This window comes from Streptococcus parasanguinis (genome assembly GCF_901875555.1).
Classification (GTDB): Bacteria; Bacillota; Bacilli; order Lactobacillales; family Streptococcaceae; genus Streptococcus; species Streptococcus parasanguinis_H.
In genome coordinates this window covers 1-57671 of record NZ_CABFMD010000003.1, presented here as the reverse complement: position 1 = coordinate 57671, position 57671 = coordinate 1, and the positions used below count along the sequence as shown (strand labels likewise).

Below are 57671 nucleotides of genomic sequence, written 5' to 3'. Positions count from 1 at the left end.
CTTGGTCTTTTCTGTCAGTTGCATTCCTTGAAACTGGGCTGCAAAAATCCCAATAAACATAGCCACTAAGGCAAAATCAAGCCCAAAAGCCTTTGGATCAGGTAGGAGAGATCCCAGAGCTGTTCCGATAACTGTCGCACCGATCCAGGCCACATAACCCACTAGATTGTTCCCATGCATCCAAGGAACTGTGATGGTATCTGTCTTTAACTTCTCACTCAAGTAGACCCCATAACTCTCATCGGTCAGGAGGCTTCCAATCCCGATGGTATGAGCGAGGCTGGCATCCTTAAAGTCAGAGGAGGTATGCAGGCTCATCAACATATTCCGGAGATTGATCAAACACACGGTCAAGGCCATATTCAAGATCGAAGAGTGGGCCGCAATCAGAGAGATCATCGCAAACTGAGCCGCCCCAGCATAGACCAAGACACTCATCAAGGCCATCTCCAAAGGAGAAAGATAGGGAGACGCCACCACACCGCAAGCCAGGCCAATACTGATATAGCCTAGAGCTGTCGGCAGCGCATCCCTCACCCCCTGCCAAAAATCTTTTTCCATACTCTCATCCTTTCTGAATCATTGATCTCTATTATAACACAAGAAAAAAGCTCGAAAAAGGATCAACGAGAGAGAAAGCTTTATAATCCCTTCCCTCACTAATCTTTCATTCCCTCTATCATATCGAATTTTCTTGCCAATCGCAAATCCGCTACTAGTTGGTGAGTTTCCAGCAAAAAAGCCATTGGAATCGCACATCCAATTGGCTCCTTTTTCTTATTCAATTCCTTCAAAGGCGAGGCTTGGTTTGGCATTGAGGTCCCAGCCTGCGAAGTTTTCTTTGTTCCATTCACTAACACTGGCATAGGCAATCATCCCTGCATTGTCCCCGCAGAGACGCAGAGGAGGGATGATGACCTTGACATCTGTGATTTCAGAAGCCAAGCGTTCACGGAGACCTTGGTTGGCTGCGACCCCACCCGCAACGACTAGAGTCTTGACTGGATAGTTCTCCAGAGCCTTCTTTGTCTTGGCCATGAGAATGTCTAAGACGGCTGCTTGGAAACTCGCTGACAGGTCTGCATTGGAGAGACTTTCCCCTTTTTGTTGCGCATTATGGTGCAGATTGATAAAGGCCGACTTAAGCCCTGAAAAAGAAAATTCCAGATTGTCTTCCTTGATCATGGCCCGTGGGAAATCGTAGATATCAGATCCTTGGTGGGCCAGCTGATCAATCTCACGTCCTGCTGGGTAGGTCAAGCCCATCACGCGCCCGACCTTGTCATAAGCCTCTCCTACAGCATCATCACGGGTCTCTCCGACGATCTTATAATCCCCCGCTTCACTGACATAGACCAGCTCCGTATGTCCTCCACTTACCAGCAAGGCTAAGAGCGGAAATTCTAAGGGCTCGACGCTTTGAGCGGCCATCAAGTGCCCTGCCATATGATTGACAGGAATCAAAGGAAGGCCGTGCGCCCAGGCAAAGGACTTAGCTGCTGCTAGGCCGACTAAAAGAGCCCCAACCAGGCCTGGGCCGTAAGTAACTGCTACAGCGGTGACCTCGTCTTCTGTGATCCCCGCTTCTTCTAGGGCTTCTTCGATACAAGCCGTGATGACTTCCACATGGTGACGGGAGGCCACCTCCGGCACCACCCCACCAAAACGCTTGTGACTTTCGATTTGGCTGGCAATGACATTGGATAAGAGTTGGTCGTCATTTTTCAAGACAGCCACGCTGGTCTCATCACACGATGTCTCAAAAGCCAAAATATATCTATCTTTCATTCGGGTTCCTCTTCATAATCACGGCATCCTCTATGGGATCGTGATAGTAGTTTTTCCTCCGTGCAATTTCTTCAAAATGCATTTTTTTGTATAGGCCTTGGGCCGGTTGATTGGACACGCGCACTTCTAAAAAAATCTCTTTTTGATCCGGTAACTGCGCAAGTAACTGCTGGGCTAGGCCTTGCCCCTGAAAGGCGCGCTTAACCGCAATCTGCAAGACCTCAGCTTCATAGAGTGTCTCTTGAAGAGCGACAAACCCAAGGACTTGTCCTTCATCCATAGCTAGGAAATAGGAGGTCGATTCCTGCTCTATATCGGATTCAATCTGCTCCAGCTTCCAGGGACTAGCCTCATAGACATCTTCCATCACAGCGAGAATGGCGCCTGCATCCTGACTTCGCCCCTTTTTGATTTCTACTTTAATCATAGACGCTTGATGTAAGAGGTCGTCGTTTCCGTGTGGTCTTTGAGCCAATTTTCCTCTGCTTCGACCCGTTTCAGATAATTGGGAACAAAATCATGGAGGCTAGCAGGTGCTTGTTTGAGGCCGAGACGTCCGATTTTCACAGCATCTGGCAGGGTTTCAGAGAAAGTAGCCTTTGGCAGATGAGCTTGGATCTGTCCCTCAAAGGCTGTGACCTCTCCGACAAAGGTAACCTTGTCACTCGTCGCTGCACGCTCTAAGACCTCTTCAAACGGGAAATGCCCTTCTGGTGCGACCAGTTGATCTCCTTGGTAAAAGCCTGCATAGACATTGTTCCGACGAGCATCCATAATGGGTACGACCAAGCCTTCCAGATCTTCCGGCACGAGAGCTAAGAGACTTGAGACCCCAACCAAGTCAATCTTTAAGGTATGAGCCAGCGTCTTTGCAGTTGCGACCGCAATGCGTAGCCCAGTGTAACTCCCAGGACCTTCTGCCACCACGATCCGATCCAAATCCTTGGGCTTTAGATCAATTTGTTGCATCAAAAAATCAATGGTCGGCATCAAGGTCATACTATGGTTTTTCTTAATGGTGAGTGTTGTTTCTGCAAGTAGAGTCTCATCTTCTAAAATCGCTACAGAAAGAGCCTTACTCGAGGTATCAAATGCTAATAATTTCATTTCCTACTCCTCTTGAACTGCATTATATTATACTACAAATCCCCTTCAAATCCCAGTGAAACTATTCCCGACAGGAAGGATCGCGTCACAGAAAAACCCATCGAAATACCAAGCTATTATAGGGACGCCCCTTCCTCGTCTTGACGGGTGGATCTTTTACTTACAGGCGAATTTATGATATAATAATAATTAATTGTATCGAATCAGGTCTGCTAGTTGCGAGTAGGAAACTCTAGTGATTGCACTCCTTCGCAACCAACAAAATGGACCGAAATAATGAAAGGAAAATTACTTCATGATTTACAAAGTTTTTTATCAGGAAACAAAAGACCGGAACCCTCGTCGTGAAACGACACATGCACTGTATCTTGACATCGACGCACCAAATGAACGCGAAGGTCGCATCCAAGCCCGTCAATTGGTTGAAGCAAACACAGATTTCAATATCGAATTTATCACACCACTTTCTGAGCAACACCTTGCTTATGAGAAAGAGTCAGGTGCCTTTGAACTAACGGAGTACTAATCCATGGCTTATACCTTAAAACCTGAAGAAGTCGGTGTATTTGCCATTGGTGGACTTGGAGAGATCGGGAAAAACACCTACGGGATCGAATACCAAGATGAAATTATCATTGTCGATGCCGGGATCAAATTCCCAGAAGATGACCTCCTTGGAATCGACTATGTCATTCCGGATTACTCTTATATCGTAGACAATATCGATCGCGTCAAGGCCGTCCTCATCACTCACGGACACGAAGACCACATCGGGGGGATTCCATTCCTTTTGAAACAAGCCAATGTTCCGATCTACGCTGGACCTTTGGCCCTTGCCTTGATCCGTGGAAAATTAGAAGAGCATGGTCTCCTGCGCAATGCCAAACTCTACGAAATCAACCAAAACACTGAACTTCAATTTAAAAATCTTAAAGCAACCTTCTTCCGTACGACTCACTCAATTCCAGAACCTTTGGGGATTGTGATTCACACTCCTCAAGGTAAGATTGTCTGTACCGGAGACTTCAAATTTGACTTTACCCCTGTTGGGGAACCAGCTGACCTCCATCGTATGGCGGCCCTTGGAGAAGAAGGCGTTCTCTGTCTGCTTTCAGACTCTACCAATGCGGAAGTTCCAACCTTCACCAACTCTGAAAAAGTAGTTGGCCAATCCATCATGAAGATCATCGAAGGCATCCACGGACGTATCATCTTTGCCTCCTTCGCTTCGAATATCTTCCGTCTCCAACAAGCTGCTGAGGCGGCTGTCAAGACAGGCCGCAAGATCGTCGTCTTTGGACGCTCCATGGAAAAAGCCATCGTCAATGGGATCGAGCTAGGCTACATCAAAGTCCCTGCTGGAACCATTATCGAGCCAAATGAGATCAAAGACTATGCTGCCAATGAAATCCTGATCATGTGTACAGGAAGCCAAGGAGAACCCATGGCAGCCCTCTCTCGGATTGCCAACGGAACACACCGCCAAGTGCAACTCCAACCAGGAGACACTGTGATCTTCTCATCTAGTCCGATCCCTGGAAATACAACCAGTGTGAATAAATTAATCAATACGATTTCTGAAGCGGGAGTCGACGTCATCCACGGGAAGATCAACAACATCCATACATCTGGACACGGTGGTCAACAAGAACAAAAACTCATGCTCCGCTTGATCAAGCCAAAATACTTCATGCCAGTGCATGGTGAATACCGAATGCAAAAGATCCATGCAGGACTTGCCCAAGATACGGGTGTTGAAAAAGACAATATCTTTATCATGAGCAATGGTGATGTCCTAGCACTGACCGCAAACTCTGCCCGGATCGCAGGAAGCTTTAACGCCCAAGACATCTATGTTGATGGAAATCGTATCGGTGAAATCGGAGCTGCAGTCCTTCGCGACCGAAAAGACCTTTCAGAAGATGGGGTTGTCCTGGCTGTCGCAACGGTCGACTTTAAGTCTAAGATGATCCTAGCAGGACCAGATATCTTGAGCCGTGGGTTCATCTACATGCGTGAATCAGGAGATCTGATCCGTGAAAGCCAGCGCCTGCTCTTTAACGCGATCCGCATCGCCTTGAAGAACAAAGATGCCAATATCCAAACCGTTAATGGTGCGATTGTCAATGCCCTTCGTCCATTTCTTTACGAAAGCACAGAGCGTGAACCCATCATTATCCCAATGATTCTCACACCTGATGACGAACATTAAAAAAACAACCAGTTGAGACCCTGAGCTCAACTGGTTTTATTGTGACGTTTTGAAGAACAAAAAGAGAGTGGGACAGAAATCGTTAGAATTTGATTTCGTCGTCCCGCCTCCGCACAGCTTCAACAGTCTGGGAGACTGTTGAAGGTTGTAGATAAAGGAAACATAGTTTCCGTCAACATAGGGCATCTTTGAAGCTTAAAAGGCGAACAAAGACTTAGGATACTTGCTTCGCAAGTTCTATCCGCCACCTCAAAGCAGTGCTTTGAGCACTCAACCACTGCGTCTTGATCGACAATCCAAAAACAAGAAGAGGCTAGGACTTTTGTCCCAGGCTCTTTGCTCTTGTTGCTTAATAAAGGTCTAGATAATTATCCACTTCCCATTGGGAGACAAAGGTAGCATAGCTTGCCCATTCGATTCGTTTGGCTTCAAGGAAGCTGGTGTAGATGTGTTCACCCAAGGCAGCTTTCACCACTTCGTCTTCTGTCAAGGCTTTCAAGGCATTGTGAAGGGTTGAAGGAAGATCTGTAATGCCTGCAGCTCTGCGTTCATCCGGTGTCATTACATAGATATTTTCTTCGATCGGAGCAGGTGCTTCGATTTTGTTTTCGATACCGTGAAGGCCGACTTCAAGAAGCACTGCCAAGGCTACATAAGGGTTGGCCATTGGGTCTACGGATCGCAATTCCAAGCGAGTACCCATACCACGTGATGCTGGTACACGCACGAGTGGAGAACGGTTGCGTCCTGCCCAAGCGATATAAACGGGCGCTTCATATCCAGGAACCAAACGTTTATAAGAGTTAACCGTTGGGTTGGTAATCGCCGTAAAGTTGTAAGCATGCTTGATCAAGCCACCAAGGAAGTGGTAAGCTGTTTCCGACAATTGCATGCCCTTTGGATCTTCTGGATCAAAGAAGGCATTGTTGCCATCTTGGTCAAAGAGAGACATATTACAATGCATACCTGATCCGGCGATTCCAAATTTTGGTTTAGCCATAAAGGTTGCGTACAAACCGTGTTTACGAGCGATGGTTTTCACAACAAGCTTGAAGATTTGAATCTTATCACAAGCGCGAAGCACTTCATCATATTTAAAGTCGATTTCATGCTGACCAACGGCTACTTCGTGGTGACTGGCTTCTACTTCAAAGCCCATCTTGGTCAAGACATTGACGATTTCACGACGAGTGTTATCTGCGAGGTCTGTAGGAGCCAAGTCAAAATAGCCGCCTTTGTCGTTTACTTCAAGAGTTGGATCTCCATTTTCGTCTAACTTGAAGAGGAAGAATTCAGGTTCTGGACCAAGGTTAAAGGATTTGAATCCAAGTTCTTCCATATGACGAAGGGCACGTTTCAAATTCCCACGAGGGTCCCCTGCAAATGGTTTGCCTTCTGTTGTATAGACATCACAGATCAAACCAGCTACACTACCATTTTCATCTCCCCATGGAAAGACTGTCCAAGTATCCAGATCTGGGTACAAATACATATCTGACTCATTGATACGAACAAATCCTTCGATCGAAGAACCATCAAACATAGCTTTGTTTGAAAGAACCTTGTCCAGTTGCTCATCGGTAGCTGGAATTTCGACGTTTTTCATGGTTCCCAAAATATCAGAGAACATTAAACGAATAAAAGTAACATTTTTTTCTTTTACTTCACGGCGAATATCTGCAGCAGTAATTGACATTTTTGTCTCCTTAAAATAGATTACAAGCTTATGAAATGATCAACGAAATTGACCATATGGCGATGGGGAAGATGTGAAGCGACTTTGCTGAATAATGTCACGATGAAGAGCCTTACGAATCTCTTCTTGACTGACAACCTTGGTTTGCTCTTGCTCTTTTTCCGCATATTTCTTCTTGATATCCGCAATATTCAAACCATCTGAGATATAATCTTTGATCTCAAGCAGGCGGTCCATATTGTCCAATGAATACATACGGCGATTGCCTTCTGTCCGATCAGGAGAAATCAATCCCTGATCTTCATAATAACGAATCTGGCGAGCTGTCAAGTCGGTCAGCTTCATAACACTTCCAATTGGAAAGACTGCCAGTGAGCGTCGTAATTCCTTTTCCTTCATACCACTCCTCTTTCTATTCTATTATATCGAAAAAAAAACCTATGTCAAGATTAAATGTTATATAATCTTACATAGGTTTTTTGTGCTTCTTGAGGTAATCTCGAATGCGATCAACATCCGAATTGACCAAAATCGCAACGAAAACGCCAATAAAGGTCTCAAATATTCGGGCGAAAACATACAAGAAGGTTTCTCCGTTAGGAATCGAGAGGGTAATGATCAGCATGGCCGCAACTCCTCCAATAATTCCTGCTTTATTATTCATAGCGACATTTGTCATAATGGTTAACATGGTCGCAATGGGTACAAAAATAAGAGTCACCCAATACGCTCCATGAAAGAGCGCTTTTAAAAGGAAGAACAATACAGCATAAAAACCTCCGATACTGTTGCCCATGACACGCGAAGCCCCAAAGTGGACACTCTTATCAAAGTCTTCCCTCAAACTAAAAACAGCTGTCAAAGTCCCGATCTGAAGGCCTCGCCAGCCAAATATTCCAAAAATAAGTAGCACAATAAAAACGGCAATCCCTGTTTTAAAGGTTCTCATCCCCAAACGGAATTTGGACCAATCAAATTTGTGTCGTTTAAAGTAATCCATGGTCACCTATCTTTCTATTTCTATTATTCTACCATATTTTCAGAAAGGAGAGAACAGATATCAATAGAAATAAAAAAGAGAGTGGGACAGAAATCGGTCATTCGTTAGAATTCGATTTCGTCGTTCCACCTCTGCACAGCTTCAACAGTCTGGGAGACTGTTGAAGCTTGCAGATAAAGGAAACATAGTTTCCATCAACATAGGGCATCTTTGAAGCTTAAAAAGCGAACAAAGACTTAGGATACTTGCTTCGCAAGTTCTATCCGCCACCTCAAAGCAGTGCTTTGAGCACTCAACCACTGCGTCTTGCTCGACAATCCAACATCAAAAAGAGGCTAGGACTTTTGTCCCAGCCTCTTCATTTATTCAAATTGACTTATTTATCAGTAAGAGCAGCCAATCCTGGAAGTTCTTTACCTTCAAGGAGTTCCATAGATGCACCACCACCAGTAGAGATCCATGAGAACTTGTCTGCACGGCCAAGGTTGATCGCAGCAGCAGCTGAGTCACCACCACCAATGATTGATTTAACGCCTGGTTGTTTCACGATAGCGTCCATCACACCGATTGTACCAGCTTGGAAGTCAGGGTTTTCAAATACACCCATAGGTCCGTTCCAAACAACTGTTTTCGCACCAGTCAATTCTTGGTCGAATTTAGCGATTGATTTAGGACCGATATCAAGACCAAGGAATCCTGGATCTACTGCTTCACCTTCAGTGTCTTTCACTTCAGTGTAGTCAGCAAATGCGTTTGCTTCTTTTGAGTCAACTGGCAAGATCAATTTGCCGTTTGATTTTTCAAGAAGAGCTTTCGCCACATCCAATTTGTCTTCTTCTACAAGTGAGTTACCAATTTCGATACCTTGAGCTTTGTAGAATGTGTAAGTCATCCCACCACCGATAAGGACTTTATCAGCTTTTTCAAGAAGGTTTTCGATAACACCGATCTTGTCAGATACTTTTGATCCACCAAGGATCGCTACGAATGGACGTTCTGGAGCTTCAACTGCTTCTTTGATGTAAGCAATTTCGTTTTCAAGAAGGAATCCAGCAACAGCTTTATCAACGTTTGCTGAAATACCAACGTTAGATGCGTGTGCACGGTGAGCAGTACCGAATGCATCGTTTACGAAGATACCATCTCCAAGTGATGCCCAGTATTTACCAAGTTCAGGATCATTTTTAGATTCTTTCTTGCCATCAACATCTTCGAAACGAGTGTTTTCAACCAAGAGAACTTGTCCATCTTCAAGAGCATTAACAGCTGCTTCCAATTCAGCACCACGTGTAACACCTGGGATAAATTTCACTTCTTGACCCAATTTAGCAGCCAAGTCAGCAGCTACAGGAGCAAGTGATTTACCTTCTTTATCTGCTTCTTCTTTTACACGTCCAAGGTGAGAGAAGAGGATTGCACGTCCACCTTGTTCAAGGATGTACTTGATAGTTGGAAGAGCTGCAGTGATACGGTTATCGTTAGTGATCACACCATCTTTTACAGGAACGTTGAAGTCAACACGAACGAGAACTTTTTTCCCTTTCAAGTCAACGTCTTTAACAGTCAATTTTGCCATTAGATATGACTCCTTCTTTTTTTATTACATGATAATTATATCACAAAAGCTGTAAAAGAGATAGCAAAATTCGATGCTTTTCCCCTCTAATTCGCAGTATCCGAACGACACTCTTAGATAAGAATCTAAACAAGATCAAACCTCCCTGGTTTTCACCAGAGAGGTTTTTTTGAGAGTGACTTTTTAAAAGAACGAAAGAATTCTGTAAAATGCTTACTCTTCTTTCTTCTTACCAGCCAAGAGGAAGCCGCCTAAGGCTGCCAAGAGAACAGCTTCAGCTGCAAAGGAAGCTTCTTGGCTTGCCGTATTTGGTAAGTGTTCGGTTTGACTTTCTTTGCTTGCATCTTTTGTTTCTTGCTGAACTGTTGGCTGTGAGTTCGCTCCTTGGTGGGTACTTAACAACTGATGGACATCTTGATCGACCACATCCTTGTGATCCCCCTCTTGATAACTTGGTTGAGTAGAAATCGTTGGGGCCAACTGATCCACTTGAGATGACTCTGTAGGCTTCAGTGGATTAGCCGAATCTGGAGTCATTGGGGTAGCTGGTTGGACTGGTTGATTTGGTTGAACAGGCTGATCTGGTTTAGCCGGTTCTTCTGGTTGGATCGGTTGATCTGGTCTTTCCGTTTTTGCTGGCTTATAGACAATCGCATAGTGGGTAAAGTGAGGAGCTGTAAAGATGACCACATCTCCAACTCTCTCAAAGGCCAAGGATTGAGGAGCTTGACCTTCTGGGAAGAAGAGGACTTGCTCCACTTCTTTATCCTTATCCACAGGGATTTTCACAAGGGACGGATGGTGCGTATCGATATCTTGACCGCTTGCATCTATGCCTTCAATATCAAAGACGATTCCTTCTCGACCCTTCATCTCTTCTCTTTCTGCCTGATTGGCTTCAACTTTCGCGACTTTTAATCCTTTAATAGCAGTAGGCTCTAAGTTGGAGAATTGAACTTCGACTCCAGTCGCAGGGTCTACAAAGACCGCTGGCTTATCTTCTTTCAGGAGCGCAATCAAGGTCTCTAGACCTGTTTTTGCAGTTGCGAGCGCTTCAGGAGTGAGTTTTGAAGAATCTAGGAGTTCTTTATTTTTCTCAACCAGTTCCTGCAAAGCCTCTCCAGAAGGGTGATTTGGCTTGCTTGCTAATAGAGCAGTCGCTTCAGTTGTTAGGGCAGAGAGAGCTTCTTTTTCTTTTGTTAGATTAGCTTGTCCATCCAAGGCTTTCAAGAGAGCGGTCAATTGGTTCAACTGCTCATTGACTTGATCTTGAGTGATGGTATCATGCTCTTTCAAGACTTTTTCAGAAGCAGCCATTCCAGCCAGCAAAGCTTCTTTGACTTCAGGAGTCGCAAAGGTAAAGTCTACTTTGGCTTTTGTTGCTTCAGCTTCAGCCAATTTTTGCTTGAGGTATTCATCGTTGAGAACTGGTTTTGGATTCACAAGAACATCAAAGCTTGTGCTAGCTCCATTGTAATGGACTGTGATGGTTTGACGACCTTCCTTAGTCGTATCAAAGCCAGTCACTTCCACACCTTCATCTGTCAAGGCATGCGTTTCGGTCGTTTCATCTTCAAAGACGACTGTAAAGCGTCCACCCTCTTTCTCTAATGCTTCTCCGACAATATATTCCACTTTTGGTTTATCGATCAATTCTAGACCAGCGACTGCTTTTTCACCTGCTTCCTCTGAACTGACCACAAAAACAGTGAGAGTCTTATCCAATTTCTGACCAAGGTAAGAAACTTCCAGGTGTTGTTCTCCAAGCTTGCTACTGTCAAATCCACGAATCTCTATACCTGAGTTGGTGAGATTGACCAGTTGATCTGCTTGGCCATCTTTATAATGAACACGAAGTGTGGCTCCTTTCAAGGAAAGGGCATCGCCTTCTCGATAGACCTTCTTAGTCAATCCATCTTCGAATTGGAGTCCTGCAATCTCTTTATCATTCTTTGGAACTTCGATCGCCAAGACATTACTGATATCTTTACCAGGTTCTTGCGCACGATAGTAGAGAAGAGATGGGGTTGATTTAAAAGCCAGTGGTTTAAAGATGAGATTACCAGCTTGATCAGCTGTCATGGTCGCAATTGGGCTAGTGGCTTCTTTATCCGCATAAAGGGTCAGTGTGGTATTGGCCGGGACATCTTTGAAACCAACTTGAACAAAATGATTGCCTAGGTTTTGCGCTGCAGCATGTTTCATCGGGATGTTGACCGTTTCAGTATCCAGACTTTCATACATCTTCCAGTTGTAAATCCGGATGGCTTGCCATGGGGTTCCGTTATCTGCCGTGATGACATGGAGACGCCAGTCTTGAGCCTTGATCGGATGGTCGAGTGTAATGTCAGATACATGGGCTTTATTGCCACGAACTTCTTTTGCTAATTTCCACTCACCAGCTTCGTCCTTGTAGTAAAGGTCGAAGTCACGGGTATTCATTTTGCCATCATCGACCGATTCCCCACCAGCACCAGCATGATCCATCACCCAACGAATAATGGTCCGAGGTTGTGTCAAGCGGATATCGACGGTTCCGCTCAATTGAGCAGATGACCATTTATCTGAAAGACTGGTAATGGTGCCATTTAACATACCTTCAATACCTTCACTACCATCCGCATCTGGGAAGCTCGAACCGATCACTTTGGCTCCGATGACCACATTTGGCGCTAAAGCTTTTGGTAGACTGGTATCTGACACGGTCATGCCCCAATCAAAGGCTACAGTTCCCGCATCTGAACGTTGACCGTTCTTTCCAACTACCACAACCTTGAGTTCCTGAGTAGTCCCTTCAGCTCTTGCTGAACGACTAACTTTTGGTAGATAGACGGTTGTCGCAGAAGACCCTGTTAAGAGACGCCAGTTGTCGCCATCTTTTTCATAGACTTCATAATAATCCGCATCTGCTACCCCTTTAAAATTGAGAACTGCTTCTGCTTCTTGCGCATTTTGTAGACGTTTTGCTCGAACAGTTACTTCTGCTGGAGTCGCTGGTTTCTCTTGGTTTGACGTAATCGACAATTGGCCAAGATTAAATTTGTAGTCTTTGACATCCGTATCATGGTCAAAGAACATCTTCACAGCATAAATGGTCTTGCCAGCCAAACTTCCCAAATCAAAGGTTTGAGTAGACCAATCCGCACTCGGTGTCAATTCTTTCCATTCGTATTCAGAGTAGTCTTCTTTTGTAGCAACAGCAACCCTAACAGCAGCTCCGACCCCACCTTTATGACTGACGCTCAATTTTGTCGTTTCTGTCACAGGAATCTTGGTCGAATAGAGCATGACGTTTTGACGGCTATTGGCTTTTAAATCTCCTTCAAAGGCTAGAGAATTTCCTCCATTGTAGGCTTGATCAAAATCATAGCGACCTTTTAATGGTGTACTATCTTCACTATGCTCTACCCACCAACGCCATGTTGGAAGGTAGCCAGAAACAGAACGGTAGTTCCATTCCCCTTCTTTAGAAATCTTGCCATCCACAAACCAGTGTTTTCCGTGTCCAGTATTGAAGGAAGTATTAAAATCTTCACTAGTGATTGGGGTTTTGTCCACAACCAAATTAGACATTCCATACCAAGATTGGTCTGCTGGTTTTCCTTTGGTCGGATCTCCTTGGAAACCAGTCCAGAATAGATCTTCATGGGTATGGTAACCTTCTCCAGTCTTTCCTAGACCTGTAATAGTGTCAGGTGCATAAAGACCAAGGGATAGACGCAACTTGCCATGTTCATCTAAAATGGCATTCCAGTCTACATTAGTCTTATAAGAGCCTCCTTTTTGAAGTTCGAGACCCGCTAAAACATCATAAGGATTCCGGTTAATCCATTTAGCTGTGCTGATCGAATAATCTACTTCTGATTTACCCCAGTTGAAGTTGGCAAAGAAGGTATCAACTGGATTTTCCCCATTTTCTGGCTGCATGAAATTGTAATTGTATTCTCCAAGTGCATTCTCATGGTAACGGCCATATTCATACGTCATAGCATCATACCAGGAATACTTAATCGGATAGTTGAGACTCTTCGCATATTCCTTGGTATAAAGAAGGAAATCTCTCAATTTTGGACCCAATGGTTGTACAAGATTTCCGGTTGTTTCTTGGTTGATAAAATAGCCATCAAAACCATAGTACTTGGCAAGTTCGACTAATTTACGGGCGATCGGGAAAGTTTTAGATCCTTCACTATCTTCTTTCAAGGTTTCTGCAAAATGTTCTTGATCCTTGATGCTGCTAGACCAGTTATAAAAGATTGTTCCATAAATAGGAACCCCATTTCGGTGGGCAGCATCGATCACATCTGCTGATGGAACCAGACCTTCCCAAAAGACCATGGAATCCAAATATTGCCAGTAATCAAAAGCATAGGCCTTAAACTCTTCCCCACCGACAGACGCATGATCCTTGGCTTTGGAGTTCATATTTGACAGTGCTTGGATCTTCGCTTCAGGGTTGGCTTGCACATTAATTTGTTTCCCTTGAAAACGACTTGCAAGTGGAACGCTTGCTCTGTTCAAATCATCATCTACTCGTGTTCCAGGTTCCCACTTCAAGAGATCATCCCAGGTATCAAACTTAACCTCTTTTGGTCTTAATTGTTTTTCTTCATTGGTTGGTAAATCGGGCACTTTCTCAGTTGCAACTTTTGGTTTTTCAGTCTCTGAAACAGCTGGAGTTTCAGTAGTCGAAGAGCTAGCTTCTGTACCTGTAGGACTAGCCTCTGGAGTGACCGCTTCTGCTGTGGCTGGTTTTGCAGGATCAACTGTAGGAAGTGCTGCATCCGCTGTATAGACGCCTGCTTCTCTCACCAAATGATTGACATCTTCGGTCCTTGCTGAAGATGCTTCTAAGGCTTGTTCACTAGTAGAAACTGCCTCATCTGCAGAGACAGCTCCTGTTCCTAAAAATGCTAATCCAATCAATGCAGAACAAACTCCCACACTAAATTTTCGTATACTAAATCGTTCTTTCTTTTCAAATAGATGACCTTTCATTTTGACCTCCTTGAATGGATTTTTTTCTTTTTCTTGAGCGATTTCCATTGGCTCCTTTCCCTGCGGCTTGCAATCGCTTTCATTACCTTGTATTAGAAATCTAAAATCAAGAATAGGATACCTAATCCAATTAACACTGTCAATCTATTTTGGGGATTCCTATAATATGATGAGAAAACCCTAAAAAAAGTACAAAAAAAGAGGAGGTTTCCCTCCTCTCATCATACGCATGAATTATTTAGCAATTTTTGCGAAGTATTCAAGAGTACGAACAAGTTGTGAAGTGTAAGACATTTCATTGTCATACCATGAAACAACTTTAACCAATTGTTTACCGTCAACGTCAAGAACTTTAGTTTGAGTTGCGTCAAACAATGAACCGAATGACATACCTACGATATCAGAAGATACGATTGGATCTTCAGTGTATCCGTATGATTCGTTAGAAGCTGCTTTCATAGCTGCGTTTACTTCATCAACAGTAACGTTCTTATCAAGAACTGCTACCAATTCAGTTACTGAACCAGTTGGAACAGGAACACGTTGAGCAGCTCCGTCCAATTTACCGTTCAATTCAGGGATAACCAAACCGATTGCTTTAGCAGCACCAGTTGAGTTAGGAACGATGTTAGCTGCAGCAGCACGAGCACGGCGAAGGTCACCTTTACGGTGTGGTCCGTCAAGAACCATTTGGTCACCAGTGTAACCGTGGATAGTAGTCATCAAACCTTCAACGATACCGAAGTTGTCATGAAGAGCTTTAGCCATTGGAGCCAAACAGTTTGTAGTACATGAAGCACCTGAGATAACTGTTTCAGTACCATCAAGAATATCGTGGTTAGTGTTAAATACGACTGTTTTAACATCTGATCCACCAGGAGCAGTGATAACAACTTTCTTAGCACCACCAGCATGCAAGTGTTTTTCAGCAGCTGCTTTAGTAGCAAAGAAACCAGTTGCTTCAAGAACGATTTCTACACCGTCGTTAGCCCAGTCGATTTGTTCTGGATCGCGTTCAGCAGAAACTTTAACGAATTTACCGTTAACTTCGAATCCACCTTCTTTAACTTCCACAGTACCGTCGAAACGACCTTGAGTTGTATCGTATTTCAACAAGTGTGCAAGCATAACTGGATCTGTAAGGTCGTTGATGCGAGTAACTTCAACACCTTCTACGTTTTGGATACGACGGAAAGCAAGACGTCCGATACGACCGAAACCGTTAATACCAACTTTAACTACCATTCGTGATTTCCTCCTTATGAAAATCAAAAAATTTTTATGTGAAAAGAGTAACTTGACACAGCGCCAAACATCTTTTAACAGTTACTATTATATACTTTATTACATTAAAAAGCAACTATTTCCCTACGAAAAGCAAGAATTATCATCGGTCAGAACCTTTTTTATTAAAGTTTTTTCACAAAGGCCTGATCGATAGGAAGAGCCTTTTTTACTAGTACTCACTTTTGGAACAAACAAAAACTCTTCCCAAAATGGGAAGAGTTTTTTAGTTTTGGCAAATTAAGCTTCACCTTTAGCTTTTTTAATGATTTCTTCTTGTACTGATTTTGGTACATCTTCGTAGTGGTCGAATACCATCATGAAGGTACCACGTCCTTGAGTTGCAGAACGAAGAACAGTAGCGTAACCGAACATTTCAGCAAGCGGTACATAAGCACGAACGATTTGGCTTGCACCGTGTGCTTCCATACCATCTACACGTCCACGACGAGCAGTTACGTGCCCCATAACATCCCCAAGGTTTTCTTCAGGAACTGTGATCGTTACAAGCATCATTGGTTCAAGGATAGCTGGCTGTGCAGTCTTAGCAGCTTCTTTAAGCGCAAGAGATGCAGCGATCTTGAAGGCAGTTTCAGATGAGTCGACATCGTGGTATGAACCATCGTAAAGTTTGGCTTTCACGTCAACCATTGGGTAACCAGCAAGAACACCATTCGCCATAGATTCTTGAAGTCCTTTTTCTACTGCAGGGATGAATTCACGTGGAACCACACCACCGACGATCGCATTTTCGAACTCGAATCCTTTACCTTCTTCGTTTGGAGTAAATTCGATCCAAACATCACCAAACTGACCTTTACCACCAGATTGACGTTTGAAGAATCCACGTGCTTGTGTAGAAGCACGGAATGTTTCACGGTAAGATACTTGAGGAGCACCAACGTTTGCTTCAACCTTGAATTCACGTTTCATACGGTCAACAAGGACATCCAAGTGCAACTCACCCATACCAGAGATAACTGTTTCACCAGTTTCAGGGTTTGTTTCAACACGGAATGTTGGATCTTCTTCAGCCAATTTTTGAAGGGCGATACCCATCTTGTCTTGGTCTGCTTTAGATTTAGGCTCAACCATCAATTGAATAACTGGTTCTGGAACTTCGATTGATTCAAGGATGATTTTTGCTTTTTCATCTGTCAATGAGTCACCAGTTGTTGTATCTTTCAAACCAACGGCAGCAGCGATATCTCCAGAGTAAACTGTTTCGATTTCTTTACGAGTGTTGGCGTGCATTTGAAGGATACGTCCGATACGTTCACGTTTACCTTTAGAAGTGTTCAATACGTATGAACCTGAGTTCAAGACACCTGAGTAAACACGGAAGAATGTCAAACGACCTACGAATGGGTCAGTCATGATCTTGAAGGCAAGAGCTGCAAATGGCTCTTCGTCAGATGCTGGACGTTCTTCTTCTTCGTCTGTGTCTGGGTTTACACCCTTGATTGCAGGGATATCAAGTGGGCTTGGAAGGTAGTCAAGGACTGCATCCAACATCAATTGAACCCCTTTGTTCTTGAAGGCAGAACCACAAAGTACTGGGTAGAATTCAACGTTGATTGTCGCTTTACGGATACCAGCTTTCAATTCTTCGTTTGTGATTTCTTCCCCTTCAAGGTATTTCATCATCAAGTCTTCATCAGTTTCAGCAACTGCTTCAACCAATTTTTCACGGTATTCTTGAGCTTGTTCAAGGTATTCAGCTGGAATATCTTCTTCAAGGATATCTGTACCAAGGTCGTTGGTATAGATTTCAGCTTTCATCTTGATCAAGTCAATGATTCCGCGGAAGTCATCTTCAGAACCGATTGGCAATTGAATTGGGTGAGCGTTTGCTTGAAGACGGTCATGAAGTGTGCTTACTGAGTAAAGGAAGTCAGCACCGATTTTATCCATCTTGTTGGCGAATACAATACGTGGAACTCCGTATTCAGTTGCTTGACGCCAAACTGTTTCAGTTTGAGGCTCAACACCTGATTGAGAGTCAAGAACGGTAACCGCACCATCCAAAACGCGGAGTGAACGTTGAACTTCGATAGTGAAATCCACGTGTCCCGGGGTGTCGATGATGTTTACACGAGTGTCTTTCCATTGAGCTGTTGTAGCGGCAGATGTGATGGTAATACCACGTTCTTGCTCTTGCTCCATCCAGTCCATTTGTGACGCACCTTCGTGAGTTTCACCGATTTTGTGAATCTTACCAGTGTAGTAAAGGATACGCTCAGTTGTAGTTGTTTTACCAGCATCGACGTGAGCCATGATACCGATATTACGAGTTTTTTCAAGTGAAAATTCGCGTGCCATGAGGTTTGTTTCTCCTATATTTTTTATTTCTATTCTATTATAACACGATTTCAATAAAAACGGATAGGCAGGACCCACCCGTTCTCAGTGTTTTCATGATTTGTTGGTTTCAACTCGTTGGTGAGTTGAATCATAGCTAATACTATTCGTTTTAGCTAATTTGAACCCGAGCGAGGCCCGGTGCAAAAAAGATAAACTGCTTTGTGTTCACGGAACACTGCATCAGTTTCCTATTTTTGCCTTGGGCCTTTGCCGCTCTTGGTATCATAATTGAACCCGGGCTAAAAGCTCGGAAAATAGATAAGCTTTCCTGGAATCTTTGATTCTGCGTCAAGCTTCCTAATTTTCAGTCGCTTTTTTAACGCCCTTAGTATCTTAATCTTACCAACGGAAGTGTGCGAAGGCACGGTTGGCTTCTGCCATACGGTGAGTATCTTCACGTTTCTTAACTGCTGCACCAGTGTTGTTAGCAGCATCCAAGATTTCTTTTGCAAGACGATCAACCATTGTGTGTTCACCACGTTGACGAGCGATTGTTACCAACCAACGAAGTCCAAGTGTTGTACGACGTTCTGGACGAACTTCAACTGGGACTTGGTAGTTAGATCCACCAACACGGCGTGCACGTACTTCAAGTACAGGCATGATGTTTTCCATAGCTGTTTCGAATACTTCAAGAGCATCGTTTCCAGTAGCTTCTTTGATTTGTTCGAAAGCTCCGTAAACGATTGAAGCAGCTGTACCACGTTTACCATCAAGCATAACGCGGTTGATAAGACGAGTAACTAATTGTGAATTGTAAAGCGGATCTGGCAATACATCGCGTTTAGGCGCACGGTTTTTACGACTCATTTCTCTTTATCCCCTTTCCTTATGCTTTTGGTTTTTTAGTACCGTATTTAGAACGGCCTTGTTTACGATCGTTTACACCTGCAGTATCAAGTGCTCCACGGACGATATGGTAACGTACCCCTGGAAGGTCTTTTACACGTCCACCACGAAGAAGAACCACGCTGTGTTCTTGCAAGTTGTGTCCGATACCTGGGATATAAGCTGTCACTTCGATCAAGTTGCTCAAACGTACACGGGCAAATTTACGAAGGGCAGAGTTAGGTTTTTTAGGTGTCATTGTTCCAACACGAGTTGCAACACCACGTTTTTGTGGTGAAGAAACGTTTGTTTGAACTTTTTTATGACTGTTGTAACCAACGTTCAAAGCTGGTGATTTAGATTTTTCTACTTTTGATTTACGCGGTTTGCGAACCAATTGGTTAATTGTAGGCATCTACATTCTCCTGTGAAATTTTTTATTTTTGGTGATGGTACACTTGGTGACAGCTACCATCCGTGTGTACTTTTGCAACATTTGTCAGCACGTCCCTGTACACTCTTGAGAGACCAAAAGTAAAAAGTACCGTCTATTATTATAACACGACGGCACTTTGATTGCAAGATCTTTTTTTATATTTTCCCTAACTTCAAAAACTCTATTGTTGAGCTGTTTCAGCCGGCGCTTGTGCTCCTCCATCTACTGCTGGAGTTGACTGTTGCTGCTGAGCAGGGTCTGTTGCAACACCTGCCCCACCATTTGCATTAGCGTTAGCATTGGCATCCGTTTGATTTTGTTGGGTCGCTGTAGCATCCCCTTCATAGGTCAAACCATAATAATTGGCAATGTATTGGATACGGGCTGTGAGCGATTGTTTTTGAGTCTCATCCTTTACTTTTTTGACGGCAGTTTGAGCCGCGTTCACAGTGTCTTGACTAGGATTGGTCTCCATTTGCACAACAGCTTTTTCTGCAGCTTCTGTATTTTTCTTTTCTTTTTCTTCCTTTGTTTCCTTTTTCACTGGAAGGGAACCTGTTTTTTTAGAAGGTTGAATTTCTGTCGTTACCTGGGCAGCTGTATTCTTTTTAACGGTGTACAAGCCAGCTACCAAAATAAAGGATAGAGACAGAACTGTCACCAAGCGAATCCACAAAGGACTATTATCAAATCGATCTAAAATTCTTTTCACTTTTTGATCCTCCTTGGTTGCTCTTAATCAAAGATATTCCCAACTTCGACACTCAATTTATTTTCTTTTACATCGATGTTGGTCACGCGCAATAAGGATTTGTGTTCAAAGAATTCACGGTCGGTTGCAGCATTATCTGCAAAAACTGCTACCCCTGCTAATTCAGAATCGAATTCAGACAAGAGACTGACCATTCCGTTAATCGTTCCGCCACCTTTAAGGAAGTCATCGACAATCAAGACCCGGCTTCCTGCTTTTAGGCTCCGTTTTGAAAGGAACATTTTCTCAATGCGATCCCCACTTGAACCTGAAACATAGTTGACACTAACGGTTGACCCTTCTGTGATTTTTAAATCACGACGGACAATGACGAATGGAACATTCAAGACATTAGCTACTGCGTTGGCTAAAGGGACTCCCTTGGTCGCTACGGTCATAACAGCATCAATCTTCTTGTTCCGGAATGCTTTGGCAATGATGCGGCCGATACGATTCAAAATCTTTGGATTGCTCAAAAGATCAGACAAGTATATGTAGCCACCAGGAAGGATACGATCACTTTCAGACAGTTGCTTGCAAAGATCCTCGACGATTTCTTTGGACTCTTGATCTGAGATAGACGGTGTAAAGATCACGCCTCCACCAGCTCCTGTAATGGTCTCAATATTTCCGATTTCCATCTCTTCAAACGCACGCTTAATGATTACGATATCTTCTGAGATGGAAGATTTGGCTGACTCATACTTTTCCGCAAAAGTATTGAGGCTAGTCAATTCATAAGGATGGTTGATCAAGTAATTAGAAATCACGACCATCCGTTCACTTCTTCTTAATTTCATTTTCTCACCATGTAGTTTTTTTCTATCATTATACCATAAGAAGCGAAAAAAACGAACATTCTGATTTACAGAAGGCCGTTTTTTCCTGATTATTTCAATTTTAGCAAAATCATTCCCGTATTTCTCACTGTTTTTATTCATCGAGATTCGGTTTATAGAAGGATCTGTTTTCCATGGCAAAGATTTTATTGGTCATCTCTCCTGGACCGACCAAGCCAAGAGCAGTTGTCATCATCATCATTTCCGCATCTAGATTATCAATCATGTGAATGATCTCTGCTTCCATGATCTTTGGACGAACAGGGCTACCGTATTCGAGCAAGCCATGGTGACTCAAGATCACATGGCGAAGGACGATCACTTCTTCTTTTTGGTCATCAATCTTCAAGTCTTGCAAGACCTTGGTAACTTCTTCATCGATCAGTGCAATGTGGCCGATGAGGTTGCCCCGAACGGTGTATTCTGTATTTTCCGGCCCCGTCAACTCGATCACTTTGGCCAAATCGTGCAACATAATCCCTGCAAAGAGCAAGCTCTTATTCAACTGAGGATAGATATCACCGATACTATCTGCCAAGCGGACCATGGTCGCCGTATGATAAGCAAGACCTGCTTCAAAAGCGTGGTGGTTGGTTTTAGCAGCTGGATAGCTATAAAACTCTTTCTCATATTTCCCATAGAGGGCCCGGACAATCCGTTGCCAGACTGGATTTTCAATTTTGAAAATCATATTTGACAAGTATTCATGCAATTCCTTAGGATCTACTGGTGGTTTTTCCTTGAAGTCTGCTGGATTGCTAGGCTCTCCTGCTTGGGGCAAGCGCATGTTCAATTGATTGACTTGCGGGGTATTATTGTAAACTTCCCGACGTCCAGTCATATGGACCACGCGCCCAGCTGTAAAGCTCTCTACATTGTGGGGTTGAGCGTCCCATAATTTGCCTTCGATGGTTCCGGTCTCATCTTGGAACACAAAGGCTAAGTAGTTCTTCCCGGCCCGCGTTTGACGCACTTCTGCTGACTTGATCAAATAGAATCCTTCGAACAATTCATCTTTTTTCATTTGGTTAATTTTGACCATCATCTTCTCCATCTTCTATATATACATCTAGTCCCAGCAAGTCCTCATCACTTTCGATTTGGCGAAGTGTCCGCTCGATGGCACTGGTCCGTCGGGTCAGCAAATCATCAATATTATTGGAAGCATTCTTTAAATGGCGCTGAGTCTTGGCCAGAATCCCTCCAAACTTATGGAATTCTGATTTGACCGATCCCAACACCTTGCTAATGTCATCTGCACTCTTTTGGATGTTGAGCGTTTTAAAGCCAACGGACAAGGAATTCAAAAGGGCTGATAGCGTACTTGGACCAGCCACTAAAATTTGTTCGTCCCGACGCAAGCGATCGAAAAATTCTGGATTGCGAACCACTTCGGAATAGAGGCCTTCGGTTGGCAAAAAGAGAATCCCGAAATTGGTCGTTGCAGGTGGGAAAAGATATTTTTGCTGGATGTCTTTTGCAAAGCGTTGGAGTCTGTTCAAAAGGGCTTTGCGGTAACGCTCGATCTCTTCTTTATCGCCAGATTCATAAGCCTCTTCCAGACGATAGTAGTCTTCCAGTGGGAATTTAGAGTCAATCGGCAGATAGACTGGCTCCTCTCCTTGTCCTGGAAGCTTAATGGCGTACTCCACGCGCTCACTGGACTGGGGAACAGTAACAAACTCTCGCTCATACTGGGCTGGGGTCAAGATATCTTCAATGATCTGTCCCAGCTGCAATTCGCCCATAATCCCACGGGTCTTGGTGTTGGAGAGAACTTTATTAAGGGTACCAACATCCCGAGCTACCGTCTGCATTTCTCCCAAGCCTTTATTGACCGACTCCAATTGTTTTGAAACAGTCTCAAAAGAAGTCTGCAAGCGGTGTTGCAAGGTTTTCTCCAATTTTTCTTCCACCGTTTGGCGCATCTGCTCTAGCCGCACTTCATTGGACTCTTGGATTTGGCGCATGCGCTCATCCGTCTTATCCCGATTTTTTGTAAAGTGCTCATTCATCTCAGCGCGTAGAGCTGTCGTCTGCTGGTGGATCTCTACTCTCATCTCCGTCAAGCGATCTGTCAAGGCGATTTCTAACTGCTGATTGGCAATCTGGCTTGCTTGTCTTTCTTTTTCAAAACGGTAGTCCAACTGGTCTGTCAAATGATCCTCATGGTCTTCCAGCATCTCACCAATATTTGGCTTTGTATTATCTGACCGTTGGAAGAGATAGATGAGGAGGCCCAGATTGAGCAGGCCAATCAGAAGCAGCATGATATTCATATTAACCTCTGTCTTTACTATAAACAATGACGAGATAGCCACGATCAAGACTCACTTGAATCGGTTGATCCAAAAATTCATTGGAGCCATACATGGCCTTCAAAAAATAATTCTCTGGATGTAAGGGGTATTTGGCACCTGTGATTTCTAAGTGCCCCCCTCCAACAGGCATGAAACCCACGTAGGACATAGCAGGATCGGGCAGGATCTCGTGGCAGCCGGCCGGCCGATAAAGTAGCCGATTTTGGCCATCGACTAATTGGATCTGCACCATATAAGGAGCTAGGTCTGGATCAGTCGGCAAAAAGATATTAGACAAGAAGTGATCCAAGCGACCACCAAAGGCACCATAAACGGTGACAGCAGCATTTGGATAGGCTTCAAAGGCCGCTTTCAAGGCCAATTCCAAATCTGTATCGTTCTTTTCAGGAACAGATTGCACCACTTGCTTGGCTTGGGCTTCGATGTTGTTCAAATCGGTCTCAGAGACGGAATCAAAATCTCCAACAGCCAGCTCCAGAGGCAGGCCTTGTCCCAGTAACTTCAAGCAGCCACCATCAACGCCCACATAAACGTCATGATCTCTTGGCAAGAGCGCGCTGTCACCTCCTGCCAGTATTGCGATGTTACCCATTGACAGCATCTCTAAGTGTTTGCACACGCTCATTGACATCTCCGTTGAAGACATAAGAACCTGCCACAAAGACATTGGCTCCGGCTTCTTTTGCTTGGAAGATGCTTTGGCCATCAATGCCACCATCGACTTCAATATCAAAGTCTAAGCCTTTTTCTTCACGAAGGGTCGCTAATTCACGGACCTTATCCAATGTTTCAGGAAGGAAGGCTTGCCCACCGAAACCTGGGTTAACGGTCATGACCAAGACTTGATCCACCAGGTTCAAGACATGCTTGATACTGTCTACAGGGGTTCCTGGATTAATGACAACACTGGCTTTTACACCTGCTTGACGGATTTTTTGAAGAGCCCCGTGGATATGAGGGGTTGATTCTACGTGGATGCTGATGATATCTGCACCGGCACGGGCAAATTCTTCAATATGGTGTTCTGGATTGGTTACCATCAAGTGGCAATCAAAGACCAATTTGCTGTGTGGACGCATGCTGGCTACGACACCGGCACCAAAGCTAATATTGGGTACAAAATGACCATCCATCACATCAATATGGGCGTAGTCTGCTCCAGCTGCTTCAAGACGTTTCAATTCGCTTTCAAAATTGGCATAATCTGCACTTAAAATTGAGGGTGATAATTTCATTGTTTTCATAGTTGTCTCCTATTTGGGTATTTTTTTGGAAACCTTTTTGTAAGTTTCACGACGGTTTTCGATTTCACTGAGAAATTGCAGGTAATCCTCATAACGAAAGGCCGCAATTTCCTTAGCTTCAACAGCCGGCTTAACTGCACAAGCTGGCTCGTGGGTGTGGCTACAGGTACGAAACTTGCAAGCGTGGCTCACATCCGCAATCTCTGGAAAGGCTTGGTTGAGATCTTCGCTACTTGCCACTTCATAATCGAGGGAGGAAAAACCAGGTGTATCGGCGATTTTACCACCATTCAGATGGTAAAAGCTGACTGCACGCGTCGTATGACGTCCACGCCCTAAACTATCTGAGATTTCACCCGTTTCAAGCTCCAGATCCGGAGCAATCTTATTGAGTAGAGTGGATTTTCCCACCCCAGTCTGTCCCATAAAGACCGTGGTTTTTGCCGTCAACAGTGGCAAGAGTTCCTCAATCGACAAGACAAAATCATAGCCAATGGCTTGGTAGATTCCTTGGTAATAACGGATATCTTCTAGATCTTCTAGCAAGTCTAGCTTAGAAATATAGATAATGGGATGAATCCCCTTATGCTCCAAAAGGACCAAAAAGCGATCCAGCAGGTTGGCATTGAAATCGGGCTCCTTGGCTGACATGATGACCACTGCTTGGTCGATATTCACGATCGGAGGCCGCACCAGGCTATTTTTGCGAGGCGCGATGCTCAAGATGTAGCCTTCTGAATTCTCTTCAGCGGAAAATTCTACCTGATCTCCTACATAAGGAGTCTGTCCTTTTTTCCTAAAATTTCCACGAGCACGTGTCTGGTAGATAGAGCCCTCTGACTCCACATAGTAGAAACCGGCCAGGGCTTTGACGATTGTTCCTTGCAAATCGTACTCCTTTTTGCTTAATAGTTTTATTATATCAAAAAATAAGAAATAAGGTTGGTTTGCCCGTAAGAAAAACGAAATGGGAAGATCCCATTTGGATAAAGACGCAAACCAACGGGCCTGGTATGGGATATCTTAGAGCAGAAAGGGGAAGAAGGAGCTTCCCTTTTTTTCCTTGGCATTTTTCCTAAAAAGTGTATAATAGAACTATGCGGAGGTGGTGGAACGGCAGACACGCATGCTTCAGGCGCATGTGCCCATTCGGGCGTGAGGGTTCAAATCCCTTTCTCCGCATCTTGGAAAGGTGGCTCAGCTTGGTACGGCACCGGACTCGAAATCCGGCAAGTGGATTTTTTTCACGCGCGGGTTCAAATCCCGTCCTTTCCTTTTAGAACTCAAAAGAGAGTGGGACAGAAATCGGTCATTCGTTAGAATTCGATTTCGTCGTCCCACCTCCGCACAGTTGAGTAGGGCTGTAAAAGCTGATGAAATCAGCCTAGTAGAGTCCACTCAACCACTGCGTCTTGCTCGACAATCCAAAAATAATTGGCTCTTTGTCAACTGTAGTGGGTTGATGAAAAGCTATACCCTGGAGAGGACCAAATTGGTTCTCTCCTTTTTGATGTTCAAAGTGATGAGAATTCTCGTTTTAAAGTTTTCAAAGTTTCGGAAGCCAAAAGCATTTCGCTTGATGACTTTGATGAGGTTATTGGTAGCCTCTAGTTTTGCGTTTGAGTAGGGAAATTCCAGTGCATTCATGATCTTGTCCTTATCTTTCAAAAAGGTCTTAAAAACAGTTTGAAAAATAGGATTTACAGAAGAAACTGTTTCGTCAATAAGACTAAAGAAATGGTCTGTTTGTTTCTCTTGAAAATGAAAGAGTAGGAGTTGATAGAGATTATAGTGCTGTCTAAGTTCTTGAGAGTATGAAAGCAGCTTTTCTAGAACCTCTTTATTGATCAAGTGTGACCGAAAAGTTGGTCGATAAAATCGTTTATCACTGAGTTTACGGCTATCCTGTTGGATGAGTTTCCAGTAACGTTTCAGTGCTTTATATTCGTGCGATCTCCGATCAAACTGATTCATAATTTGTATGCGTACGCGATTCATTGCTCGACTGAGATGCTAGACAATGTGAAAGCGGTCGAGAACGATTTTTGCATTTGGAAAAAGTTTTCTAGCAATATCGTAGTAGGGACTAAACATGTCCATGGTAATGACTTTCATACGACTTCTCACCTGTCTAGAATAACGAAGGAAATGATTGCGAATAGTTGCTTGAGTCCGTCCATCTAGGATAGCTACAATCTTTCTTGTATCGTAGTCCTGTGTAATAAAGCTCATCTTACCTGCCATTCGACTCATTGCTATTTACACCTTTGAATCATCATTGACAATTTGACCTGTTTTGTATACCATAAAAATAGTTAACTAATATAATTTAATAAGTTTACAAATAATCTTTTGCTGGAGAATGATGATGAGAAAATTATTTTCATTATTGATATCATCTAATGCAGATTTACCCAAAGATAGTTTACTCCTAAAACTAAGATGGCAAGAAACGAATGCAGTAGATCAAACTCTCATTTTAAGACATCAAAAAAGATTGCGGCAGATGTTACTCGTACAAGGTGGAGAGGAATTAAGAGCAACCTTTTTATTGAAGAGGTCCTCGTCTTTTGGAAGGAAATCACATGATAAACTAGATCTAACCTCAGCTACTTTTCTATCGAACGTGCAATTTACCAAGGCAGATATTCTGCAGTTTGTAAGAGCTATTGGAGATCACAATCCTTTGCACCAGCAAGCTCCCTTCTTAATTCCAGCCTGTCTTTATTTAGACTATTTAAGACAGGTCTTACCACAAAGAGCTTCTGCCTTATCCTTACGTTTTTTAGCTCCAGCTTATGCGCAAGATAGATTATCACTTTATTGTCATCAAAAGAATTTTTATCTGTGCAAAGGGGATATTATCATCGTGAAAGGAGAGATTGTTTAATGGTAGATGTTTATATTCAAGCGGGATTAAGGACACCCATTGGACTGTTTCAAAAGCAATACGCTAATACGCGACCAGAATATTTAGGTGCTGCGATTTTAAATGCCTTAAAGAAGCGTTATCCAGAAAGTCAAATTGATGACATTATTTGTGGAAATGCTGTTGGAACAGGTGGCAATATTGGTCGACTAACTGGTCTCTTGTCTGATTATTCTGAAGCTGTTCCTGCGACTACTATTGATATGCAGTGCGCTTCAGCAAGTGCCGCCTTGGGTTTTGCGTTTGCTAAGATAAAAGCTGGTTTATCAGAAAATATTATTGCAGGCGGCATTGAAAGTTCATCTTTGCAACCATTGCGGACTTATGCTGACAAGGATAATCGTTCAGGGAGTTACTACGTTGCTCAGTTTTCACCCGATAGTACGGATTCTCTAGCTATGATAAGAGGGGCCGAGCGAGTCGCTCAAAAATATCAGGTGAGTCAAAAAGAATTGTATCAATGGACTTTAAAGAGCCATTCTAAAGCTCAGAAAGCCTTGGAGGTAGGGGCTCTATCTCCTATTATCCTAGAAATGCCTGGAAAAAAAGATGAGGGTATCCGATCTAAGATTTCGGAAAAATTGTTAAGTCGAATTCCTCCAATCTTAGGTCCAGGCAGTCTGACAAGTGCTGCAAACTCTTGTTTAACACATGATGGTGCTGCTTTTCTTTTATTGAGCCATCAAGTCGGTGAGTTTAAGATTTGTGACATGGTTCAGGTAGCAGGAGATCCTCGTTTCAGTCCCGAATTAGTTTATAAAGCAACTCTAAAATTATTGAAGAAAGTCAATCTTTCAATGTCAGATATAGATGCTGTTGAATGGAATGAAGCATTTTCAGTGATTGATTGTATCTTTGAAAGGCATTTCCCAGAAGCTGTCAATCACTACAATCTATTTGGTGGTGCCTTAGCTTATGGCCACCCTTATGGTTGTTCGGGGGCGATCAATCTTTTACATGTAATGCAGGCGCTCCGTTTACAAAAGGGACGATATGGACTTTGTGCTATTGCCGGTGCTGGAGGAGTTGGTATTTCTTTTCTCATTGAGAGGGTGGAAGCTTAATATGATTCAAAAAATAAAAGCTTGGGCTCAAGAGGCTCCTCATCGGCAGGCTTTAGTTATTGATGACAAATCTTACACTTACTGTGATTTATTAAGGATGATGAATCAAATAAGACTTGATTCAAAGTCATCTGATGTTTGCTTTATCGTAGAACACCGTCCGCTTGAACAGTTGATGACATTTTTAGTAGCTGTATCATTAGGCATAAAACCTGTTATTTGCCATCCTAATTTGTCTCCAGAGATCCAACAGGCCTTAGCGTCTGAAGCAGGTGCCTCCGATTTACGTTTAGAAGCAGATTTCGGAATCTTGACTTCGGGAACAAGTGGAAAACCCAAGATTTTGTGGCAAACCATGTCCTCGTGGGTAGATTTTTTTGCTGAGCAAAATCGAATTTTCCATATTAATCAGAAAACGGCTTTATTCTTAAAAGGCAATTTTAGTTTTTCAGGGAACCTTAACATGGCCTTGGCTGTCCTTTATGAAGGTGGGCAATTAATTATAAGTGATAAACCATCTCCGAGAAGTTGGGTGCAATTATGCCAGATCTGCCAAGTTAGTCACATGTATCTCTTACCAAGCCTTCTACAAGTTCTAGCAAGTCATTTAAACAGTAGGAAGATTAACTTGTCTTATATCATCAGTTCTTCTCAAACCTTGCCAGTTCCTCTGATTCGTGAGCTTTACGACAGGCAACCGAATTGCGAGATTATTGTTTTTTATGGCGCTAGTGAATTAAGTTTCATCAGCTGGTGTAAGGGCAGAGAGGTTTTAGAGTATCCCAATTTGGTTGGTCGAGCTTTTAAAAATGTCCAAATAAAGCTGAGAAACAATAAAATTTATGTTACAACTCCTTATGCGGCTGTCGGAGTAAGATGCCCCTTTACGGTAGAAGACTATGGTCATTTTTCAAAAGCAGGATTAATTTTAGAAGGGCGACCATCTGATTGGGCTAATTATGCAGGCACCAAGTTGTACTTGCCAAGGATCAGACAAAAACTACTCTCTTGTTCTTTCGTCAAGGACGCCTTTTGTCTCAAGTTAAGTAGTCATCTGGCTGGTGATGAAGTGCATGCCTTTCTTGTACTAAAAGACGGAATATCTTTACCAGAAGCTAAGAAGTCGATTTCTAGTGTTTTACTAGCCACTGAACAGCCCAAATACTGGCATACTATAGATGCCATTCCCTTGATGGATAGTTCTAAAGTGGATGTCCAGTATTTGAAAGAGCTCTGTCAAAAAAGGATTCATTAATCTCAAGTTGCATAGAGCACTTGGGATTTTTTTGTAGTTTCTCTTGTGGTGACATCAATTCTATACTAAAATAGATAAGTACAGCCACAAAAGGAGAAGGCCATGCCGACAGAATATGAAAAAATGATTGCGGGGGAGTTTTATAAACCTAGCGACCCTGAGTTACGTGCCCTAGCAGCTAGATCCAGAGAAAAGCAAATGGCCTTTAATGCGGAACCTGACCGTCTCAAGAGGGCTGAAATTGTCAAATCTTGGTTTGGTTCGACTGGGGAAAATGTTGCCATGAACCCTCAGTTCGTTACCGATTACGGCGTTAATATTCATATTGGTGAAAATTTTTACTCTAACTGGAACTTGACTATGCTGGATATTTGTCCCATCACGATTGGCGATAATGCCAATTTAATTGTTCCATAAGTTCTTCCTAATGATGGTTTTGTCGCTTTTCATTATAGTTCTTATGGGGCTTTTTTTCTACAACAAAATCGGCTCCATAATTCTGAACTGCACCCCAAAAGTTAGACAGAAAAAATCTAACTTTTGGGGTGCAGTTCATTCCTATGGTAGTTTTACCCACTACAGAAATTATAGAGCCAAATAATTGAGAGGCTAGGACTTTTGTCCCAGCCTCTTTCTATTATTTAATTCCTGCTTCTAGAAGGCCATCTGCTAGGCGGGCAAAGTCGTCTAAGCTGAGGGCTTCTCCTCGTACAGATGGCTGCAGGCCGGCAGCTTGGATCCCCGCTTCCAGTTTTGCCTTCACTTCTTCGGTCTTGCCAAAGCGACTGGTCAAGTTATTCCAAAGTGTTTTACGGCGGTGGACAAAGCTAGCCTTGCTGACAGAGAAGAAGAAATCTTCATCCTTGACGGTTACTGCTGGTTCTTCGCGACGCACCATCTTGAGGATGGCAGAGTCGACGTTTGGTGCTGGCACAAAGACAGTGCGAGGCACGATAAAGGCTACCTTAGCGGTCATATAGTACTGGACAGCAATGGACAAAGACCCGTATGCCTTGGTGTTGGGCTCTGCTGAAATCCGATCTGCCACTTCCTTTTGCATCATGACTACAAATTCTTGGAAAGGAATCTTAGACTCGATCAAGTGCATGAGGATCGGAGTCGTGATGTAGTAAGGAAGGTTGGCCACTACCTTGATCGGAAGGTCTGGGTTTTTAAACTCTGCGATATACTGGTTGAGGTCTACCTTGAGGATGTCTTGGTTGACAACGGTCACATTGTCAAAATTCCGCAAGGTATCCGCTAAGATGGGAACCAAGCGGTCATCAATCTCAAAGGCCATGACTTCTGCGGCATTTTCTGCCAAAAACTCAGTGAGAGCTCCAATTCCTGGACCGATTTCAATGACATTGACCTGCTTATCAATCTCAGCCGTATCCACAATTTTTTGAAGGATATTGGTATCGGTCAGAAAGTTCTGACCGAAGGATTTTTTAAAGGTAAAACCGTGACGCTCCAGCACTGCCTTGGTCACGCTATAATCTGCAATTCTCATTTTTTCTCTTTTCTAATCAGTTTAGGGGTAAAGGGTCCCCTCTACTTCCGTCTTAATAACTGGCCATCGCCTCTTCAACTTGTGCCAAACAAATCCCAAACAACTCCAAACGTTTGAGCAGTTGTTTGCCATTGCAATAGCCGATGCGCAAGGCTTCTCCTAGATATTCCCGGCGTTTGCGACTATCGTTGCCCATTAACAGGCCGAGACGCATCAAATCAGTCTTTGTAATATCAAAGAAATGCTCATCTTCATAGGAGCCCACGAGTCCAGCCAGGGCCTTTTCTAGGTCTTCAAAGCTGGCATGCTCCACTCCAAGAGAACGCCCCTTGGTCTTGGATTTGGGGACTGCCTCACCACGGTTTAAAAAGGCATGCTTGGCCTGTGGAATTTCTTGCATAATGATCTTGCGAATCCGCTCGCCATTGTAGTCTGGATCCGTAAAAACAATGACTCCACGTAACTCTTGCAAGGTAGCAATTCGTTCCAAGTCATCTTGATCGATCGCAGAGCCTCGTGTTTCATAAGTATCCACCTCATAAAAACGACGGAGATTGGCTGTGTCGTCCTTGCCCTCCACGACAATCACTTCTGGTATTTTTCTTTTCTCAGTCAAGGCCAAATACCTTTCTTGCATTGTCATAGGTTGTCTGAGCCACTTCTTCTGTTGTTAAGCCACGTAGTCCTGCAATAAAATCTACCACATAACGAGTGTAAGCTGTTTTATTTTCCCGACCACGTTTGGGAACTGGTGCCAGATAAGGGGCATCTGTCTCAACCAAGATCTTGTCTAGTGGAAGGCCAGCTGCAGCTTCTTGAACATCTGTGGCTTTCTTAAAAGTGACCACTCCTGAGAAGGAGATCATCATTCCCAGATCCATGAAGCGTTTGGCATCTTCTAGACTACCTGAGAAAGAATGCATGATCCCACCGCGTGGGCCGACTCCTTCACTCTTGATAATGGCATAGGTATCTTCAAGAGCATCACGCGTATGCACCACAAAAGGCAAGTCCAAGTCCTTAGACAATTGGATCTGGCGACGAAAGACCTTTTCTTGAACCTCTTTTGGTGCTGTCATCCAGTGGTAATCCAGGCCGATTTCTCCTAGGGCGACGACTTTGGGATGTTTCAACTGTTCAAGTAAATAGGCCTCCACTTCAGGACTATAATCGCCCGCCTCAGTGGGGTGCCAACCAAGTGTGAGATAGAGCTCTGGGTGCTGGTCTGTCAACTCCACAGCTCGCTCAATGGTTGGCTTATCAAAACCAACAATATTATGAGCTACAACGCCCATTTCCTTGGCCAAGTCCAGCTCTTCTTGTTCTTTTCCTGCGAATTCTTCCACATTGAGATGGGTGTGGGTATCAAAAATCTGCATGATCTTCCTTTTCTTCCGAGTTTTTCTTCTTTCTATTATAGCAGAAAGCGCCTCTAAATTCACTTTTGGACAAAACAAAAACCAGTAGTCTCGAGTTTCTACTGGTTTTTAGCTTTTTATCTGAATTAAGCAGCCAAAACTTTGCGTCCTTTACGACGACGAGCTGCCAATACGCGACGACCGTTTTTAGTTGACATACGGTTACGGAATCCGTGTTTGCGCGCACGACGAAGTTTACTTGGTTGATAAGTACGTTTCACGATGAATACCTCCTCATAGATTTTGTATTCGTTTAGCCGGCTAGTTGTGATCAGTTACTAAACATACTTTACTATTCTATCGGATTCAGCTCTATTTGTCAATAGCTATGGCAAAATTGTTGCAAATACAGGTCGGAGAAAACCTTTCTACACCCGACGGGTTGCCAAATAATAGGGTTCCAGAGCCATCAGCGCCTCTTGCAACTGATCCAAGATATCCTCTAGGGAACTCTCCTCGACTAGAGGCACATCGTATTTGACGAGGACCTTACGAACCGCTCCTTCTGCTACTGCTTGTAGCAGATCATGGCGATTCTTCTCTGTTCCCTCGCTCCTTCGACTCTCTCCATTTTTCTGAGCGAAATAATAAACTGGCTGAGAGATGGGGAGTGTGAGAACCTTGTGTTGTTTCCCAAGACTCTGCTCGTCTTTTTTTCGCTCGATAAAGCTCACCTCTAAGGAAACTCCAAAATCAGCTGCGTCTCCATAAAGTCTCAAGGCAAACATGGGCTCTGCCATCGTTCCTTCTCCTTTTAGATAGGCCCAAAAATGAGGACGCAAGACTTGAGCCTGGTTCATCCACTGGCTGGTCCGATCTTGCTCCAAATAGGGGTGACGCTGCTGAAAGGCTGAGACTAAATTGGTGAATTCCTTACGAGCCGCTTGAGCCAGTGTACGATACTGCTCCATCTCTGGGGCTAGCACCCCTGCCTTTGCTGGCGCCTGATATTTCATTCCTTGAAGCTTTAAAAACTCTCGAATGGCTGAAAATCCCATCTGCTTCCTTTCTAATTCCACTAAAAAAGAGAGAGCGGTTCAGTCCCGTCTCTCCCCCATGAGAACTAATCGCTAGATTATCCTTCGATGTCCACCACCACGTAACGATTTGGTTCTTCGCCTTCAGAGTAGCTAGTGACCCCTTCCATCTTAGAGACGATACGGTGAATGATTTTGCGTTCACTGTTTGACATTGGATCTGTCTGTTGGGCTTGCCCGTCTTCAAGGGCACGCGTTGCCAACTTCTGAGCATAGCTTTGAAGAACTTCCGCCCGGTGTTCTACATAGTCATTCACATTAATGGTAATGTAAAAATTCTTTGAGTAGCGGTTATAAAGATAGTTTTGTGCCAAAAGTTGAAGAGCCTTCAAGACTTTTCCATGGTAGCCGATGACACGTCCTGGCTCATTGGTATCAATTTGCATATTGACCGTGCGGCGGTTGTGACTACTTGAGATGGTCGCATCCACATCCATTTCATCGACTACTGTTTGAACATAGGCTGTCACATCTGTGACGACTTCTTCGATATTGTAGTTTTCCTCTACTTCAATACCAAGGTTTGAGAAATCAGACTCATTTGATTCTTTTGCTACTGGTTCTTTGACTTTCTCAAGGATATGTTCATGCCCTTTTTCTTCAAGAACGGTATCTGCTTCTTTGTCATGTTTGAGGATTTCTGTCTTGATTTCTTCAGAGACAACTTCTCCCTCTTCTTCAACCTTCTTGATTGCTGCTACGACGCGGCCAAGATCGACCGTTGCTTCGCTCACCGTCTTCACCGGTTCGTTTTGCGCATTGATCTCGTCTGGTACTCCTTTGACAGCTTTTTGGTTAGCTTTCACAACCGTTGTTTCTGCAATGGGCTCAATCTCAACTTGAGCTGGTTTTTTGCCAAACAAGCCAAGAAAACCTTTCTTCTCACGCGCTACAACCGTAATATGCGCCTTCAAACGGGGAATATCTAAATCGTTTAGGCCTTTTTGAATGGCTTCTTCAACAGTTGCTCCAGTATATAGGACCATATGTCCACCTCTTTCTTATTTTTTCTTTTTCTGTGCTTTGTTTAGGGCACGGCGTTTTTGTTTTTCCATGTCTCGCGAAGCTTGCTCTTTTGCTTCACGCTCTGCGATAATCTTGAAGGGGTTGTTCAAGAGATAGGTCTGTCCGACTTGGTAAGCATTGGAAGTCACCCAGTAGAGTGCGACCCCACTGGCTGAGAACAAGGCAAAGAAGAAGATCATCACAGGCATCACATACATCATGGTTGTCGCACTACCATTGCGCTCTGGCATGGCTTTGTTGGTCAACCAACTACTGAAAAATGTGAAGAGTGCCGCAAGAAGTGGCAAGATATAAGTCGGGTCGATCGCGCCAAGATCCAACCAAAGGAAGTGACCAACTTTAAGGAATTCTACACGGCTCAGTGCTTGGAACAGTGCCATCAAGACCGGCATCTGAATCAAGAGAGGAAGGAAGGCTGAAGACGTTTTGACACCTTTTTCCTTGTAAAGGGCCCGCATCTCTCCAGAAAGCTTGGTCCGGCTATCAAGATCCTTCCCAGGATACTTAGCTTGCAATTCCTTGAGGAGGGGTTGAATTTCCTGCATTTTGCGGGTTGAATTCATTTGATATTGGAAGAGGGGCAAGAGGACCGTCCGAATGACAATGGTAAAGACGATAATCCCAACACCGATACTTCCGCCAAAGGACAAGAAGCGGATAGCTTCTGCAAAGAAGTAGACGAAGCGTTCCCAACCACCTGTCGACTGAGCTGTCACCTGAGAGGTTCCACAAGCTGTCAAGACCAATAAGGCCGCTCCTAATAATCCCGTTAACTTCAGTTTCTTTTTCACATTATTCCCTTTCTTGGTAGACATGCGCTAATTTTAAGACATGTACAAGATTTTTTTCTACTTGATGAAAATCGAGCTCCTCCACCCCTTTACGAGCAATGACAACAAAATCATCGGTCGTAAGGAAGGCTTGGTGTTTGATCAAAACATGGCGAATCAAACGTTTGATGCGATTTCTGGTCACAGCATTTCCCAGTTTCTTACTAACAGACAGGCCGACTCGAAAATGCGGTTGGTCTTTGCGCAAGCGGTAAACAACGAATTTCCGATTGGCAACATTTTGACCACTTTTAAAAATAGCATTAAAATCTTTGTCACGTTTGACGCGGTAGCTTTTTTTCAAACCTCAACTCCCTCTTTTAAATTTATTCTATTATACCATATTTTCAAAAAAAACCAATCTCACTCAGGAAATCGGTTGCTACTTGAATACAGATAAAAGCAAAGGCAAAGTGTAGTAAAGATTGAGCAGAATATGAGCCAAAATAGGAGAAAGGAGCGTCTTACTCCGATAATACAGGATCCCAAAAATCACACTCGGCAGGAGATAGATGATAGAAGCTCCTAGCGAAAAAGGATTGTGAAGAAAATGCAGGCCACTGTAGATGAGGGCTGGAAGCCAAATCTCTGCATAGAGTTTCCAGCCTTTGAAGTAGGCATTTACCAAGGCTCCACGAAAAATCAGCTCTTCTGTCACCGGTCGGATGATGACCATTGCGATCACCAGGATGAGCACCCCTGTGGGACTAATTTCCCGTGGAAAGAGGCTCAAAACAGCTGCCCGTCCTTGAACAAAACCACTGATGAAGTAGTCCAACCAGTAGACCAAACAGGCTGCAAAAACGGCTTCTATCAGAGATTGAAGAGGGGTCTTCCCCAGCTTAAACTGCGCTTTTTTAGAAAAACGGTAGACCAAAAACCCTGTAAAGACTGCATAAAGGCCTTCTAGGCCAAATAAGGTCCAATAATAGCTATTTGCGCTTGCTACACTATTGGAAACATACTGGGCTAAGGGGCGAAACTGAGGCCGGATGTAAAAGTAAAACAAGAGTAGAAAGAGGGGATAAAGCAGCGAGAGCTTTCCTTTGATGAATTTCATAGATACCTTTCCTATAAAGTCTGATAAATCGTATAGTGCATCTTACCATAATCGTGACAAGGTTTCAATGAAAAAGGATGCCTTTCTACTCTTTAAGATAAGCTACATAACCTCCTAAGACAGCGACTAGAATCAAGAGACAAAGAAGAGTTTCCATCCATACAAGAACTGTCAAGAAAGGTAGTTGCAATAAGCCTTGGGCCATTTTCAAAGAGGTCGCTGTGATGACCGTTGGAAAGGTCAGGGCTGAAAAAGCAGGTTGGAAGCCTGCTTTGACCATCCTTGGGAGACGTGTCAAAACAAAGAAATAAAACCCTTGCGAGGCCACCACCATGATCAGTAAGAACCAGGTAGGCAGGCTTGCTCCACCCACACGAACCAGGGCTGCTAAAAGAAGGGAAAAGGGAGCACAATAGATGCCTTCTTGCCCTAACAGATGATTGGGTAAGGGCTGCTTTTTCCCATCAAAATAAATGACTGGGTAGAGAAGAAAAGTCAAGCCAAAACCAACCACCAATGCAAGATAGGCAATGAGCCGCTGGCCGACAACTGGATAGGTCAAGGCTGCGACTGCGATCCCTACATAGAGAACGGTCCAACTCGGAGTGGCAGTGACTCTTGGACGGACCATGACATGGGTCTTGGTAAAATAGAGGATCAAGCAGACATCTAGAAGAAAAGCAGACCACCAGACCACTTGAGAAAGTCCTCCAACTGCTGGGAAAAGTCGAAAGAGATAGGTAGAGAGAATCATTCCAGCCATGGGAAAGGTCGCCATCCCAGATAACAGAGCAGGTTGTTGCAGTTCCATCTTTGTTTCTTGCCAGCGAATCGCATGATAGACTAAAAAGAAAAACCAGAAGAACAAACCTGTCAGACTAAAGGCATGGGCAAGAATGGGTAGAGAGTCTGCAAGAAGGTTTCCAGCGCCAACCAATCCTAACAGACAGCCTGAAAATACTAAGGGGATCTTTTTCATCGGGAGCTCCAATCATTTTGTCGCTTTCAGTATACCATAAAATCAAAGGGAACATCATCAAAAAAAGAAGTTGGTAAACCAACTTCTTTTAGAATGTAATCCACCTGTTTCTTACATAATACATCCTAAATGATACTTAAAAAATTAAAAAGATATCAACTATTAGGCTCACTTAGACATCTACTGAAACTTTCCGCCGTGAGATAAGTGCCTGAAATAATTATGTTTCAGGCACTCGGGATTATTGAGACCTTAGGCTCAATAATTAGTCATGGAACTTCCTCGAAGTTCGCTGACGTCCGTACTCACCTAAGGAAAGTTTCTAAGATGACTCTCTCTACAATTTGAAAGAAGTTGGAGAATACCAACTTCTTTTTATCCATTCTATTAGAAACTAGGCCTGTACGACCATCATATAAAGAAACAAAGATACGAGAAAGACGATACTAACGGCAAGGGTTGCTAGCTTGAGCCCGCGGTGGGAGCGCCAATAGCTTGGCTTCCCTAAGTTACTGGTTGCATCTGTTGAGAGCGATTGTTGTTGGCGAGGTTGCAGGGTAATGAGAACCACCAGAGCAAGGGATATGATCGAAATTCCGATTGCAAATACCATTTCCATCTTAGGATCCTCCTAATACTCTCAAGAGGGTAAAAATAACTCCTAGTAAGATCACCAACCCGATGACCACATTAAAGGTAACATTGATCTTTTCGGAACGCGTCGTCTTTTCTTTTTCGGAAGGACGGCGTTTGAGAGACTCCATTCGGCCTTCTACTTCTTTGTAAAATAAATCTTTCTTACGATCACTCACCTTGTCCACCGATCCCTTCTTTCAAGCGAGCTGTGAAAACAGCTGGCTCGACACTACTTGATTGAGCAATTTGTTGCGCGACTGCTTCTCTGTAGCTATCCACAGATTGGTAGATTTCCTGGATACGGGCCACCATATCTGCTTCTTTTCCTTGGTCAAAGATATTGGCTTGTGCGAGGAAGTGGCGGTCATGCAGGGTATGGCTAAAGGCAAGGATGACTTGCTGGTGTTCAAAGGCCTTGCGAACAATTCCTTGCACCTCTGCATAGTGGTTGATATCCAGATAAATACTAGAGACCTTAAGCAACTCTTTGATCCGCTCTTGGCTGATATTTTGATACAAGACCACATTTGGGTAACGAACCATAGATAAGAGGCTAGCAGACATCTCTGTCAAGGCCGCTACACGGAAGGTCACATTTGGCAAATTCTCTACTAGGTAGGTCAAGGCTTCGATCTGATCCGAATTGGTCAAGACAAAGGCGTCTTTACGGATATCGTCTTTTACCTTGAAATCATACAGGTAGCCAAGGGGAGCAAAATAGCTATGCTGGTCTTGTGAGGTCAACTGCAAAGCGCGATGATAAGTCGAATTTTGTGGAATCAAGATCTTCTTGGTCCGGATTTCTGGGCTCTTTAGAATCAACTGCATATTGCCTGGAAGGCTGTCATGAAGTGGTTCTTGCCACACCAAGACGTCGCGACCTTTGATTCCTTTATTTCCAAGCTGAAGACTAATGCTAAAGGAGGTAGCAAGGGTATTGTAGACCAAACCATCCAGATTAAAACCACGATACTCTAGGTAAAAGACAAAGTAATCTAAGCGATTCTTGAAAATCCGCATGGGTTGATGGTCCAAGGTCAAGATCAAATCCCCTGTTTGGTGATTCTCTGTCAAGCGCTCGGTATCTCCTTCAAAATAAGTAGTCACCAAATGCTGTCCTTGATCACCACAAGTCGTTACGGCTATCTTACGACCGTATTGGTCATAGCGATCAATCATGAATACTTGCCCCTTGTCATCCAACCACTCTATGCGCTCGACAATGCGTTTATAGGAAGCGGCATGGTAAACAATCCGAGCCTTTTCCTGACCATAGTAGGTGACTCTCCCCGAACTATTATCCCCTGAAACTTCCCAGAAATCAGGCACTGGAACTTCATTAAAGTAGCGTCCGCGCTTCTCCTCTTTTGGCTGGCCTAAAAAATAGAGAAAAGGCGATTCGACCCCGTCAGGTAAGAAACCGTTTGGCTCCAGAACAACGGTTGGATATTCAAAGCCAGACTCCTTCATGGAGTGGAGCAGGTCTTGGCTTTCACGAGAATAACTATCAAATACGTTCAGCATGTGTCACCTCTTCTATCAATTGTGCCCAAGCTTCTTCTACTCGGCTGGTCAAAAAGTCTTCTGCACGCGCATAAGATGCTTGACGCATGCTGGCTAGATCATCTTTCTTGTAGAGCTGAATGATTTTTTCAGCAAAGGCAGCAGCAATATGGTCCACCACTTGGTCAGCTGAAGGTGGGATGAGATAGCCATTTTTCCCTTCTGTGACAAAGGTTTGGTTGCCATAAGGAACGTCAAAACCGATAATCGGAAGACCAGAACCAATCGCCTCCATCAAGGTTAAACCAAAGCCCTCGCTGGTCGATGCGGACAGGTAAACCTCATAGTTCTTATAAATTTCCTCGAGGTTGGCATGACCTTTAAGCTGGATATAGTCTGCCGCCCCCAATTCATCAATCAGAGAGCGCAATTTCCCTTCTTCTCCACCTTTCCCATAGATGTCAAAGAACAATTCTGGCAATTCTTTTTTGGCCCGAACCACTGCTCGTACCAACCAGTCAATATGCTTTTCTGTTGCCAAACGAGAGGCTGTAATCATAGAAAATGGGGTACGATTTTCGTTTTGTGGCAAGCTGGCAAGACTACCAACTGGAATGGTATAGATAGCCGGCCGATGCTTGGTATATTTAGCAAACTGCTCTGTTAAGATTTCTTTTTGACGATCAGTCGCAACAATAAAGAAGTCCACCTTATCGGCATTGGTGAATTGGTAGTCATAATAGTTATTCCACAAGATATACTGATCATCGACACTATTGGCACTAAAGTGTTCGGCATGGACCACCACGCCCAGACGGGCCTTTTGCGCCTCTTCAAAGATGGGCTGACCGATATTGGTTTCCCGATCCAAAATCACTAGATCTTGTTTGGTCAATCGAAGAGTCTGCATAAAGTAGCGGATCAATTCTTGGCGACCAACCAGATAGCGATCTGGAAAACAATAGATTTCGCGCCCATCTGCCATCTGCATGCTGTAGGCAACCGTCCCGTCTTCATTGTAAAAGCGGCGCTCAATCAAGTTGGCTTGGTTATTCTTGGGAATAAAGTACTCGGTACAGTAACGAGTGTAGGAGAAATAATCCTTTCTCACTAAAATTCCCCTAGACACATACTCGCAACGTTCGACATAGGGACTGTTTTCCTCCCGCAGGTAGCAGGTCAAAAAGTTGTCCTGGTCTTCATAAAAGAAGCGCTTGATCTTGCCATCGACTTCTTCACGAGTCGGTTTTCCGGTAAAACCTGCTAAGACCTGATCAAGGGTATAGGTCGTTGGTGCAATTTTTATATCTGTAAAATGGCTGTAGAGCCAGATGATTTCATCATTTTTAAAGCCGATATTTTCTGTTAAATGCTGGATATTATCGGCTAGAATCATATCCATAAAGACAAACTTGGCTGGTTGATGGATATTGCGTAACAACTGGGCACGGTAGGCCTGGGCATACTCAACACCACTGCTGGCCCAACCGATTCCAAGGTTGATATTGTATACTGTCATAATGTCCTCTTTTATGGGAAATGCAAGACAATTTCCCCTTTTTTATTGATTTCTACTCGACTCAGTAAGAGATTGCGGACCATTTGTTCTTTGGTCGCCTCTTTCATTCGTTCAAAAGATTGGTAGGCTTCTTGGAAAAATTCTACCAAAGGGTTTTTCTGACTGGTGTATTGGCCAGACAGAGCCATGCGCAATTGTTGCAGATAGTCTACCTGCTCGACCCAGTTTTCATCGATAGCTTTTAGAATGGCCATGCGCTGGAATTGGGCGATCACCTCATCGGTGCCTAAGACCTCATACTTGGCCTCTAACTCACTCTTAGCAATCTCCCATAAGAAATTCGCTTTGGTTTTTTTGCTACGGAAGGTTTGGTGGGCCTTTTCCGGATCCACTTGGTAGCTAACATTGTCTAAAATATAGCGATAAAAAGCTACAGGTTCTTTGTATTCTTTTTTATGGGCAATGCTTGAAAAAACGAAACGAAGCGCTTTTTCTACGATGTCGTCCAAGCGTCCTTCTTGCTTAATCAAGCGGTCACGTTCTTCGTAGACGATCGCTCGCTGAATGTTCATACTTTCCGCAAATTCCAGCGTCATCCGACGGCTGGCCTGACCAGAACTTTCACTAGCATTTTGAGCTCGTTCCACCAAGTTTTTATACTTGCGCTTGGTCAGAGCTTTAGTAGCCCCAATGCGCTCTTCCACATCATAGTCTTGATAGGTATCCTGGATCCAGTCTGGTCCCCAGTTTTTCATCAAATCGTCTTCTAAAGAGACAAAGAACTTGGTCAAACCGGGATCTCCTTGGCGGCCTGAACGTCCCCGAATTTGAAGGTCAATCCGCTGGTTCATCATCCGCTCGGTTCCGACAACCACTAGGCCTCCTAATTCAGCTACTCCCGGTCCCAACTTGATATCGGTTCCTCGACCGGCCATTGAGGTCGCAACCGTCACGGCTCCTTTTCGACCAGATTCCTTAATGATTTGGGCCTCACGAGGAGCATTGTTGGCATTAAGCAGATTGTGAGGGATCCCTTCGCGCAAGAGAAGATTCGAATAAAGAATTGACATCTCAACCGATCCGGCAAAGACCAGGATCGGATTGCCCTTTTCATGGACTTTCTTCACATAGTCCAAGGAAGCCACGATTTTTTCCGGCAAGGTTTGGTAGATTTCATCCGGCAAATCCTTACGGATTTTCCTGCGATTGGTTGGGATCTTGATCACTGACATGGCATAGGTATCAAGAAACTCTGCCTCAGCGACCTTCCCAGTCCCTGTCATGCCTCCTAACTTTCGAAACATCTTAAAGAGGTTTTGGTAGGTAATGGAAGCCATGGCCCGTGTTTCCTGGGTTAGCTTGAGACCTTCTTTGGCCTCAATCGCCTGGTGGAGCCCTCCTTGCAAGCGAGTCATTTCCATCAAACGTCCTGTTGCCTGGTCTAGCAAGACAATCTCAGGTTGTCCTTCGACATTAGGATGGATAACATAGTCCTTGTCCTTAATAAAGTTTTTATTAGCCTGCAGGGCTAGGCTGATATGGCGGACCAAGTCACGGTATTGGGGGTCATAGAGGTTGGGAATAGCAAGAAAGGCTTCTGCTGCATGAGCTCCTTTTCGAGTCAACCAAACCCGTTTCTTTTCTTCGTCAAACTTGAAATCTTCCCCCTCCTTGAAAGTCTGGATCAAGGTATCAATAATCCCATACAGGTTGGATTGAACACGAGGAGAACCAGAAATAATCAAGGGAGTCTGAGCACTATCTAGAAGCACCGAATCAATCTCATCGACAATGGCGTAATTGAAGTCTGCCAAAAATTGGCCATCGACAGAAGCCGTCAGGTTCTCTGTTAGATAGTCAAAACCTAGGCTAGTATTAGTCGTATAGATGACGTCTGATTGGTAAATCTCGCGTTTGACTTCTGGATCTAATTCTTCGTCTTCTGACTGTTTCAAAGGAACACCGACGGTCAAACCTAAGAAACGATAGACCTGTCCCATCTCTTCTGCATCCCGAGTTGCCAGATAGGTATTGGTCGTAATAACCATGACCCCTTTGCCCTCTAAGGCATTGAGATAAACTGGCATAGTTGCCGTCAAGGTCTTCCCTTCACCGGTATTCATTTCAGCGACATTGCCCTGGTGTAGGACGATTCCTCCCATGACTTGGACGTCATAGGGAAACATGCCCAAGACCCGCTTATCGGCCTCCCGTGCAACCGCAAATGCTTCCGGCAAAAGATCATCCAAGGTCTCACCCTCCGCTAGACGTTTCCGAAATTCCACAGTCTTCTCCTGCAATTGCTGATCCGTCAAGTGGGCGATCGTATCCTTCCAGCTATTGACTTCTTTTAAGATTTTTTTGATGTTTCTTAATTTAACGTAATCCAATGTGATCCTCTTTTTTGCAGTTTTGTTCGTCTATTCAAGAACTTCTGCTCCCTCAGACGATATTGGTTGAATAGTGAAATAGTGGAAGGTAAACTCTTGCAAGCCTGCACTAAGCAAGCGTACTTCGTAGGCGTAGGCTTGGTCTGGATAGGTGAAGGACAAGCAGCCTTCTGCGGTTACTCGACGGCCAACGATCTCTCCAAAGCGATCTTTGAAGATGATTTCTACCATCACGGTATGAGCGGGATTTGCTTCGATCTCGATTGCCAGTTCATAGCCCTGCTCTCTTTTGAGCAGGGGCAGACTAGGAATTTGACGCGTCGCACCAAAATTTGTCTGTGAATGCCAGGTTTTCAGCACTTGACCAGATGGCATGAGGGGATTCTGAAATTGAACGCTACCTTGGGCAGTCGCCTGAATGGTCGACCCCCAAAGATAATCTGCTAAAACTGTATCGCCCCAGTAGATCCGTCTACTTTCATTTTCTTTCATTTTTATCATTGGTTTCTTCCAAAGTCTCTTTCCATGATTTCATTGTACTGAGTCATAAACCACTCAATGATAGGAGCACTCGCATCATTGTGCCGACCGGCACGACTGGTACTAATAATCCGAACCGGCAATTCATACAAGGTCTCTAAAATATCTGGATAGGCTTGCTTGTCGTAGTCATCATCTCGCATATAAGCAAGGGCTAAAATCGTATCCTTAAAGTCCGCCTGTTTAAATCGGTCCCAGAAGCGTTGATTGAGCTGATCAATCCCTTCTTGTGACACTTGACCGATGATCAACTGCATCATATCTAGAGACGTTCCAAACTCATCTGGACGTCTAAATTTCAGGTTGGCAGCGACATCTCCAAGGTTGACAATGGGTTTACCGACTAGGATAGCATGTGGACAATACAGAGCCCCATAGTAAAGGGCACCAAAGGTCCCCATGGACAAGCCAGAGAAATTCATTTCTTCCGGTCCAAAACCAAGTGAATGCAAATGATGATCAATAAAGGCAGTGATTTGATTTTCTAATTCTTCTGAGCCCATATAAAAGGATCCACCTTCCAATCTTGGATCAGAAAAGAGAATAAAGGGACTACCCATGGCACGCATCATCCCAAATCCTTCAAATCCTTCGGCTGGACGATACCCAGAAAAGTAAATGTTTAAAGGTGGCTTCATATCACCAGGATGGAAATAAGCAAAGACCTCTTGGCGTTTGTGATCCCGAAGAGTCTGTGCTCCTACTGTCATGCCTCCTAGAGGGCCATGGGACAGGCGCTTGTGTAGAGCTCCTATCGTAAGTATCCCTTCTCCTTTGGCTTCCAGCGAAAAGGCTAGATAATAAGGCTCTGCTCCGTCTAATTCCAGCGGAGTTTGCATCTCTTCTTCTGAAAAGACTGCATCTTTGACCCACTCTCCCAGAGCACCAAAGCGGTAAAATTGGATCCGCAATTGCAGTTGACAGCTTGGATCTTTTTCGTATTCCAACCAAAAATTGATGGGACGGCTAGCATCATACACATAGTTGTAGACCCACTGGACAATCGGCGTAAACTCCTCGCCATATCGGCCATCTAGCTTAAGAAAATGTTTCCCCAGCACCGTTTGCTGACCAGCAAAATCAGGTCTCACTCGCAGATCACTAACCGTAAAGGCATCTCCATATTGATTATCGTATAAAAAGCGATCTAAGACATAGAGAAATTGATGCTTATTTGAGAAATCCCAGGGTCTTGCTTGCTTGAGACTTAAAAGGTGGGCCAATTCTTCAGAAGGGGCCTCTAGCTGATGGCTTTCATCATAAAACACAGTATAAGGCTGGAAGTAGGTCAGGTCTTCTCCTAGAGCCAACAAATCCTCTGGCTTTTCTAAAATCAAAGCTTTGAATTTGGCGATTTCCTCTTCTTCCATATAGTCTTTGAGTGATGGAAGAGCGGTGACTTGAAAAAAGTGCCATCCAAGTCCAGCAGGAAGCTCCACCTGATCCTGCCAGCTACTTGAGCCGATTTGGAGAATATGGGTTAATTGTTGTTTGTTATCCATGACGTTCTCTCATCCATCCTTCCCATTTCTCGATCAAACGTTGACCCGTGTATTCTTGAATTTTTTCGATCGAGTAGACCAAGGCTTCATTCCAAGGCTTCAATTCCAATAAGAAGTGCGTAACCGCCTTTTCTAATTCCTGGTCTCCCTTAGATAGGACATAACCATTTTTCAGATGATCGACATACTCTGTCTGGACGCGGTTGACTTGAGGAATCCCCGCAGAAATCCCTGCAATCTGCGTATAGAGGTTGGGCTCCTCGCTTAAATCTACAATCAAACGTGTTTTTTCCAACTCTTGAATAATGTCATTTTCATTTGAAAAATTCTTAACCACAAAACGGTAATCCGGCTCGCCTTGTACAGATTCTTCATCGATGATCTGGTTTTCCCCAAGACCTTGTATTTGAGCAGGTGATTGAAGCAGATGCAAGTCCTGCTCACTAGCAATCAATTCCTCAAGTTGCCCTTCTAATTCTTTCACCCTCTCTGGTGAACCATTATAAAATGCAAAAACGACTTCAAATAAAGGGTATTGCGACAAAATTTCTAGAATATTTTTAAGCTGTTTCTTGCTTGGAAGCTCGCTTTCATTGACATAATAGTAAATCTTTGATTCCTTGCGCTCCTGACTAGAGCCCAAACGGAGACGAGAGTCAAAAGAGGTAATCCGGTGCGTCTTTTGAGCCAGGCTAGGAGAAAAAACCGCAATCGCTTCTTTGGTTTTTTCACTATCTGTAATCAAGAGCTGGGCATCTATCATATCAAAATAGAGGGCAAAGTTTTCAGCAGATAAGGGCTGACGATCTCCATAGAAGGACAAGACTTTCTTAACTCTACTCGCTGTATCTTGTAAAAAAGCCAAATTTGCTGGATGTGCTGCCACCACCAACTGATCTCGTCCTGGAACCAGAGTCAACAGCTGTTCCTTCATTTTTTCAGCGACAACTTCTCCCATATCGGAATAACTTTCTTTTTTGAAGGCAGGAAAGAAAGCTTCATTGACCATAACAGATTGGTTCTCTTCGATTAACATTTCTCTCAAAACCCATTGTCCATCAAAACTCAAATACTCTTGAAAATAAGGTTTCTCATCTTTATAGTAAACTCTACTAGAGATAAAACCACGGTCATCTAAATATTCGACATAAAGGGTTTCACCCTCTTTATAACGGGTTAGGGTAAGGATATTCCCATCTACTCCCATATCAATTTTTGCTAGGCGTTTACCTTTTCGAAATGCTATTGCCAAAAAGGGAGTATAAGAAAAAGTTGTCTCACTCGGCCATTCGATATCTTGAAGCTGGACTGGGCGCATAGCCAAATCAGACGGAACCTTTTGGATCCGATCAAAAATCGAAAGCACATCTGTCTCTAACAAATCTTGGCGGTGTAAAAAATAGCGCAGTTGCGGACTATACTGAGGCAACAATAAAATCCGATCCATTTCTACTTCTTGAAAAATACGAACTTGATTAATGGTATCGTCAAATTCAATGGATTCTCGCATCCAGTACCAAGGGGTAGCTGTTTGCTGCCAAATGCGGTCCGTTCCATACCAGGCTGGTACAAAATAATACATAGTTACTCCTAGAATATTCTTGTATAACGTTGATTGACGCGAAGGGCACGAATTTCTTCTCGGATATTGTAAATCATTCCGACAAACATAAGGAAGGTCCCTGGGATCATGGTCAAACGTAAAAGATCCTTATCCCATAGCAAGATTGAAAAAGGAAGAGCGGTAAAGAGAATCAAATACAGAGTTCCAAAGACAGTCAAGCGTAGCACAATTTTATTGATATAGCGACGTGTGTCTGCTCCAGGATAAATATAATCGATATATTCTGAGGCCTTCATCATTTTCTCTGCAATTTCTTCTCCATTCACATTGACAAAGGCAAAGGCAAAAGAAAGAATTGCAATGACAAAAATATAAAGAAGAATCCAGATTGGATCTCCCATTACCAAGTGCTTGGCTAGCTGGGCAGCCCATTTAGCATTGGAGTCCATAGACAAGATCAAAAGCATAGCGTACTGAGGAATAGACACCAGGGTCATGGCATACATAAAAGGCATACCTCCCGCAGGATTGATCTTGATGTCCAAAAAGGTATAACTTTTAAGGTTGTTATGAATTCCTAATTTATTAACAGGAATTTGATACTTGGAATATTCCACTAAAACTGCCACATAGACAAAAATCAAAAGGAAGATCATCCCCAGAACATAAGCGATCTCTGGGATATTATTGACACTAGAAAGGGTCTGCATCACGTCTTCTGGAAGGTACATAACCATCCCAGCCATCATGATCACCACAGAACTTCCGAGCCCTAAAGCAGCATTTAGATCAGATAACCAAACTAAAAAGAAGGCTCCAGCCACCATAATCATAGTATTGACCGCAATGACAAGTCCCGAATCCAGATCGGTTTTTAGAGGTAAATACATGGCCACCGCTAAGGACTGGACAATAGCGAGCACCAAGGTCACATACATCTTTCGACGCTCCACAATCTCTGAGCTGGTTTTTTCGAGGTTAAAACGTTTTGAAACGGTAAACATCCGCCATAAAATCAGGGAAGACATCCAAGGGGATAGACCGATCGAAAAGATCGACATTCCGCGGAGATTTCCCCCCATCACAGCACTCGAGAGTTGTAAACCAGTTGTTGTTCCCTCATTGAGCCTCAAAGCCTTTGATAAGTCAACAAAAGGCAGGGAAATTTTACTTCCCAAAACATAAATAAAGACGAAAAATATCGTCCAACAAAATCTCTTTCCTACTTCAGATCGTTTTAACATTTCTTTTAAACTTTCTCTTACTCATTTTGACCATTTCATTGGAAAAACAGCCTTTAAATATGTGTTTATAAAGTACATTATCTCAACTTATTTTACCATAATTTGCCTTATTTCTAAACTTATTTGTCACTAATCCTTAATATTCTAAAAAATTATGGTCTTGGTACCGTATTCAATAAAAAATTCTTCAGATTTATGTCTGAAGAATCCTTTTTTATTCTATTTATTTCCCTAGAGCCATAATACTATCAATAAATAATTTCTTTGTAAAATAGCCATTGCGGATCAAATAAGAAGTATAGTGAGCCTTTTGGACCATTTGGGCATACGCTTCTTCTGTGCAGTCTTGAACCAAACGATTAGCTTCTTCAAGACTGGATGCTACAAAGCCGATCCCTTTTTCTCGAATATAGTCTGCATTTGACAAATAGTCTGGTACGACTACCGGAAGACCTGCGGATAGATAAGTTGATAATTTGTAGGAAATATTTTCTTTGTAGTAATCTCGCTCATCCTCAGGATTCTCTGAATTTCCCCAGACAAGCCCAAAACCACCCTTAGAAAGCTCCAAAAGCAACTCTTGCTTGGTCCGCCAGCCTTCAATATGGACCTTAGAATAATCAACTCCTTCAACTGGTTCGGTATAGACATGAAGGGGAGTATCATATTTCCAATCGATGATATGAGGGAAACGCGAAGGATTACCTGAGAAGATCAACTTTTTCTCAAATTGTGGAGTGTAGAGTTCCAAACTGTGGGTCAAATCCCACAATTTTTGGACCACATATTTTTTAACTGTAAGCCCTTCTGATACTAGACGATGGTACATCTGTTCTGATGGGACAACAACAAGGTCGCTCTTATTATACATCTCAATATAAGCAGGCATGAGATAATAATTGCTTTCAAACATGAGAGGTGGGACATCATGGATGAACATGACGAGTTTCGTTTGAAGGAGTTTTAACTTATCCACCAAACGATTATCCCACTCAATTCCGTTCCAAGAAGGTGATTGAACGAAGACAATATCCCCAAAAGCTACACCTGCTAAAATACCGTCCATCCGTGAACTCAACTCACCATCCGGTTCATTCGTTTGATCATAAAAATAGATTCCAAGTTCATTGACCCCAAGTTCACGAACCACATTCATAATATCATTTTGCGCCATTAGAGCAACACTTTGCGAAGATTGCCCGAATAAATTTGTAAAATGGATTTTCATTTCTTCCCTCTAACTCTTCTTTTTGATCTATATTCGTAATTTCATATAGTACGGATAGAGTTTCCTTGTCTATATTACTTTACTGAAAACTTCCTTGTCCATTATAACATATTTTAAAACTTCTTAAACTTTTTGAATTCATAAAAGACCGGGAATATCCCGGTCTTTATTCATGATATTTCATACCTTATTTGCTATCTTTTTTCCGGATTCCTAAAAGGGCTAATCCAGAAAGAAGAATGGAAACTCCTGTAGCAAGGATATTAGATGAAGGATGAGCTCCTGTCGCTGGAAGAGCAGGTCCTGAAGAATGTTTCGCACTTAGCGAGCTTGCTTCTGTTGGAGATTCTGAGTAAGAGGTGCTGAACGAAGACACGACAGACTCCGAAGGACTGGTCATAGCAGAGAAACTTGACGCATAAGACACACTGATCCATTCAGAAGCTTCATACGATAGAGATTGACTCTCTGTCGAGGATGCGCTCATAGATTCTGAAACACTTGTCAAAGGGAATTCAGACACTGGCATCGACGTTGAAGCTGATTCGCTTGTTGAAAGGAGCGAAGTTGATTGGCTATAGGAGTCAGACCCCGATAGTGAGACTGACGCTAGAGATTCTGAATGAGATGCCCATTGTGAAGCAGATAGACTCTCTGAAACTGATCGAGAGAACGATACAGACTCTGAGACCTGCGATACAGCTACGACACTAGAAGTTGAAGCTGATTCGCTTGTTGAGGCAGAAGCTTGAACCTGCGAGTCTGATTGACTCACTGATGTTGATTGCAAATCAGTCGATACTTGCGATTCTAACTGACTCATTGAATCAGAACGAGAAAAGGATATAGATTCTGTATTTTGAGACTTAGATTCGACATCAGAAGTAGATTGTGATTGACTCACTAAAGCCGATTCTTGTTCTAACAAGTCTGATTGGCTAGTTGAAATCGATTCTTGGATCAACGACTCTGACCGACTCGTTGAAATCGAAGCTTGAACCAACGATTCAGACTGACTCGCTGAAATTGATTCGCGGACTTGCGACTCTGACTGACTCGCTGAAATTGATTCTTTAACCAGCGATTCAGATTGACTCACGGAAACCGAAGCTTGAACTTGCGACTCGGACTGGCTTGCCGAAACTGAGGCTTGAACCAAGGACTCGGACTGACTTGACAAAATCGAAGCTTGGACTTGTAATTCAGATTGACTTGCTGAAATTGAAGCTTGGACTTGTGACTCAGATTGACTCGCTGAATCCGAAGCTTTAATCAATGACTCTGATTGGCTTTCAGAAACTGATGCTTGTACCAATGAATCAGATTGACTAGCTGAAGTCGAGGCTTGGACTTGTGATTCGGATTGACTCGCGGAAACCGAAGATCGAACTTGTGAGTCAGATTGACTAGCTGAAGCCGAAGCTTTAATCAACGACTCTGACTGGCTCGCTGAAACCGAAGCTCGGACTTGTGATTCGGACTGACTTGCCGAAACCGAAGATTGAACCTGTGAGTCTGATTGACTCGCAGATGTTGAAGCTTGAACTTGTGAGTCAGATTTGCTTGCCGAAACTGAGGCTTGGACCAACGATTCGGATTGACTTGCTGAAGTCGATGCTTGGACCAACGACTCTGATTGACTTGACAAAATCGAAGCTTGAACCTGCAATTCGGACTGGCTTACCGAAAGTGATTCTTGGACTTGCGATTCAGATTGACTTGCTGAAGTCGAAGCTTTAATCAATGACTCTGACTGGCTTGCTGAATTTGATGCTTGGACTTGTGACTCAGATTGACTTGCTGAAACTGAGACTTGAACCAAGGACTCGGACTGACTTGACAAAATCGAAGCTTGGATTTGTGAGTCTGACTTGCTTACTGATGTTGAAGCTTGAACCTGTGAGTCAGATTCGCTTGTCGAAATCGATTCTCGGACTTGCGATTCGGATTGACTTGCCGAAATCGAGGCTTGTACCAACGATTCTGATTGGCTTGCTGAAATCGATGCTTGGACTTGTGACTCAGATCGACTTACGGAAGCTGAAGATTGAACCTGCGAGTCTGATTGACTCACTGAAATTGATTCGCGGACTTGCGACTCTGACTGACTCGCGGAAATTGATTCTTTAACCAGCGATTCTGATTGACTCGCAGATGTTGAAGCTTGAACCTGCGATTCGGACTGACTTGCTGAAATCGAAGCTTGAACTTGTGAGTCAGATTTGCTTGCCGAAACCGAAGCTTGAACTTGTGAGTCAGATTGACTTACCGAAAATGATTCTTGGGCTCGCAACTCAGACTGACTTACTGAAATTGATTCACGGACTTGCGATTCAGATTGACTCACTGAGGCCGATTTGGAAAGCTTCTCGCTCATCGAAGCAGATTGAGACAAAGAAACAAGTTGAGAAACTACTTCCTTCGATCCAACAGCGGATGTTGACTGCGATTGGGACAAGGAAGTTGATTTAGATACCACACCAGATAATGATTCTGACTGACTCGCGGAAATTGATTCTTTAACCAGCGATTCTGATTGGCTCGCAGATGTTGAAGCTTGAACCAACGATTCTGATTGGCTCGCTAAAATCGAGGCTTGTACCAACGATTCTGATTGGCTTGCTGAAATCGATGCTTGGACTTGTGACTCAGATCGACTTACGGAAGCTGAAGATTGAACCTGCGAGTCTGATTGACTCACTGAAATTGATTCGCGGACTTGCGACTCTGACTGACTCGCGGAAATTGATTCTTTAACCAGCGATTCAGATTGACTCGCAGATGTTGAAGATTGAACCTGCGATTCGGACTGACTTGCCGAAACCGAAGCTTGAACCAATGACTCTGACTGGCTCGCTGAAATTGAAGATTGAACCTGTGACTCTGATTGGCTTGCAAAAATCGAGGCTTGTACTTGTGATTCAGATTTGCTTTCCGAAACTGAGGCTTGGACCAACGATTCGGATTGACTTGCTGAAGTCGATGCTTGGGCCAACGACTCTGATTGACTTGACAAAATCGAAGCTTGAACTTGCGATTCGGATTGACTTGCTGAAGTCGATGCTTGGACCAACGACTCTGACTGGCTTGCTGAAGTCGAGGCTTGAACCTGTGACTCGGATTGACTTGCTGAAACCGAAGCTTGAACCAAGGATTCAGAGCGACTCGCCGATTCTGAGGATTTAACCAAGGATGTCGATTGGCTCGTAGAAAGCAATTCTTGAGCCAACGATTCCGATTGACTAAGGAAAATTGATGTTTGAACCAAGAAATCAGACTGGCTAGCTGAAAGTGATTCTTGAGCCAAGGACTTCGATTGACTCGCAGAAAGCATAGCTTGAATTAAAGAATCAGACTGGCTCGCAAAAACCGAGGCTTGAACCAAGGATTCTGACTGACTCGCAGATAGTGATGCTGGGGCCAAGGATTCTGACTGAGATCTTGAAATAGACTCAAAGGTTGGTGACTCACTCTCAGAGATAGAAGATGAAGTTGAAAAACTTTGAGACTGTGAGGCAGACTCAGATGCCGTCATCTTCCGATAATAGTAGTTCACACTCGTCGTTGGATTAGCATAAAAGCTATTCTTAATCGTATGCTTGAAACGAGAGAAGCCATCGGCTCCTTGAGGAGTCGCATCTTCCCCTACAATCATCGTCGTATTTTTTGAAAGGGAAGGTGATTTTGGAACATCTGTGAATGGTTTCGGAACCGTGTACGCTATTCCCGTCTTTTCATCAGTATAAGTCACTGTCTCTTTGGCGGAAAACCAACCTGTTACGTCCAGTTCAAAGTTGTGTTCATCCACACGTCTTGGAGTAACGTTTAGGAAATAATCCTTGTTTTTACTTTCAATTTTACGCGTTCCACCTAAGTCAAACAATTGGCCTGGAACATCGTGTTTAAAAGTTTTTTCATAAACAAGAGTATACTTATCAAATACTGATTCATTTCCTGTATCCCGAGAGGTCAATGTATATATTTTAGAAGGATCCAAGACGTAATAGCGAAGAATGTAGTCCCCATTTTGATTCGTTGTGACAACTTCACTTCTTATAAAATGCTCACGCGCATTTCCGTATAATTCGACTTGTCTTTTTCCAACCTTACTATTATCAAAGATCCCAGTGGTCGCATTTTGAGAGATACTGACTACTGGTACCTGAACGTAACCTGCAATATCACGCGCATTTGAGGCAGTATACTGTTGTCCCTCAATCCCAGATTGCCTGTATTCAGCAAGAACCTCTTCTTCTCCAGTTGGTTCATACAATCCATCTTGCCATTTCCCCTTTGGATCCACCAAACGATACAAGGTAGACTGTTGAGACCACATGGTTGGTACTTTGACCTGGAACAACTCATTTAGTATTTGACCTTGACGTGAAGGTTCCATGACATCATAGACATCTCGGAGCATAACACTTCTAACGGGAACCATAAAAATATTAGGAAAAGATTGTAGGCTCACATAAGGGGGGTTACTTGCGTCTCCAAAAGAATAGACAAAGTTGTTACCTGCTGGAGAATCGGCAATCAAGACTTCTTTAGGAAGTCGTATAGGGCTATTCAATCTCTCATTGGGTTGGAATGTTTGAGAAAAGACTTCTGATCCATCTGATTCCTTCACAATTCGGAAATAAACATTCTTCGGATCACGAACATCTGGATTCGTTTCGCTACGATCAACAGATAGTGTCGCATAGTAGCCCAAGGATTGCTCACTTCGGTCAACAAATTCCCAAATTGCAAATGTATAACGGCTCAAATCGTGATCTTTTGAATACTTTGCAAGCTCTTCTGGAGTTAACGAAGCATTTTTATCTATGTTCGGGTCTTTGGCAACATCCGAAGTTGGTAGTGGCGCATCTACCACATTGGCACCATGACGATCATCCATATCTGGTGAAATGGATAGATTTTCATCATTACTTCTAGCCTCCTCTTCAATCGGAGACAATTGAGCTGAGATAGCTGGCTTCCCATTTACATTGGAATTTCCCACAAAGCCTGCAGCCGTTAAGGTGGTCATCATCTCATCAACCGCTTTGCCCAAACGATCGCGTTGCTCGGCATAAGCTTGAGCACTGGCATTGGTATGGATCAAGTTATTACTTGCAATCACTTCAGCCTGCACTTTGTTAATGACCGCTTCGACCACTGCTTGACGATCAGTGTTCGTCATTGTAGATGCGTAATCCCCTGCAATTTTTTGGAGCAATTCAGCTTCAGAGGTATTTTGTTCTAAAACAGTGGCTTCTTCTAAACTAGTCGGCTCTTCAATACCTGCTTCTGACTCTAGAGCTTGGGAAGACTCGCTAAGTGCAGTTGACCCAACTTTGATCAAGGACAAAGAAGCAGATTCACTGATTGAAGCCGACGCACTCTCAGACGTAGAAAGGCTAGTGGATTCTGAAACAGAGATGGATTCTGAAGGCTGGCTTGAAGTTTTTGCTAAGACCACACTATCCACTTCTGCCAAGGTTTCCTCTTTTGTCTCAGAAACCGTTGGTGCAAGTGATGTTGTATCCTCCGCCTTAGCAGTCGTAGCAAGCACAGCACCTCCAAAAACCGTTCCTACCGCAATCAAACCTTTTAAGAAGGCTTGGCTATTCTTTTGACTTTCTATTTGATCTTGCTGCACGTTGGCAATGATGGCCTCCTCCACTTGCCCACGTACCACACGAAAGAGACCTAGAGCTGCTGTTGATGCTCGAAGCCAATTTTTTCCTGATTTAATTAATTTGAAGCGTACGACACGATCTGTTTCACGAAAGTTTCCTTTTGAACGCTTAAATTGCATGATATTCCCCTTACATTGTATTCATTATTCATTATACAGGAATACTACGTAGATTCAAGTAATTTGCTACGAAAAACTTATATATTATTGCTTTATTTTCAAATTTTTTGCAACAAATTTAAAATATTTTATTCTACTAGTAAAAAAGTGAATCTCCTATGAGATTCACTTGAAAAAATGGCATTTCCTACTAGATCAGTTACCCTTCTTTTTACGTCGGATAAGTCCAGTAATTCCAGCTAGCCCTGTAACAACCCCAAGAAGAGCTGATGTTACAGACCCTGTTTCGCCAGTATTCGGAAGCGCCATAGATTGGCTGTGTTTTTGTGATCCACTTGCTGACTCGGAGGTCGACATTGATTCTGAACCAGAAGCTGATTGTGAACCGCTACCAGATGTTGATACTGATTGTGATTGACTCACTGAAACTGAAGTACTTACTGATTCAGCAGCAGAGATTGAGTTGCTCAACAATACTGACACTGACTCTGACGTTGATACAGACTCTGATACTGACACTGACTCTGACGCTGATACTGATTCAGAGGTTGAAACTGACTCGGATGTTGAGACAGACTCGGATGTTGACACTGACTCTGACGTTGATACTGATTCAGATGTAGATACTGACTCTGAGGTTGAAACGGATTCTGATGCTGATACTGACTCAGACGCGGAGACCGATTCAGACGTTGACACTGATTCTGAAGTAGATACTGACTCTGACGTTGATACTGATTCAGATGTAGATACTGACTCTGAGATTGAAACGGATTCTGATGCTGACACTGACTCAGACGCGGAGACCGATTCAGACGTTGACACTGATTCTGAAGTAGATACTGACTCTGACGTTGATGCTGACTCTGACGTTGATACAGACTCTGATGCTGAGACTGACTCAGACGCGGAGACTGATTCAGAGGTAGAAATCGATTCAGACGTTGATACTGATTCAGAGGCTGATACTGACTCGGATGTTGATACTGACTCAGACGCTGAGACTGATTCTGATGCTGACACTGATTCAGACGCGGAGACCGATTCGGACGTTGATACTGATTCAGTGGTCGATATAGACTCAGATGTAGAAACAGATTCGGACGCTAATACTGACTCGGATGTTGACAGCGATTCAGATGTAGAAACGGACTCAGACGTTGAAACGGATTCAGAGGCTGAAACTGACTCGGATGTTGACACTGACTCAGACGTTGATACTGATTCAGATGTAGATACTGACTCTGAGGTTGAAACGGATTCTGATGCTGATATTGACTCAGACGCGGAGACCGATTCAGACGTTGACACTGATTCTGAAGTAGATACTGACTCTGACGTTGATACTGATTCAGATGTAGATACTGACTCTGAGATTGAAACGGATTCTGATGCTGACACTGACTCAGACGCGGAGACCGATTCAGACGTTGACACTGATTCTGAAGTAGATACTGACTCTGACGTTGATGCTGACTCTGACGTTGATACAGACTCTGATGCTGAGACTGACTCAGACGCGGAGACTGATTCAGAGGTAGAAATCGATTCAGACGTTGATACTGATTCAGAGGCTGATACTGACTCGGATGTTGATACTGACTCAGACGCTGAGACTGATTCTGATGCTGACACTGATTCAGACGCGGAGACCGATTCGGACGTTGATACTGATTCAGTGGTCGATATAGACTCAGATGTAGAAACAGATTCGGACGCTAATACTGACTCGGATGTTGACAGCGATTCAGATGTAGAAACGGACTCAGACGTTGAAACGGATTCAGAGGCTGAAACTGACTCGGATGTTGATACTGACTCAGACGTTGAAACTGACTCAGACACTGACAATGACTCGGATGCTGATACTGATTCGGACGCTGAAACCGATTCGGATGTTGACACCGATTCTGAAGTAGATACTGATCCGGACGTCGATGCTGATTCAGACGTTGAGACTAATTCAGATGTTGACACCGATTCAGACGTTGATACAGACTCAGACGTTGATACAGACTCAGACGCTGAAACCGATTTGGATGTTGAAACAGATTCCGACGCTGATACAGACTCAGACGCTGAAACCGATTCGGATGTAGACACTGACTCAGACGTTGATACAGACTCTGATACTGACACTGACTCGGACGTTGATACAGACTCTGATACTGACACTGACTCGGACGT

47 protein-coding genes, 2 tRNA genes and 3 pseudogenes (1 of these 52 running past the window's edge) are annotated in these 57671 nt (G+C 43.6%); 9 read left to right on the top strand and 43 right to left on the bottom strand.

The features are described 5' to 3' along the window. From JX304_RS01095 to tsaB, 4 genes are all read right to left on the bottom strand, one after another. On the bottom strand, nt 1–561 hold the 5' portion of the coding sequence (locus JX304_RS01095) for an AzlC family ABC transporter permease (RefSeq protein ID WP_205010876.1). 135 nt of this gene lie to the left of the window's left edge; the window shows 561 of its 696 coding nt (coding positions 1–561); its start codon is at nt 559–561; its stop codon lies beyond the left edge, outside the window. 216 nt (nt 562–777) lie between these two features. Continuing rightward, complete coding sequence (gene tsaD / locus JX304_RS01090) at nt 778–1788, bottom strand: tRNA (adenosine(37)-N6)-threonylcarbamoyltransferase complex transferase subunit TsaD (protein WP_205010875.1); 1011 nt, start codon at nt 1786–1788, stop codon at nt 778–780. Then, nucleotides 1778–2215 (bottom strand): ribosomal protein S18-alanine N-acetyltransferase, encoded by a 438-nt coding sequence (gene rimI, locus JX304_RS01085; protein ID WP_205010874.1) that lies wholly within the window; start codon nt 2213–2215, stop codon nt 1778–1780. The genes tsaD and rimI overlap by 11 nt, the downstream gene beginning before the upstream one ends. Then, on the bottom strand, nt 2212–2895 hold the full coding sequence (tsaB, locus tag JX304_RS01080) for a tRNA (adenosine(37)-N6)-threonylcarbamoyltransferase complex dimerization subunit type 1 TsaB (protein WP_205010873.1): 684 nt from the start codon (nt 2893–2895) through the stop codon (nt 2212–2214). Before tsaB ends, rimI begins: the two co-directional genes overlap by 4 nt. Before the next feature lie 295 nt (nt 2896–3190). Between tsaB and JX304_RS01075 the strand changes: the two genes are divergently transcribed. Further along, nucleotides 3191–3421 carry a DNA-directed RNA polymerase subunit epsilon gene (locus tag JX304_RS01075; protein ID WP_003008866.1) on the top strand — a complete coding sequence of 77 codons (231 nt, stop codon included), beginning with the start codon at nt 3191–3193 and terminating at the stop codon, nt 3419–3421. Nucleotides 3422–3424: 3 nt separating this feature from the next. Next, a complete protein-coding gene (rnjA, locus tag JX304_RS01070; RefSeq protein ID WP_205010872.1) occupies nt 3425–5107 on the top strand; it encodes a ribonuclease J1 in 1683 nt (560 codons plus the stop codon). A 349-nt stretch (nt 5108–5456) separates the two neighbouring features. Here the strand turns inward: rnjA and glnA are convergent, their stop codons facing one another. The 16 genes from glnA to rsgA form a co-directional block, all read right to left on the bottom strand. Continuing rightward, nucleotides 5457–6803 (bottom strand): type I glutamate--ammonia ligase, encoded by a 1347-nt coding sequence (glnA, locus tag JX304_RS01065; RefSeq protein ID WP_205010871.1) that lies wholly within the window; start codon nt 6801–6803, stop codon nt 5457–5459. A gap of 39 nt (nt 6804–6842) precedes the next feature. Further along, complete coding sequence (locus JX304_RS01060) at nt 6843–7202, bottom strand: MerR family transcriptional regulator (protein WP_205010870.1); 360 nt, start codon at nt 7200–7202, stop codon at nt 6843–6845. A 67-nt stretch (nt 7203–7269) separates the two neighbouring features. Next, complete coding sequence (locus tag JX304_RS01055; RefSeq protein ID WP_205010869.1) at nt 7270–7803, bottom strand: FUSC family protein; 534 nt, start codon at nt 7801–7803, stop codon at nt 7270–7272. 376 nt (nt 7804–8179) lie between these two features. Further along, nucleotides 8180–9379, bottom strand: coding sequence for a phosphoglycerate kinase (locus tag JX304_RS01050; protein ID WP_003008876.1), 1200 nt, complete (start codon nt 9377–9379; stop codon nt 8180–8182). 213 nt (nt 9380–9592) lie between these two features. Next, nucleotides 9593–14377, bottom strand: a complete 4785-nt coding sequence (locus JX304_RS01045) for an endo-beta-N-acetylglucosaminidase (protein WP_205010868.1) — start codon at nt 14375–14377, stop codon at nt 9593–9595. A 234-nt stretch (nt 14378–14611) separates the two neighbouring features. Then, on the bottom strand, nt 14612–15622 hold the full coding sequence (gap, locus tag JX304_RS01040) for a type I glyceraldehyde-3-phosphate dehydrogenase (RefSeq protein ID WP_000260673.1): 1011 nt from the start codon (nt 15620–15622) through the stop codon (nt 14612–14614). A 279-nt stretch (nt 15623–15901) separates the two neighbouring features. After that, complete coding sequence (fusA, locus tag JX304_RS01035) at nt 15902–17983, bottom strand: elongation factor G (RefSeq protein ID WP_061455783.1); 2082 nt, start codon at nt 17981–17983, stop codon at nt 15902–15904. 381 nt (nt 17984–18364) lie between these two features. Beyond that, nucleotides 18365–18835, bottom strand: coding sequence for a 30S ribosomal protein S7 (gene rpsG / locus JX304_RS01030; protein ID WP_003003105.1), 471 nt, complete (start codon nt 18833–18835; stop codon nt 18365–18367). 19 nt (nt 18836–18854) lie between these two features. Then, nucleotides 18855–19268 (bottom strand): 30S ribosomal protein S12, encoded by a 414-nt coding sequence (gene rpsL, locus JX304_RS01025; protein ID WP_003003125.1) that lies wholly within the window; start codon nt 19266–19268, stop codon nt 18855–18857. 202 nt (nt 19269–19470) lie between these two features. Next, complete coding sequence (locus JX304_RS01020; protein WP_205010867.1) at nt 19471–20001, bottom strand: hypothetical protein; 531 nt, start codon at nt 19999–20001, stop codon at nt 19471–19473. Nucleotides 20002–20024: 23 nt separating this feature from the next. Beyond that, the gene (gene purR, locus JX304_RS01015; RefSeq protein ID WP_205010866.1) at nt 20025–20840 is read right to left on the bottom strand and encodes a pur operon repressor; all 816 of its coding nucleotides are present in this window, start codon (nt 20838–20840) and stop codon (nt 20025–20027) included. A 133-nt stretch (nt 20841–20973) separates the two neighbouring features. Continuing rightward, on the bottom strand, nt 20974–21921 hold the full coding sequence (locus tag JX304_RS01010; RefSeq protein WP_205010865.1) for a 3'-5' exoribonuclease YhaM family protein: 948 nt from the start codon (nt 21919–21921) through the stop codon (nt 20974–20976). After that, nucleotides 21908–23158, bottom strand: a complete 1251-nt coding sequence (locus JX304_RS01005; RefSeq protein ID WP_205010864.1) for a DNA recombination protein RmuC — start codon at nt 23156–23158, stop codon at nt 21908–21910. The genes JX304_RS01010 and JX304_RS01005 overlap by 14 nt, the downstream gene beginning before the upstream one ends. Nucleotide 23159: 1 nt before the next feature. After that, nucleotides 23160–23792 (bottom strand): thiamine diphosphokinase, encoded by a 633-nt coding sequence (locus JX304_RS01000; RefSeq protein ID WP_205010896.1) that lies wholly within the window; start codon nt 23790–23792, stop codon nt 23160–23162. Continuing rightward, complete coding sequence (rpe, locus tag JX304_RS00995; RefSeq protein ID WP_205010863.1) at nt 23785–24444, bottom strand: ribulose-phosphate 3-epimerase; 660 nt, start codon at nt 24442–24444, stop codon at nt 23785–23787. Before rpe ends, JX304_RS01000 begins: the two co-directional genes overlap by 8 nt. Before the next feature lie 9 nt (nt 24445–24453). After that, nucleotides 24454–25332 (bottom strand): ribosome small subunit-dependent GTPase A, encoded by an 879-nt coding sequence (gene rsgA, locus JX304_RS00990; protein ID WP_205010862.1) that lies wholly within the window; start codon nt 25330–25332, stop codon nt 24454–24456. A 211-nt stretch (nt 25333–25543) separates the two neighbouring features. Between rsgA and JX304_RS00985 the strand changes: the two genes are divergently transcribed. Both JX304_RS00985 and JX304_RS00980 read left to right on the top strand, forming a co-directional pair. After that, nucleotides 25544–25626, top strand: a tRNA-Leu gene (locus tag JX304_RS00985). A 4-nt stretch (nt 25627–25630) separates the two neighbouring features. Beyond that, nucleotides 25631–25719, top strand: a tRNA-Ser gene (locus tag JX304_RS00980). Nucleotides 25720–25914: 195 nt separating this feature from the next. Here JX304_RS00980 and JX304_RS00975 read toward each other — a convergent pair. Beyond that, nucleotides 25915–26682: pseudogene (locus tag JX304_RS00975) on the bottom strand (ISL3 family transposase); the annotation flags it as partial. 130 nt (nt 26683–26812) lie between these two features. On the opposite strand from JX304_RS00975, the gene JX304_RS00970 reads away from it, so the two are divergent. The 4 genes and pseudogenes from JX304_RS00970 to JX304_RS00955 all read left to right on the top strand — a co-directional run. After that, on the top strand, nt 26813–27334 hold the full coding sequence (locus JX304_RS00970; protein WP_205010861.1) for a MaoC family dehydratase: 522 nt from the start codon (nt 26813–26815) through the stop codon (nt 27332–27334). Next, the gene (locus JX304_RS00965; protein WP_205010860.1) at nt 27334–28437 is read left to right on the top strand and encodes a thiolase family protein; all 1104 of its coding nucleotides are present in this window, start codon (nt 27334–27336) and stop codon (nt 28435–28437) included. The genes JX304_RS00970 and JX304_RS00965 overlap by 1 nt, the downstream gene beginning before the upstream one ends. A gap of 1 nt (nt 28438) precedes the next feature. After that, nucleotides 28439–29692, top strand: a complete 1254-nt coding sequence (locus JX304_RS00960; protein WP_205010859.1) for an AMP-binding protein — start codon at nt 28439–28441, stop codon at nt 29690–29692. Between the two features lie 102 nt (nt 29693–29794). Continuing rightward, a pseudogene (locus JX304_RS00955) lies at nt 29795–30091 on the top strand (maltose acetyltransferase domain-containing protein); the annotation flags it as partial. A gap of 238 nt (nt 30092–30329) precedes the next feature. Here JX304_RS00955 and rsmA read toward each other — a convergent pair. From rsmA to JX304_RS10920, 22 genes are all read right to left on the bottom strand, one after another. Further along, on the bottom strand, nt 30330–31205 hold the full coding sequence (gene rsmA, locus JX304_RS00950; RefSeq protein ID WP_205010858.1) for a 16S rRNA (adenine(1518)-N(6)/adenine(1519)-N(6))-dimethyltransferase RsmA: 876 nt from the start codon (nt 31203–31205) through the stop codon (nt 30330–30332). 52 nt (nt 31206–31257) lie between these two features. Continuing rightward, nucleotides 31258–31842, bottom strand: a complete 585-nt coding sequence (rnmV, locus tag JX304_RS00945) for a ribonuclease M5 (protein WP_205010895.1) — start codon at nt 31840–31842, stop codon at nt 31258–31260. Continuing rightward, nucleotides 31814–32584: a TatD family hydrolase gene (locus tag JX304_RS00940; RefSeq protein ID WP_205010857.1), complete on the bottom strand. Its 771-nt coding sequence runs from the start codon at nt 32582–32584 to the stop codon at nt 31814–31816. The genes rnmV and JX304_RS00940 overlap by 29 nt, the downstream gene beginning before the upstream one ends. A 125-nt stretch (nt 32585–32709) precedes the next feature. Beyond that, nucleotides 32710–32844: a 50S ribosomal protein L34 gene (gene rpmH, locus JX304_RS00935; RefSeq protein WP_000831905.1), complete on the bottom strand. Its 135-nt coding sequence runs from the start codon at nt 32842–32844 to the stop codon at nt 32710–32712. A 147-nt stretch (nt 32845–32991) separates the two neighbouring features. After that, nucleotides 32992–33621 (bottom strand): ribonuclease P, encoded by a 630-nt coding sequence (locus JX304_RS00930; protein WP_205010856.1) that lies wholly within the window; start codon nt 33619–33621, stop codon nt 32992–32994. 77 nt (nt 33622–33698) lie between these two features. After that, nucleotides 33699–34646, bottom strand: a complete 948-nt coding sequence (gene jag, locus JX304_RS00925; protein ID WP_205010855.1) for an RNA-binding cell elongation regulator Jag/EloR — start codon at nt 34644–34646, stop codon at nt 33699–33701. Between the two features lie 15 nt (nt 34647–34661). Beyond that, nucleotides 34662–35477 (bottom strand): YidC/Oxa1 family membrane protein insertase, encoded by an 816-nt coding sequence (locus JX304_RS00920; protein WP_205010854.1) that lies wholly within the window; start codon nt 35475–35477, stop codon nt 34662–34664. A gap of 1 nt (nt 35478) precedes the next feature. Continuing rightward, a complete protein-coding gene (gene rnpA, locus JX304_RS00915) occupies nt 35479–35820 on the bottom strand; it encodes a ribonuclease P protein component (protein WP_003002960.1) in 342 nt (113 codons plus the stop codon). 78 nt (nt 35821–35898) lie between these two features. After that, nucleotides 35899–36576, bottom strand: coding sequence for a CPBP family intramembrane glutamic endopeptidase (locus JX304_RS00910; protein WP_205010853.1), 678 nt, complete (start codon nt 36574–36576; stop codon nt 35899–35901). A gap of 85 nt (nt 36577–36661) precedes the next feature. Next, the gene (locus JX304_RS00905) at nt 36662–37555 is read right to left on the bottom strand and encodes a TDT family transporter (protein WP_205010852.1); all 894 of its coding nucleotides are present in this window, start codon (nt 37553–37555) and stop codon (nt 36662–36664) included. A 394-nt stretch (nt 37556–37949) separates the two neighbouring features. Beyond that, nucleotides 37950–38174: an accessory Sec system protein Asp5 gene (gene asp5 / locus JX304_RS00900; protein ID WP_205010851.1), complete on the bottom strand. Its 225-nt coding sequence runs from the start codon at nt 38172–38174 to the stop codon at nt 37950–37952. A gap of 1 nt (nt 38175) precedes the next feature. Beyond that, nucleotides 38176–38376, bottom strand: coding sequence for an accessory Sec system protein Asp4 (asp4, locus tag JX304_RS00895; protein ID WP_430544372.1), 201 nt, complete (start codon nt 38374–38376; stop codon nt 38176–38178). After that, nucleotides 38360–39715: an accessory Sec system glycosylation chaperone GtfB gene (gene gtfB, locus JX304_RS00890; protein WP_205010850.1), complete on the bottom strand. Its 1356-nt coding sequence runs from the start codon at nt 39713–39715 to the stop codon at nt 38360–38362. The genes asp4 and gtfB overlap by 17 nt, the downstream gene beginning before the upstream one ends. Continuing rightward, nucleotides 39699–41213 carry an accessory Sec system glycosyltransferase GtfA gene (gene gtfA, locus JX304_RS00885; RefSeq protein ID WP_205010849.1) on the bottom strand — a complete coding sequence of 505 codons (1515 nt, stop codon included), beginning with the start codon at nt 41211–41213 and terminating at the stop codon, nt 39699–39701. Before gtfA ends, gtfB begins: the two co-directional genes overlap by 17 nt. Nucleotides 41214–41224: 11 nt before the next feature. Beyond that, on the bottom strand, nt 41225–43609 hold the full coding sequence (gene secA2 / locus JX304_RS00880; RefSeq protein ID WP_205010893.1) for an accessory Sec system translocase SecA2: 2385 nt from the start codon (nt 43607–43609) through the stop codon (nt 41225–41227). 24 nt (nt 43610–43633) lie between these two features. Then, a complete protein-coding gene (gene asp3 / locus JX304_RS00875) occupies nt 43634–44104 on the bottom strand; it encodes an accessory Sec system protein Asp3 (protein WP_200772795.1) in 471 nt (156 codons plus the stop codon). Beyond that, nucleotides 44101–45645 carry an accessory Sec system protein Asp2 gene (gene asp2, locus JX304_RS00870; protein ID WP_205010848.1) on the bottom strand — a complete coding sequence of 515 codons (1545 nt, stop codon included), beginning with the start codon at nt 45643–45645 and terminating at the stop codon, nt 44101–44103. Before asp2 ends, asp3 begins: the two co-directional genes overlap by 4 nt. Further along, nucleotides 45638–47227: an accessory Sec system protein Asp1 gene (gene asp1, locus JX304_RS00865; RefSeq protein ID WP_205010847.1), complete on the bottom strand. Its 1590-nt coding sequence runs from the start codon at nt 47225–47227 to the stop codon at nt 45638–45640. Before asp1 ends, asp2 begins: the two co-directional genes overlap by 8 nt. Nucleotides 47228–47235: 8 nt before the next feature. Then, nucleotides 47236–48453, bottom strand: coding sequence for an accessory Sec system protein translocase subunit SecY2 (gene secY2 / locus JX304_RS00860; RefSeq protein ID WP_205010846.1), 1218 nt, complete (start codon nt 48451–48453; stop codon nt 47236–47238). A 223-nt stretch (nt 48454–48676) separates the two neighbouring features. Next, the gene (locus JX304_RS00855) at nt 48677–49681 is read right to left on the bottom strand and encodes a sugar transferase (RefSeq protein ID WP_205010845.1); all 1005 of its coding nucleotides are present in this window, start codon (nt 49679–49681) and stop codon (nt 48677–48679) included. Nucleotides 49682–49868: 187 nt separating this feature from the next. Beyond that, the gene (locus tag JX304_RS00850) at nt 49869–55484 is read right to left on the bottom strand and encodes an accessory Sec-dependent serine-rich glycoprotein adhesin (RefSeq protein ID WP_205010844.1); all 5616 of its coding nucleotides are present in this window, start codon (nt 55482–55484) and stop codon (nt 49869–49871) included. A 195-nt stretch (nt 55485–55679) separates the two neighbouring features. Then, nucleotides 55680–55907 (bottom strand): LPXTG cell wall anchor domain-containing protein, encoded by a 228-nt coding sequence (locus JX304_RS10920; RefSeq protein WP_345770897.1) that lies wholly within the window; start codon nt 55905–55907, stop codon nt 55680–55682. 40 nt (nt 55908–55947) lie between these two features. On the opposite strand from JX304_RS10920, the pseudogene JX304_RS10915 reads away from it, so the two are divergent. Next, nucleotides 55948–57671 (top strand): annotated as a pseudogene (locus JX304_RS10915) (hypothetical protein); the annotation flags it as partial.

What these genes read in the sequence shown, in the direction of transcription:
- tsaD (WP_205010875.1), bottom strand. Translation starts at nt 1,788, where the DNA reads ATGAAAGATAGATATATTTTGGCTTTTGAGACATCGTGTGATGAGACC.
- rimI (WP_205010874.1), bottom strand. Translation starts at nt 2,215, where the DNA reads ATGATTAAAGTAGAAATCAAAAAGGGGCGAAGTCAGGATGCAGGCGCC.
- tsaB (WP_205010873.1), bottom strand. Translation starts at nt 2,895, where the DNA reads ATGAAATTATTAGCATTTGATACCTCGAGTAAGGCTCTTTCTGTAGCG.
- JX304_RS01075 (WP_003008866.1), top strand. Translation starts at nt 3,191, where the DNA reads ATGATTTACAAAGTTTTTTATCAGGAAACAAAAGACCGGAACCCTCGT.
- rnjA (WP_205010872.1), top strand. Translation starts at nt 3,425, where the DNA reads ATGGCTTATACCTTAAAACCTGAAGAAGTCGGTGTATTTGCCATTGGT.
- glnA (WP_205010871.1), bottom strand. Translation starts at nt 6,803, where the DNA reads ATGTCAATTACTGCTGCAGATATTCGCCGTGAAGTAAAAGAAAAAAAT.
- JX304_RS01060 (WP_205010870.1), bottom strand. Translation starts at nt 7,202, where the DNA reads ATGAAGGAAAAGGAATTACGACGCTCACTGGCAGTCTTTCCAATTGGA.
- JX304_RS01055 (WP_205010869.1), bottom strand. Translation starts at nt 7,803, where the DNA reads ATGGATTACTTTAAACGACACAAATTTGATTGGTCCAAATTCCGTTTG.
- JX304_RS01050 (WP_003008876.1), bottom strand. Translation starts at nt 9,379, where the DNA reads ATGGCAAAATTGACTGTTAAAGACGTTGACTTGAAAGGGAAAAAAGTT.
- JX304_RS01045 (WP_205010868.1), bottom strand. Translation starts at nt 14,377, where the DNA reads ATGAAAGGTCATCTATTTGAAAAGAAAGAACGATTTAGTATACGAAAA.
- gap (WP_000260673.1), bottom strand. Translation starts at nt 15,622, where the DNA reads ATGGTAGTTAAAGTTGGTATTAACGGTTTCGGTCGTATCGGACGTCTT.
- fusA (WP_061455783.1), bottom strand. Translation starts at nt 17,983, where the DNA reads ATGGCACGCGAATTTTCACTTGAAAAAACTCGTAATATCGGTATCATG.
- rpsG (WP_003003105.1), bottom strand. Translation starts at nt 18,835, where the DNA reads ATGAGTCGTAAAAACCGTGCGCCTAAACGCGATGTATTGCCAGATCCG.
- rpsL (WP_003003125.1), bottom strand. Translation starts at nt 19,268, where the DNA reads ATGCCTACAATTAACCAATTGGTTCGCAAACCGCGTAAATCAAAAGTA.
- purR (WP_205010866.1), bottom strand. Translation starts at nt 20,840, where the DNA reads ATGAAATTAAGAAGAAGTGAACGGATGGTCGTGATTTCTAATTACTTG.
- JX304_RS01010 (WP_205010865.1), bottom strand. Translation starts at nt 21,921, where the DNA reads ATGGTCAAAATTAACCAAATGAAAAAAGATGAATTGTTCGAAGGATTC.
- JX304_RS01005 (WP_205010864.1), bottom strand. Translation starts at nt 23,158, where the DNA reads ATGAATATCATGCTGCTTCTGATTGGCCTGCTCAATCTGGGCCTCCTC.
- JX304_RS01000 (WP_205010896.1), bottom strand. Translation starts at nt 23,792, where the DNA reads ATGGGTAACATCGCAATACTGGCAGGAGGTGACAGCGCGCTCTTGCCA.
- rpe (WP_205010863.1), bottom strand. Translation starts at nt 24,444, where the DNA reads ATGAAAACAATGAAATTATCACCCTCAATTTTAAGTGCAGATTATGCC.
- JX304_RS00970 (WP_205010861.1), top strand. Translation starts at nt 26,813, where the DNA reads ATGAGAAAATTATTTTCATTATTGATATCATCTAATGCAGATTTACCC.
- JX304_RS00965 (WP_205010860.1), top strand. Translation starts at nt 27,334, where the DNA reads ATGGTAGATGTTTATATTCAAGCGGGATTAAGGACACCCATTGGACTG.
- JX304_RS00960 (WP_205010859.1), top strand. Translation starts at nt 28,439, where the DNA reads ATGATTCAAAAAATAAAAGCTTGGGCTCAAGAGGCTCCTCATCGGCAG.
- rsmA (WP_205010858.1), bottom strand. Translation starts at nt 31,205, where the DNA reads ATGAGAATTGCAGATTATAGCGTGACCAAGGCAGTGCTGGAGCGTCAC.
- rnmV (WP_205010895.1), bottom strand. Translation starts at nt 31,842, where the DNA reads ATGCAAGAAAGGTATTTGGCCTTGACTGAGAAAAGAAAAATACCAGAA.
- JX304_RS00940 (WP_205010857.1), bottom strand. Translation starts at nt 32,584, where the DNA reads ATGCAGATTTTTGATACCCACACCCATCTCAATGTGGAAGAATTCGCA.
- JX304_RS00930 (WP_205010856.1), bottom strand. Translation starts at nt 33,621, where the DNA reads ATGGGATTTTCAGCCATTCGAGAGTTTTTAAAGCTTCAAGGAATGAAA.
- jag (WP_205010855.1), bottom strand. Translation starts at nt 34,646, where the DNA reads ATGGTCCTATATACTGGAGCAACTGTTGAAGAAGCCATTCAAAAAGGC.
- JX304_RS00910 (WP_205010853.1), bottom strand. Translation starts at nt 36,576, where the DNA reads ATGAAATTCATCAAAGGAAAGCTCTCGCTGCTTTATCCCCTCTTTCTA.
- JX304_RS00905 (WP_205010852.1), bottom strand. Translation starts at nt 37,555, where the DNA reads ATGAAAAAGATCCCCTTAGTATTTTCAGGCTGTCTGTTAGGATTGGTT.
- asp5 (WP_205010851.1), bottom strand. Translation starts at nt 38,174, where the DNA reads ATGGAAATGGTATTTGCAATCGGAATTTCGATCATATCCCTTGCTCTG.
- gtfB (WP_205010850.1), bottom strand. Translation starts at nt 39,715, where the DNA reads ATGCTGAACGTATTTGATAGTTATTCTCGTGAAAGCCAAGACCTGCTC.
- gtfA (WP_205010849.1), bottom strand. Translation starts at nt 41,213, where the DNA reads ATGACAGTATACAATATCAACCTTGGAATCGGTTGGGCCAGCAGTGGT.
- asp3 (WP_200772795.1), bottom strand. Translation starts at nt 44,104, where the DNA reads ATGATAAAAATGAAAGAAAATGAAAGTAGACGGATCTACTGGGGCGAT.
- asp2 (WP_205010848.1), bottom strand. Translation starts at nt 45,645, where the DNA reads ATGGATAACAAACAACAATTAACCCATATTCTCCAAATCGGCTCAAGT.
- asp1 (WP_205010847.1), bottom strand. Translation starts at nt 47,227, where the DNA reads ATGTATTATTTTGTACCAGCCTGGTATGGAACGGACCGCATTTGGCAG.
- secY2 (WP_205010846.1), bottom strand. Translation starts at nt 48,453, where the DNA reads ATGTTAAAACGATCTGAAGTAGGAAAGAGATTTTGTTGGACGATATTT.
- JX304_RS00855 (WP_205010845.1), bottom strand. Translation starts at nt 49,681, where the DNA reads ATGAAAATCCATTTTACAAATTTATTCGGGCAATCTTCGCAAAGTGTT.
- JX304_RS00850 (WP_205010844.1), bottom strand. Translation starts at nt 55,484, where the DNA reads ATGCAATTTAAGCGTTCAAAAGGAAACTTTCGTGAAACAGATCGTGTC.